Source organism: Pseudomonas gingeri, from assembly GCF_013386115.1.
GTDB classification, from domain to species: domain Bacteria; phylum Pseudomonadota; class Gammaproteobacteria; order Pseudomonadales; family Pseudomonadaceae; genus Aquipseudomonas; species Aquipseudomonas gingeri.
This window is the reverse complement of record NZ_JACAOR010000002.1, coordinates 294,895-351,910: the sequence shown is the minus strand read 5'-3', so window position 1 is coordinate 351,910 and position 57,016 is coordinate 294,895. Positions and strand designations below refer to the sequence as shown.

Sequence of the window (57,016 nt, the reverse complement as noted above, 5' to 3'; positions counted from 1 at the left end):
TACGCAGGCCTCCCTTCGCGGGCAAGCCCGCTCCCACACGTTCGTGTCATACACAAGATTTATACTCAAGCCTGACCTGTGGCAGCGGGCTTGCCCGCGAAGAGGCCATCCCGTTCAGTACAAGTCCACCGGATCGACATCCAGCGACCAGCGCACCTGGCGTCCGCTGGGCATCTGTTCCAGCGCCAGCAACCAACTGCTCAGCAAGCGGTGCAGCGGCGCCCGGGCATTGGCCTGCAGCAGCAATTGCGCCCGATAGCGTCCGGCCCGGCGCTCCATCGGCGCCGGCACCGGCCCCAGCAGCTCGATGCCGCCCAGGCTCATGTCCGCCAGCAGGCGTTCGGCCTCGCTGCAGGCTTCATCGAGAAAACCTTCGGCCTGCCCGGGCTTGTGGGCTTCGGCACGCAGCAGCGCCAGGTGGGCGAAGGGTGGCAGGCCGGCGGCGCGGCGCTCGCTCAAGGCCTGTTCGGCAAAGGCGAAGTAACCCTGCTCGGTGAGCTGGATCAGCAGCGGATGGTCCGCCAGGTGGGTCTGGATAATGACCTTGCCCGGCTCCTCCGCGCGTCCGGCCCGGCCGGCCACCTGGACGATCAGTTGCGCCATGCGCTCGCTGGCGCGGAAGTCGCCGGAAAACAGCCCGCCATCGGCATCGAGGATCGAAACCAGGGTCACCCGCGGGAAGTGGTGCCCCTTGGCAAGCATCTGCGTGCCCACCAGGATGCATGGTTGGCCTTTCTGGATCGTCGCGAAGAGCTGGTTCATCGCGTCCTTGCGCGAGGTGCTGTCACGGTCGACCCGCAGTACCGGGTAATCGGGGAACAGGATGCCCAGCCGCTCTTCGGCGCGCTCGGTGCCGGCGCCTACCGGGCGCAGGTCGACCTTGCCGCATTGCGGGCAGTTGCGCGGGACGCGTTCGACATGGCCGCAGTGGTGGCAGCGCAGTTCGCCATAACGCTGGTGCACCGTCATGCGCGCATCGCAGCGCTCACACTCGGACATCCAGCCGCAATCGTGGCACAGCAGGGTCGGGGCGAAGCCGCGGCGGTTGAGAAACACCAGGACTTGCTGGCCTGCCGCCAGGGTCTGGCCGATGGCTTGCTGCATCGGTCCGGAAATGCCGCTGTCCAGCGGGCGACTTTTCACGTCCAGGCGCAAAAAGCGTGGCTGCCTGGCGCCGCCGGCCCGCTCGTTCAGGCGCAGCAGGCCGTAGCGACCGATATAGGCGTTGTGCAGGCTTTCCAGGGACGGGGTGGCCGAGCCCAGGACGATCGGGATGTTTTCCTGCCGGGCGCGCACCAGCGCCAGGTCGCGGGCGTGATAGCGCAGGCCTTCCTGCTGCTTATAGGAGCCGTCGTGCTCTTCATCGATGATGATCAGCCCGGGATTCTTCATCGGCGTGAACAACGCCGAGCGGGTGCCGATGATGATATCGGCCTCGCCGTCCCGTGCCGCGAGCCAGGCATCCAGGCGCTCGCGATCATTGACCGCCGAGTGCAGCAGGGCGATCCGCGCGTTGAAGCGTTGTTCGAAGCGCGCCAGGGTCTGGGGGCCGAGGTTGATCTCGGGGATCAGCACCAGGGCCTGTTTGCCGGCTTCGAGGGTTTCGCGGATCAGTTGCAGGTAGACCTCGGTCTTGCCGCTGCCGGTGACGCCGGCCAGGAGAAAGGCGTGGAAACTGTCGAAGCCGGCGCGGATCGCCGTGCAGGCGGCGCGTTGTTCGTCATTGAGCGGCAGCTCCGGTTGCGCCAGCCAGTGTTCGTGGCGCTCGCCGGGGGCATGGCGGCGGATCTCCACCTGCACCAGGTCCTTGGCCAGCAGCAGGTCGAGGCTGTCCTTGCTCAGCATCAGTTTGCTCAGTAGCTGATGAGCGACGCCGTGCGGGTGCTGGGCCAGCGTGGCCAGGGCTTCGCGCTGGCGCGGTGCGCGGGCGATGCGCGGGTCGTCGAGCCTGGCGCCGGGGGCGATCGACCAGAACCGTTCCTGGCGCGCCTCGGCCGGTTCGCCCTGGCGCAGCAGCACCGGCAGGGCCCAGCTCAGGGTGTCGCCGAGGCTGTGCTGGTAATACTGGGCCGTCCACAGGCAGAGCTTGAACAGCGCGGGCGGCAGCGGGGGCGTGGCATCGAGCAGGGCCAGCGCCGGCTTGAGCTTTTCCACCGGCACTTCGCTGTGGTCGGTGACTTCCACCAGGATGCCGATCATTTCCCGGCGGCCGAACGGCACCCGCAGGCGCATGCCGGGATGCAACTCACTGCGCAGCACGCCCTGGGGCGCGCGGTAATCGAACAGGCGGCGCAGGGGGGAAGGCAGGGCAAGGCGCAGAATGGCGTCGGGCACGCGGTTTTCTCGGGTGGTGTAATGAAGAAGGGCGGGAGCCTAGCAGACGGCCGGTGTGCGTGACAGCTTGCTTCATTTTGCAGGGCTGGTATTATCGCCGGCCAAATTACGTGCGGTGTTCAACAATAGTGTTGGGCGGCGGCACGCTAGCCGAGGAAGTCCCCATGAAAGCTGATATCCATCCAGAATACCCAGCAGTTGCCGTTACTTGCAGCTGCGGCAACAAGTTCGAAACCCGTTCGACTTTCGCCAAGCCACTGGCAATCGACGTGTGCAACGAGTGCCACCCGTTCTACACCGGTAAGCAGAAGACCCTGGACACCGGCGGCCGCGTTCAGAAGTTCGCCGATCGTTTCGGTGCATTCGGTGCGAAGAAGGCCTAAGGCTCTTTTTCCTGGACGGCCTGCTGGGCTGCTCCACGCTGATAGCTTCATGCTGCAAAAAAAGGCGCTCCTTGTGGGCGCTTTTTTTATGGGCGCGATTTGGCAGGCGCAGGCTCAGGCGTTCTGTCCTGCAGTGCCAGGCGCTGCGCGGGTCGAGGTACAGCGGGTCATCGACGGTGACACCGTGCGTCTGAAAGATGGTCGTAGCGTGCGCCTGATCGGCATCAATGCACCGGAACTGGGGCGCAAGGGGCGGGCCGCCGAACCCTTTGCCGAGGCTGCCCGCCAGCGTCTCCAGGGCCTGGTGAAGGAAAGCGGCAGCCAGGTCGGGTGGGTGGCAGGTCGCGAGCGCCGCGACCGCTATGGCCGCATCCTGGCGCATCTGTATGGTCGCGACGGCATGAATCTCGAAGCGCGGCTGCTCGCCGAGGGCTTGGCTTACCAGGTGGCCGTCGCGCCCGACGACGATTTGTTCGAATGCCAGCAGCTCGCCGAGCGCCAGGCCCGGCAGCTCGGGCTTGGGCTGTGGAAACGTCCCTCTGTACTGAAGGCGGATCAGATCAGGAAGCCCGGTTTTGCCCTGCTCAAGGGGCGTGTGAGCAATATCCGACGCAATCGTGGCGGGTTATGGATCGAATTGCAGGGGGCAGTTGTACTGCATGTCGCACCCGATCGGCTGGAGCGATTCGACTCCGTCTCGCTCGAGGCGCTCAAGGGCAGGCAGATCGAGGCCCGTGGCTGGCTGGTCGAGCGTGGTGGTCGAGGCGCGCCGCGCCAGCGGGGTGCGCGCTGGTTGTTATCGCTGAATCATCCCGGAATGCTTCAGGTAGCCTGTTGAGAAAAAATTGTAGACATTTTTATTATCGATTGTGAACAGTTTAGCCCTTGTGTTACGCGGCTCTTGGGCCAAAGTCGTAGGGTGCGGCCCTTGACACCTGTGACTGGTCAGTCTTGTGAGGACTTTGCGACACGCGTATCCTCGGCGGTCCGTCAGTCCCACAGTAAAAAGCGGAATGCCCACATGTCAGATTTGAAAACTGCCGCTCTCGAATATCACGCCAATCCTCGTCCGGGGAAGCTGAGCGTCGAGCTCACCAAAGCCACTGCCACCGCCCGCGACCTGTCGCTGGCCTACAGCCCTGGCGTCGCCGAACCAGTGCGTGAAATCGCCCGCGATCCTGAGCTGGCCTACAAGTACACTGGCAAGGGCAACCTGGTTGCAGTCATTTCCGATGGCACCGCGATTCTCGGCCTGGGCAACCTCGGCCCATTGGCCTCCAAGCCGGTAATGGAAGGCAAGGGCGTGCTGTTCAAGCGTTTCGCCGGTATCGACGTGTTCGACATCGAAGTCGACTCGGAAAGCCCGCAAGCCTTCATCGACACCGTCAAGCGTATCTCCATCACCTTCGGTGGCATCAACCTGGAAGACATCAAGGCACCTGAGTGCTTCGAGATCGAACGTGCCCTGATCGAGCAGTGCGATATCCCGGTGTTCCACGATGACCAGCACGGTACCGCGATCGTGACCGCCGCCGGCATGATCAACGCCCTGGAAATCGCTGGCAAAACCCTGCCTGAAGCGAAAATCGTCTGCCTGGGCGCCGGTGCCGCCGCCATCTCCTGCATGAAATTGCTGGTGAGCATGGGCGCCAAGATCGAGAACATCTTCATGGTTGACCGTACTGGCGTGATCCACGCCGGCCGTGACGACCTGAACCAGTACAAGGCGGTATTCGCCCACGCGACCGACAAGCGCAGCCTGGCTGACGCCCTGAAGGGCGCTGACGTGTTCGTCGGCCTGTCCGGTCCGAACCTGCTGGACGCCGAAGGCCTGCTGTCCATGGCGGCCAACCCGATCGTGTTCGCCTGCTCGAACCCGGATCCGGAAATCTCCCCGGAGCTGGCCCACGCCACCCGTAGCGACGTGATCATGGCCACCGGCCGTTCGGACTACCCGAACCAGGTCAACAACGTCCTGGGCTTCCCGTTCATCTTCCGTGGTGCCCTGGACGTTCGCGCCAAGCGCATCAACGAGGAAATGAAAGTGGCCGCGGCCAACGCCCTGCGTGAACTGGCCAAGTTGCCGGTGCCTCAGGAAGTGTGCGACGCCTACGGCGGCATCAAGCTGGAATTCGGTCGTGAATACATCATTCCGAAGCCGATGGATGCCCGTCTGATCACCCTGATCTCCGACGCCGTGGCCAAGGCCGCGATCGAGACCGGTGTGGCGACCCTGCCGTATCCGAAGAACTACCCGCTGAAAAGCGTGGATGACGTGTTCAACGGCTAAGCCGTCGTAGCGTCAAACAAAAAGCCCCGGCTCGAGAGAGCCGGGGCTTTTTTGTGGGTGGCGTTCGGGCGGTGGTGAGCCGCCCGGCAGGATCAGAACAGGTCGATCGGCGCCGCCTCGTCCGCCGGCAGCGGGCTGCCCGGGGCGCTGCCGCCATTGCCCAGCTCATTGACCGATGGTGGCGTGTCTTCGCTCTTGAACAGCTCGAAGTAGGCATTGGGCGTGCCCGGTGTGGCCGCGCGGCCGCTGACCGGATCGACCCGCAGGCTGAGGATGCCTTCCGGCTCCGCCTGGGTGTGCGGCGGCATGCCCTTGAGCGCCGCGCCCATGTAGTCCATCCAGATCGGCAGTGCCACCGTGCCGCCGAACTCGCGGCGCCCGAGACTCTCGGGCTGGTCGAAGCCGGTCCAGACGGTGGTGATGTAGTCGGCGTTGTAGCCGGTGAACCAGGCGTCCTTGGATTCGTTGGTGGTACCGGTCTTGCCCGCCAGGTCGCTGCGGCCCAGGGCCAGGGCGCGACGGCCGGTGCCGAGCTTGATCACGTCCTCGAGCATGCTGTTGAGGATGTAGGTGGTGCGCCCGTCGATGATGCGTTCTGCGACGGCCGGAGCCTGGGCCGCGGGAGCAGGTGCCTCGCCGGTGCTGTTGACGGTAAACGTCGGCTGGCTCGGTGCCGCGATGCCGCTGCTGGCCGCTTCGCCGGTCGGTACGCTTGGCGGGTTGGCGACGAACAGGGTATCGCCGTTGCGGCTTTCGATCTTGTCGATCAGGTACGGCGTGATCTTGTAGCCGCCATTGGCGAAGGTGCTCCAGCCGGTGGCGATTTCCATCGGCGTCAGGGTCGCGGTACCCAGGGCCAGGGACAGGTTGCGTGGCAGGTCCTGCTTGTTGAAGCCGAACTTGGCAATGTAGTCGATGGTCTTGTCGACGCCCAGGCTTTGCAGCAGGCGAATCGAGACCAGGTTGCGCGACTTGTACAGCGCCTCGCGCATGCGGATCGGGCCAAGGAAGGTGTTGGTGTCGTTCTTCGGCCGCCAGACCTTGTCCAGGTACTCGTCGACGAACACGATCGGGGCATCGTTGACCAGGCTGGCCGGGGTGTAGCCGTTGTCCAGCGCCGCGCTGTAGATGAACGGCTTGAAGCTCGATCCCGGCTGGCGCTTGGCCTGCATGGCGCGGTTGTAGTTGCTCTGCTCGAAGGCGAAACCACCGACCAGGGCGCGAATCGCGCCGTTTTGCGGGTCAAGGGAGACCAGCGCGCTCTGGGCTGCCGGCACCTGGCTGAATTTCAGGCTGTTGTCGGATTGGCGCTGGACGCGGATCAGGTCGCCGACCTGGGCGACATCGGACGGCTGCTTCGGTGCCGCGCCCAGGCTGTTGGTGTTGAGGTACGGACGCGCCCATTTCATGCTGTCCCAGGCGACGAGTTCCGGACCGTTGCGGGTCAGGACGTGCAGCATGTTCTTGTCCACCTGGGTGACGATCGCCGGTTCCAGGCCGCTGATGGGGCGCTGCTTGCCCAGCTCCGCGATCCAGGCGTCGCGGGTCTTGCCCGGCAGGCGCGACTCGGGGCCACGGTAGCCGTGGCGCTGGTCATAGGTGATCAGGCCTTCCTGGACGGCATGGTTGGCCAGTTCCTGGAGGTTGCTCGGCACCGTGGTGGTGACGCGGAAACCTTCGGTGTAGGCCTCGCTGCCATAGCGGCCGACCATTTCGGCGCGGGCCATTTCGGCGATGTACGGCGCGTTCACTTCCGGCGTCGGCACGTGGTAGCTGGCGTTGATCGGCTCGACGATGGCGGCCTGGTAAGCGGCTTCGTCGATCTTGCCGAGCTTGTACATGCGTCCCAGGATCCAGTCGCGACGCTCCTTGGCGCGGACCGGGTTGGCCAGCGGGTTGAAGCGCGACGGAGCCTTGGGCAGGCCGGCGATCATCGCCATCTGGGCCAGGGTGATGTCCCGGATCGATTTACCGTAATACACCTGTGATGCGGCTTCGATACCGTAGGCGCGGTTGCCCAGGTAGATCTTGTTCACGTACAGCTCGAGGATTTCATCCTTGGTCAGCTGGCGTTCGATCTGCAGGGCAAGAAGAATCTCGTTTGTCTTGCGCGAGAAGCTACGCTCGCTGGACAGGAAGAAGTTTTTCGCCACCTGCATGGTGATGGTACTGCCGCCGGACTGGATGTGCCCGCTCTTGACCAACTGGGTCGCGGCACGCATCAGGCTGCTGGGGTCGACACCGTAGTGATTGGCGAAGTTGTCGTCTTCGGCGCTGAGCAGGGCATTGATGAAATTCGGTGGGATGTCGGCGAAGCGAATGGGTGAACGGCGCATCTCGCCGAATTCGGCGATCAGCTTGCCATCGCTGGTGTAGACCCGGAGCGGAATCTGCAACTGGATGCTTCTCAGCGTCTCCACGGACGGCAAGCCCGGACTAAGATAGAGAAATGCACCGCTCAGGACGAGCAACAGGCCGCAGAACACGGCGACGAAAGACCACCCGAAAAACTTCAGCAGACGAATCAAGGCTTGTGGATTTCCAGATAAAAGAATGGGTTAGGCGTCAGGCTAAATTCACAGCAAGCGCTGGTTCGACGGCTCGGAGAAAAACGTGGGCATTATAAGCATTTTTTGGTGTTGAGCGTCATTTGCGCTTATGTCAAGACTGCTATTAAATGCCCATTATCATAAAGGGTCCGTAAGTCGCGGATAGTAATAGGGAATCGGTAGTGCTTGGACTCTTTGGCAAAAAAGCGCATTCGCTCCTGGGGATCGACATCAGTTCCACCTCGGTAAAACTCCTCGAATTGAGCCGTTCAGGCAATCGATATCGGGTCGAGTCCTACGCCGTGGAACCGCTGCCGCCTAACGCCGTGGTCGAGAAGAACATCGCCGAGCTCGAAGGCGTCGGGCAGGCCCTGGCACGGGTGCTGCTCAAGGCCAAGACCAGCGCGCGCCACGTCGCGGTCGCCGTGGCCGGTTCCGCGGTGATCACCAAGACCATCGAGATGGATGCCGGGCTTTCCGATGACGACATGGAAAGCCAGCTGAAGATAGAAGCCGACCAGTACATTCCCTATCCCCTCGAAGAAGTGGCCATCGACTTTGAAGTCCAGGGTTATTCGGCGCGCAATCCCGAGCGCGTCGAAGTACTGCTGGCCGCCTGTCGGAAAGAAAACGTCGAGGTGCGCGAGGCGGCCCTGGCCCTGGCCGGGCTCGATGCCAAGGTGGTGGATGTCGAGGCCTATGCCCTGGAGCGCTCCTTTGGCCTGCTCGCGGCACAGCTGGCCAGCGATCACGACCGCTTGACGGTGGCGGTGGTCGACATCGGCGCGACCATGACCACCCTCAGCGTCCTGCACAACGGCCGGATCATCTACACCCGCGAACAATTGTTCGGCGGTCGCCAGCTCACCGAGGAAATCCAGCGGCGCTACGGCCTGTCCAACGAAGAGGCGGGCCTGGCGAAGAAGCAGGGCGGCCTGCCCGACGACTATGTCGCCGAGGTCCTGCAGCCCTTCAAGGATGCCGTGGTCCAGCAGGTGTCGCGTTCCCTGCAGTTCTTCTTCGCCTCGGGCCAGTACAACGATGTCGACTACATCCTGCTTGCCGGTGGCACCGCCTCGATTGCCGGCCTCGATCACCTGATCCAGCAGCGGCTCGGTACGCCGACCCTGGTGGCCAACCCTTTCGCCGACATGGCGTTGAGCAGCAAGGTCAATGCCGGGGCCCTGGCCAGTGACGCGCCGGCCCTGATGATCGCCTGCGGTCTGGCGTTGAGGAGTTTCGACTGATGGCGCGGATCAACCTTCTCCCCTGGCGCGAGCAACTGCGTGAAGAACGGCGCAAGCGCTTCCTGACGGCCCTGGTCGGTGTGCTGGTGGCGGCTGTCGGCCTGGTCCTGATGACTGACCAGTACATCAGCAATTCCATCGATCACCAGACCGCGCGCAATGCCTACATGAACAAGGAGATCGCCCAGCTCGATGCGCGCATCAAGCAGATCAGCGAACTCAAGGCGCGTCGCCAGCAATTGATCGAGCGGATGAAAATCATCCAGGACCTGCAAGGCAACCGGCCGATCAGCGGGCGGATCTTCGATCAGCTGGCGCGAACCCTGCCTGATGGCGTGTATTTCACTGAAGTGAAGATGACCGGCAAGACCATTGCGCTTACCGGCGCGGCGGAGTCCAACAACCGGGTCTCGGACCTGATGCGCAACCTCGACGCTTCCGACTGGCTCGAGGCGCCGAGCCTGACCGAGGTCAAGGCGACGACGGCCGGCGCGGTCGACCAGGCGAACGTGTTCCAGCTGAGCGTGCGCCAGACCCAGCCACCGGTTCCGGGGGCTGCCAAATGAATGTTTCCGAATGGCTGGAAAACCTGCGCAAGATCGACCTCGCCGATCTCGACATGCAGAACATCGGCTCCTGGCCCGCGGCGGTCAAGGGCGCCTGTGGCGTCATCGTCGCCGTGCTGGTGCTGACGCTGGGCTACAACTTCTATATCAAGGACCTGACCGACCAGCTGGATCAGCAGCGGGCCACGGAAGTCACCTTGAAGGAGCAGTTCGCGACCAAGGCGCACCTGGCGGCGAACCTGGAAGCCTACACCCAGCAGATGCTCGACATGGAGGCGTCCTTCGGCGCGCTGCTCAAGCAACTGCCCAGCGATACCGAGGTGCCCGGGCTGCTGGAAGACATCACCCGGACCGGGCTTGGCAGCGGACTGGAGTTCGAAGAGATCAAGCTGTTGCCCGAGGTGGCGCAGCAGTTCTATATCGAGCTGCCGATCCAGATCACCGTGACCGGCGCCTACCATGACCTGGCGACCTTTGTCAGTGGCGTGGCCAGCTTGCCGCGAATCGTCACCCTGCACGATTTCGAGATCAAGCCGGTCGCCGCGAACAATGGCAACAAGCTGCGCATGAGCATTCTCGCCAAGACCTATCGCTACAACGACAAGGGGCTGCAGAAATGAGCGGCTTGCGTGGGTTGTGCGTAGCGATGGTCGCGGTGCTGCTGGCCGGCTGTGGCAACAGCAATGACTTCAGTGACCTGGACGCCTACATGCGTGAAGTACGCGCGCGTCCGGCCGGCAATATCGAACCGACACCGAAGTTCATTTCCTACGAGGCGTTCACCTACAACGCCTCGTCGCTGCGCAGTCCGTTCCAGCCGCCGGTCAAGATCGACCTGGTGAACCGCCAGAAAGGTTCCCACGAGGTCAAGCCGGATCCGAACCGGACCAAGCAGTTTCTCGAAGGCTTCAATATCGAGCAGTTCGAGATGGTCGGCACGCTTTCCAATGCCAGCGGTACCTACGCCCTGTTGCGCGGGGCCGGTGGCGTCCATCGTTTGAAAGTGGGTGATTACCTGGGGCGCAACGAGGGCCGGATCGTGGCCATCACCGACTCCCAGGTCGAGGTGATCGAAATCGTTCCGGACGGTGAAGGCACCTGGCTGGAACGGCCGCGCACCATCCCTTTGAAAGAGCACTCATAGTGGAACTCGATATGAACAGGATTATTTCCACCTTCGGCATTTCGCTATGGATGGCGCTGGTGTCGCCGATGGTGCTGGCCGCCAACCTCAAGACCCTCGATGTGGCGGCGCTGCCGGGAGATCGGGTTGAGCTCAGGCTCGCCTTCGACAGCGCCCCCACCGCGCCCCATGGCTACACCACCGATCAGCCGGCGCGGATTGCCCTGGACCTGACCGGGGTGACCAGCCAGTTGGCGACCAGGACCCGTGACCTGGGCGTGGGCAATGCACGCAGCGTGACCGTGGTGGAAGCCAAGGATCGTACCCGGCTAATCATCAACCTGACCAAGCTGGTGCCCTACAGCACCCGTATCGAGGGCAACAACCTGTTCGTGGTGGTCGGCCAGGGCGCGGCCGCCGCCGTGCCGGGCCAGGCCAGTGCGGCCCGGCCGGTGGCTGCCGCGGTGGCGCAACCCGCGCGTGCGGCGCCCAAGCCCTACGTACCGGCGGGCAAGGCCATTCGCAATATCGACTTCCAGCGCGGCGAGCAGGGCGAAGGCAATGTGGTCATCGAGCTCTCCGATCCGTCCATCAGCCCGGATATCCAGGAAAAAGGCGGCAAGATCAGCGTGGAGTTCCCTCGTACCCAACTGCCCGACCCCCTGCGTGTGCGCCTGGACGTGAAGGATTTCGCCACGCCGGTGCAATTCGTCAATGCCACGGCGTCCGCCGACCGGGCGAGCATTTCCATCGAGCCGAGCGGGGCCTTCGACTACTCGACGTACCAGACCGACAACAAGCTGACCATCAGTGTCCGCCCGCTGACCGTCGACGACCTGCAGCGGCGTAATGCCGAGCGTTTTGTCTACAGCGGCGAAAAGCTCTCGCTGAACTTCCAGGACATCGATGTGCGTTCGGTGCTGCAACTGATCGCCGACTTCACCAACCTGAACCTGGTGGCCAGCGACACGGTGCAGGGCGGGATTACCCTGCGCCTGCAGAACGTGCCGTGGGACCAGGCGCTGGACCTGGTGCTCAAGACCAAGGGCCTGGACAAGCGTAAGATCGGCAACGTCCTGCTGGTGGCGCCGGCGGACGAGATCGCGGCGCGCGAGCGTCAGGAACTGGAATCGCAGAAGCAGATCGCCGAGCTGGCCCCGCTGCGCCGCGAGCTGCTGCAGGTCAACTACGCGAAGGCGGCGGACATCGCCAAGCTGTTCCAGTCGGTGACCAGCGCCGAGGCCAAGGGTGACGAGCGGGGTTCGATCACCGTGGATGACCGCACCAACAACATCATTGCCTACCAGACCCAGGACCGCCTCGACGAGCTGCGGCGGATCGTGGCGCAGCTGGATATCCCGGTGCGCCAGGTGATGATCGAGGCGCGCATCGTCGAAGCCAACGTCGGCTATGACAAGCAACTGGGCGCCCGCTGGGGCGGCAGCATTTCCGGCGGCAACTGGAAGGGCAGCGGCGGTTCGCCGACCCTGTCGAAGCTGACCGGCCAGAGCGCCAGTACACCGTTCGTCGACCTGGGGGCCACCACGGCGACCTCCGGCATTGGCATCGGCTTCGTGACCGACAACACGATCCTCGACCTCGAACTGAGCGCGATGGAGAAGACCGGTAACGGTGAAGTCGTGTCGCAGCCCAAGGTGGTCACCTCCGACAAGGAGACTGCGAAGATCCTCAAGGGCACCGAGATTCCGTACCAGGAGTCCAGCTCCAGCGGGGCTACCTCGGTGTCCTTCAAGGAAGCGTCGCTGTCCCTCGAGGTCACGCCGCAGATCACCCCGGACAACCGCATCATCATGGAAGTGAAGGTCACCAAGGATGAGCCGGACTACCAGAACGTGCTCAACAACGTGCCGCCGATCAAGAAGAACGAAGTCAACGCCAAGGTACTGGTCAACGACGGTGAAACCGTGGTGATCGGTGGCGTGTTCTCCAATACTCAGAGCAAAACCGAAGAGAAGGTGCCATTTCTTGGCGATGTGCCGTATGTTGGCCGCCTTTTCCGCCGAGACATTGTCTCGGAAGCAAAATCCGAGCTGCTGGTATTCCTGACTCCGCGTATCATGAATAACCAGGCGATTGCTGTGAGTCGTTGATTCTGTGCGAAATTTGATTCTTGTTGGGCCTATGGGGGCTGGAAAGAGCACCATAGGCCGCTTGCTGGCCAAAGAGCTGCGCCTGCCTTTCAAAGATTCCGATAAGGAAATTGAACTGCGCACGGGCGCCAATATCCCGTGGATCTTCGATAAGGAAGGCGAACCGGGCTTTCGCGATCGCGAGCAGGCGATGATTGCCGAGCTGTGCGCAGCCGACGGTGTGGTCCTGGCCACGGGCGGCGGCGCGGTCATGCGCGATGAAAATCGCCAGGCCCTGCATGCCGGTGGGCGGGTGGTCTATCTGCATGCTTCGGTGGAGCAGCAGGTGGGGCGTACCGCGCGCGATCGCAACCGTCCGCTGTTGCGTACCGCCGACCCGGCAAAAACGCTGCGGGACCTGCTGGCGATCCGTGATCCGCTTTATCGGGAAATCGCCGATCTGGTGGTGGAAACCGATGAACGGCCGCCGCGCATGGTGGTACTGGATATTCTTGAACGCTTGCAGCAGCTGCCTCCCCGTTAAAGCGCAGGGCGAAATGCGCTATCCTCGACGCCCGCCATGCTCGGTGTCGGTCATGGCTCAAGGCCATTGGGGGGCGCCGGAAACGGACGCCGCCAACAATCGTTAATCCTGAGACTGGACGCCCGCGTCCATCTTCACTGTGGGGACACATGCAGACACTTAAGGTCGATCTTGGCGAGCGTAGCTACCCGATTCATATTGGCGAAGGGCTGCTGGACAAGCCTGAGCTACTGACGCCGCACATTGCCGGTCGGCAAGTCGCAATCATCTCCAATGCAACCGTCGCACCGCTCTATCTCGAACGCCTGACCCGCAGCCTGGCGGGCTACTCGGTGATCTCGGTGGTACTGCCCGACGGCGAGGCCTTCAAGACCTGGGAAACCCTGCAGCTGATTTTCGACGGCCTGCTGAGCGCCCGCCACGATCGCCGGACCACGGTCATCGCCCTGGGCGGCGGCGTTATCGGCGACATGGCCGGTTTTGCCGCCGCCTGTTATCAGCGCGGAGTGGACTTTATCCAGGTTCCGACTACCTTGTTGTCTCAGGTCGATTCGTCGGTGGGCGGCAAGACCGGCATCAACCATCCGCTGGGCAAGAACATGGTCGGTGCCTTCTATCAGCCCAATGTGGTGCTGATCGATACCGCGACCCTCAACACACTGCCCGCCCGCGAGCTGTCGGCGGGCCTGGCCGAAGTCATCAAGTACGGCCTGATCTGCGACGAGCCTTTCCTGACCTGGCTGGAAGAGCACGTCGACGCCTTGCGCGGCCTCGACCAGGCAGCCCTGACCGAGGCCATCGAGCGTTCCTGCGCGGCCAAGGCGGCCGTGGTCGGTGCCGATGAGCGCGAGTCCGGGGTGCGCGCCACCCTCAACCTCGGGCATACCTTTGGCCATGCCATCGAAACCCATATGGGCTACGGTGTCTGGCTGCATGGTGAGGCCGTGGCGGCGGGGACGGTGATGGCGCTGGAGATGTCCGCGCGCCTGGGCTGGATCACCGACGCCGAACGCGATCGCGGTATCCGCCTGTTCCAGCGCGCGGGATTGCCGGTCATTCCTCCGGAGGAGATGACCGAGGCCGATTTTCTCGAACACATGGCAATTGACAAGAAAGTGATCGACGGTCGTTTACGTCTGGTGTTGTTGCGCCGCATGGGCGAAGCCGTGGTGACCGACGATTATCCGAAAGAGGTTCTACAGGCCACGCTGGGAGCGGACTACCGCGCCCTGGCTCAGCTTAAAGGTTGATAAGATTCCGATGACTAGTTTGCATGCCGACGAGGCTTTCCTCGGCCATTATCAGTTGAGTCACGACCCTTTTGCTCCACGGGTGCCTGGCTTCAAGTTCTTCCCGGCCCAGCGCAAACCGGTGCTGGGGCAGTTGCATCACCTGGCCCGCTACAGCCAGTTGCTGCTGGTGGTGACCGGCCCGCAGGGCAGCGGCAAGACCCTGCTGCGCCAGGCTCTGGTGGCGAGCACCAACAAGCAGTCGGTGCAGAGCGTGGTGGTGTCGGCCCGTGGCGCCGGCGACGCGGCGGGTATGCTGCGCCAGATTGCCCAGGCACTGAACGTGGCCCAGGCCGATATCGGCTCGATCCTGGCGCAGGTGGTGCAATTGGCGCTGACCGGCCAGGAAGTCTACCTGCTGGTGGACGACGCCGAACAACTGGACGATTCCGCGATCGAAGCCTTGCTGGCACTGGCTGCAGGCGCGCCGGAAGGCCGTCCGCATGTCTTCCTGTTCGGCGAGTCGTCGATGATTGCCGGGCTGGAGCAGCAGGGCACGGAGGAAGAGCGCTTCCACGTGATCGAACTGCAGCCGTACACCGAAGAAGAGACACGCGAATACCTGGCCCAGCGTCTTGAAGGCGCGGGCCAGGGAATCGAACTTTTTTCCGCTGAGCAGATCACTGAGATTCACGAAAGCGCCGAGGGCTGGCCTGGCAACATCAACCAGGTCGCTCGTGACGCCATGATCGAAGCCATGATTGCCAGCCGCTCCGCGGTCAAGCGACCAAGTATGGGGTTCAAGATGTCGAAGAAATACGTGTTGGCATTGTCTGGGGTGGTGGTGGTCGCTATCGCCGCGGCCTGGATGAGTTCCGGCCGCAGCAAGGCGCCGGTGACCGCTGGCGCGCCAGCCAGCGAGCAGGCCCAGTTGCCGCTGGGGCAGACACCGAAGCCGAATGCCGCGGGTGGTCCGGCGGTCGAGTTCGCCGGTAATTCGCAACCGATGCCACTGCCGTTGGTCGGCCAGTCGCAGCCGGTGATGCGCGGTCCGCTCGCGGAAGCCGCGGGTGGCATGAGCGAAGGCGATGATGGCGGTGCACCAGCGGTTGACGGTGGTGTTGCCCAGCCGCCGACCGTGACCACCACTGCGCCACCGCTGGGCGTGCCTACCGGCCCGACTCCGGCACGTCCTACCCCGGCCCAGGTCGCCACGGCCAAGCCGGCGGCACCGGTTGCCAAGCCCGCGCAAACCCCGGTCCCGGTTCCCGCCAAGCCGGTGGCCAAGGTCGAAAAGCCGGTCGAGAAACCCGCAGCGGCAGCCAAGCCTGCCGCCGGTGGCAGCTGGTACGCCGGCCAGGCGCCGAGCCACTACGTGGTGCAGATCCTCGGCACCAGTTCGGAAGCTACGGCCCAGAACTTCGTCAAGGAGCAGGGCGGCGAGTACCGTTATTTCAAGAAAGTGCTCAACGGCAAGCCACTCTACGTGATCACTTATGGCAGCTTCCCGAGCCGCGATGCAGCGGTTACTGCTATCAAGGCCTTGCCAGCGAAGGTTCAGGCTGGTAAACCTTGGCCTCGCACTGTCGCCAGCGTCCAACAGGACCTCGCCACAACTCGCTGATGATTCGGCGGCCTTACCCAGGCCGCCCTCCCGGCACCTCAAAATTTCCACCTGAGCGCGCAGCTTCAAAGCTGCGTGCCTTGTGGTGTCTGCGTCACGGTAGATTTGAGTCGTAGCGGTCAGAATTCAAAAATGTTTTGACTAGCACGAGATATCGCTTTAAACCTTTCATAAATGCGACATAGATTTGCGACATTTCGTCGCTAAATTTGTGAGCGTCTGTGTCGGTGTGTACAATGACCTCCCTTTTGCCCCTGCAAAGCCGGCGTACGTTCGGCGTGGATGGTAAGTGGTTGAATTGAAAAGAAATTTGCCTCGGTAAGAGGCAGCCTGGTGAGAAAGTGTCTATGAAAGCAGGTCTGTACCAACCAGATGAATTCAAGGATAACTGCGGTTTCGGCCTGATTGCTCACATGCAAGGCGAGCCCAGTCATCACCTGTTGCAGACGGCCATTGAGGCCCTGACCTGCATGACCCACCGCGGTGGGATCAACGCCGACGGCAAGACCGGTGACGGTTGCGGCCTTCTGATTCAGAAGCCGGACCAGTTCCTGCGCTCCGTCGCCAAATCGACATTCGGTAGCGATCTGCCCAAGCAGTATGCGGTGGGCATGGTGTTCTTCAACCAGGACCCGGTCAAAGCCGAAGCCGCCCGCGAACACATGAATCGCGAAATCCTCGCCGCCGGCCTGCAACTGGTGGGCTGGCGCAAGGTGCCGATCGATACCAGCGTCCTCGGCCGCCTGGCCCTGGAGCGCCTGCCGCAGATCGAGCAGGTATTCATCGGCGGCGAAGGCCTGAGTGACCAGGCGTTCGCCATCAAGCTGTTCAGTGCCCGTCGTCGTTCGTCGGTGGCCAACGCCGCCGATACCGACCACTACATCTGCAGCTTTTCGCACAAGACCATCATCTATAAAGGCCTGATGATGCCGGCGGACCTGACCGCCTTCTATCCGGACCTCAACGATCCGACGCTCAAGACCGCCATCTGCGTGTTCCACCAGCGTTTCTCCACCAACACCCTGCCGAAATGGCCGTTGGCGCAACCGTTCCGCTTTCTGGCGCACAACGGCGAGATCAACACCATCACCGGCAACCGCAACTGGGCCCAGGCCCGTCGCACCAAGTTCGCCAACGACCTGATCCCCGATCTCGACGAACTGGGCCCGCTGGTCAACCGTGTCGGTTCCGACTCCTCGAGCATGGACAACATGCTTGAGCTGATGGTGACCGGCGGTATCGATCTGTTCCGTGGCGTGCGCATGCTGATTCCGCCGGCGTGGCAGAACGTCGAGACCATGGACGCTGACCTGCGCGCGTTCTATGAATTCAACTCGATGCACATGGAGCCGTGGGACGGTCCGGCTGGCGTGGTGATGACCGAAGGTCGCCACGCGGTCTGCCTGCTCGACCGTAACGGCCTGCGCCCGGCGCGCTGGGTGACCACCAGGAACGGCTATATCACCCTGGCGTCGGAAATCGGCGTATGGAACTACCAGCCGGAAGATGTCATCGCCAAGGGCCGTGTAGGTCCCGGGCAGATCTTTGCCGTGGACACCGAGACCGGCCAGATCCTCGACACCGATTCCATCGACAACCGCCTGAAGTCGCGTCATCCGTACAAGCAGTGGCTGCGCAAGAACGCCCTGCGTATCCAGGCGACCATGGAAGACAACGACCATGGTTCGGCGTTCTACAACGTCGAGCAACTCAAGCAGTATATGAAGATGTACCAGGTCACGTTCGAAGAGCGCGACCAGGTGCTGCGGCCGTTGGGCGAGCAGGGCTACGAGGCGGTCGGCTCCATGGGCGACGACACGCCGATGGCGGTGCTGTCCCAGCGCGTGCGCACGCCGTACGACTACTTCCGCCAGCAGTTCGCCCAGGTGACCAACCCGCCGATCGACCCGCTGCGTGAAGCCATCGTCATGTCGCTGGAGATCTGCCTCGGTGCCGAGCGCAACATCTTCGAAGAGTCGCCGGAACACGCCTCGCGGGTGATCCTCAGCTCGCCGGTGATTTCCCCGGCCAAGTGGCGCTCGTTGATGAACCTCGAGCGTCCGGGCTTCGAGCGCCAGATCATCGACCTGAACTACGACGAGAGCGTCGGCCTGGAAGCGGCCGTGCGCAACATCGCCGACCAGGCCGAGGAAGCCGTGCGCTCCGGGCGGACCCAGATCGTCCTCAGCGACCGTCATATCGCGCCGGGCAAGCTGCCGGTGCACGCGTCCCTGGCGACCGGTGCCGTGCACCACCGCCTGACCGAAAAGGGCCTGCGTTGCGACAGCAACATCCTGGTGGAAACCGCCACCGCCCGCGACCCGCATCACTTCGCGGTGCTGATCGGCTTCGGTGCGTCGGCGGTCTATCCGTTCCTCGCCTATGAAGTGTTGGGCGACCTGATCCGTACCGGCGAAGTGCTGGGCGATCTGTATGAAGTCTTCAAGAACTACCGCAAGGGCATCACCAAGGGCCTGCTGAAGATCCTCTCGAAAATGGGGATCTCCACCATTGCCTCGTACCGCGGTGCGCAATTGTTCGAGGCCATCGGCCTGTCCGAGGAAGTGGTCGGCCTGAGCTTCCGTGGCGTGCCGAGCCGGATCAAGGGTGCCCGTTTCGTCGACCTCGAAGCCGAGCAGAAGCTGCTGGCGACCGAAGCCTGGAGTGCGCGCAAGCCGATCCAGCAAGGTGGCCTGCTGAAGTTCGTCTACGGCGGCGAATACCACGCCTACAACCCGGATGTGGTCAGCACCCTGCAAGCCGCCGTGCAGCAGGGCGACTACGCCAAGTTCAAGGAATACACCGCGCTGGTGGACAACCGTCCGGTGTCGATGATCCGTGACCTGTTCAAGGTGAAGACCCTGGACACGCCGCTCGCGATCGACGACATCGAGCCGCTGGAGTCGATCCTCAAGCGTTTCGACTCGGCCGGTATCTCCCTCGGTGCGTTGTCGCCGGAGGCCCATGAAGCCCTGGCCGAAGCCATGAACCGCCTGGGCGCACGCTCCAACTCCGGTGAGGGCGGCGAAGACCCGGCGCGCTACGGCACGATCAAGAGCTCGAAGATCAAGCAGGTCGCGACCGGCCGTTTCGGCGTGACCCCCGAGTACCTGGTCAACGCCGAAGTGCTGCAGATCAAGGTGGCCCAGGGCGCCAAGCCCGGTGAAGGCGGCCAGTTGCCTGGCGGCAAGGTCAACGGCCTGATCGCCAAGCTGCGCTACGCGGTTCCGGGCGTGACCCTGATCTCGCCACCGCCGCACCACGACATCTACTCCATCGAGGACTTGTCGCAGCTGATCTTCGACCTCAAGCAGGTCAACCCGCAGGCACTGGTCTCGGTCAAGCTGGTGGCGGAAGCCGGCGTCGGCACCATCGCGGCTGGCGTGGCCAAGGCCTATGCCGACCTGATCACCATCTCCGGCTACGACGGCGGCACCGGCGCATCGCCGCTGACCTCGATCAAGTACGCTGGTGCGCCGTGGGAACTGGGCCTCGCCGAAACCCACCAGACCCTGCGCGGCAACGACCTGCGCGGCAAGGTCCGGGTACAGACCGACGGTGGCCTGAAAACCGGCCTCGACGTGATCAAGGCGGCCATCCTCGGCGCCGAGAGCTTCGGCTTCGGCACCGCGCCGATGATCGCCCTGGGCTGCAAGTACCTGCGTATCTGCCACCTGAACAACTGCGCCACCGGCGTGGCGACCCAGAACGAGAAACTGCGCAAGGATCACTACATCGGCACCGTCGACATGGTGGTGAACTTCTTCACCTACGTCGCCGAGGAAACCCGTGAGTGGCTGGCCAGGCTCGGCGTGCGCAGCCTCGAAGAACTGATCGGGCGTACCGACCTGCTGGAAATCCTCCAGGGCGAAACCGCCAAGCAGAACCATCTGGACCTGACCCCGCTGCTCGGCAGCGATCACATTCCGGTGGACAAGCCGCAGTTCTGCCAGGTTGACCGCAACCCGCCGTTCGACAAGGGCCTGCTGGCCGAGAAGATGGTCGAGATGGCCCGGCCTGCGATCAACGACCTGAGCGGTGCCGATTTCTCCCTGGATATCTGCAACTGCGACCGTTCCATCGGTGCGCGGATCTCCGGCGAAATCGCCCGTGTCCACGGCAACCAGGGCATGGCCAAGGCGCCGATCACCTTCCGCTTCAAGGGCACGGCCGGCCAGAGCTTCGGCGTGTGGAACGCCGGCGGCCTGAACCTGTACCTCGAAGGCGATGCCAACGACTACGTGGGCAAGGGCATGACCGGCGGCAAGCTGGTGATCGTTCCGCCCAAGGGCAGTGCCTACAAGACCCAGGACAGCGCCATTATCGGCAACACCTGCCTGTACGGCGCAACCGGTGGCAAGCTGTTCGCCGCCGGTACCGCGGGCGAGCGTTTCGCGGTGCGCAACTCCGGCGCCCACACGGTCGTGGAAGGCACCGGCGATCACTGCTGCGAGTACATGACCGGTGGTTTTGTCTGCGTACTGGGCAAGACCGGCTACAACTTCGGTTCGGGCATGACCGGCGGTTTCGCCTACGTGCTGGACCAGGACAATACCTTTGTCGACAAGGTGAACCACGAGTTGGTGGAGATCCAGCGGATCAGCGGCGAAGCGATGGAAGCCTATCGCAGCCACCTGCAACGCGTGCTGGACGAGTATGTCGAGGAGACCGACAGCGAATGGGGTCGTAACCTCGCCGAGAACCTGGACGACTATCTGCGGCGCTTCTGGCTGGTCAAGCCGAAGGCGGCCACCCTGAAGTCGTTGCTTTCCAGCACCCGTGCCAACCCGCAGTGATGCGCCTGAAGAGTTTGATGAGGTTTTTGTAATGGCTGAACGTCTGAGTAACGACTTCCAGTTCATCGATGTCGGGCGCAAGGATCCGAAGAAGAAACTGTTGCGTCAGCGCAAGAAAGAGTTCGTGGAAATCTACGAACCCTTCAAACCCCAGCAGTCGGCCGACCAGGCCCACCGCTGCCTGGGTTGCGGTAACCCGTATTGCGAATGGAAGTGCCCGGTGCACAACTTCATTCCCAACTGGCTGAAGCTGGTGGCCGAGGGCAATATCCTCGCCGCCGCCGAGCTGTCCCACCAGACCAACACCCTGCCGGAAGTCTGCGGCCGGGTGTGTCCGCAGGACCGCCTGTGCGAGGGTGCCTGCACCCTCAACGACGGCTTCGGCGCGGTCACCATCGGTTCGGTGGAGAAGTACATCACCGATACCGCCTTTGCCATGGGCTGGCGTCCGGACATGTCCAAGGTCAAGCCGACCGGCAAGCGCGTTGCGATCATCGGTGCCGGGCCTGCGGGCCTGGGTTGTGCCGACGTGCTGGTGCGCGGCGGGGTGACCCCGGTGGTGTTCGACAAGAACCCGGAAATCGGTGGCCTGCTGACCTTCGGTATCCCCGAGTTCAAGCTGGAAAAGACCGTGCTGAGCAATCGTCGCGAAGTCTTCAGCGGCATGGGCATCGAGTTCCGCCTCAATACCGAGGTGGGCAAGGACGTGACCATGGAAGAGCTGCTCGCCGAATACGATGCGGTGTTCATGGGCATGGGCACCTACACCTACATGAAGGGCGGCTTTGCCGGCGAGGACCTGCCGGGCGTGTACGACGCCCTGGACTTCCTCATCGCCAACGTCAACCGCAACCTGGGCTTTGAAAAGTCGCCGGAAGATTTCGTCGACATGAAGGGCAAGAAGGTCGTGGTGCTCGGTGGTGGCGACACGGCGATGGACTGCAACCGCACCTCGATTCGCCAGGGCGCCAAGTCGGTGACCTGTGCCTATCGTCGTGACGAGGCGAACATGCCCGGCTCGCGCAAAGAGGTGAAGAACGCCAAGGAAGAAGGCGTGAAGTTCCTCTATAACCGCCAGCCGATCGCGATTGTCGGTGAAGACAAGGTCGAGGGCGTGAAGGTGGTCGAGACCCGTCTCGGCGAGCCGGATGCCCGCGGTCGCCGCAGCCCTGAGCCGATCCCGGGTTCCGAAGAGATCATCCCGGCGGATGCCGTAGTCATCGCTTTCGGTTTCCGCCCGAGCCCGGCACCGTGGTTCGAGCAGTTCAGCATCCAGACCGACAGCCAGGGCCGCGTGGTGGCTCCGGAGCAGGGTCAGTTCAAGCACCAGACCAGCAATCCGAAAATCTTTGCCGGTGGCGATATGGTGCGTGGTTCGGACCTGGTGGTGACGGCGATCTTCGAGGGGCGCAATGCCGCCGAGGGGATCCTCGATTACCTGGGCGTTTGACCCGCATTCCAATATTGGACTGCTGTGCCTGTGGGAGCTGGCTTGCCAGCGATGAACGATAACGCGGTGTCCCTGATACACCGTGTCGCCTGAATCGCCAGCAAGCCGGCTCCTACGCAGGCCGTGTCGCTCTCGATACCCGCGACAAATTGACCCGATAGACAAAAGGCACGGCTCTTGCCGTGCCTTTTGCGTCGCGCTCTGAGAAAATGCCCGCACTTTTTTTCCGGATGCCGACATGACTGCCCTGAAGAACGACCGTTTCCTGCGCGCCCTGCTCAAGCAACCCGTAGACGTTACTCCCGTGTGGATGATGCGTCAGGCCGGCCGCTACCTGCCTGAATACCGCGCCAGTCGCGCCAAGGCCGGCGACTTCATGAGCCTGTGCATGAACCCGTCGTTCGCCTGCGAAGTCACCCTGCAGCCCCTGGACCGCTACCCGGGCCTGGACGCCGCCATTCTGTTCTCCGACATCCTGACCATCCCCGATGCCATGGGCCAGGGCCTGTATTTCGAGACCGGCGAAGGCCCGCGCTTCAAGAAAGTCGTCAGCACCCTGGCGGATATCGAAGCCCTGCCGATCCCCGATCCACAGAAGGACCTGGGTTATGTCATGGACGCGGTCAGCACCATTCGCCGTGAACTCAACGGCCGGGTGCCGCTGATCGGCTTCTCGGGCAGCCCCTGGACCCTGGCGACCTACATGGTCGAAGGCGGCTCGTCGAAAGACTTCCGCAAGACCAAGGCCATGCTCTACGACAACCCGCAGGCCCTGCACCTGCTGCTGGACAAGCTGGCCCAGTCGGTGACCTCGTACCTCAACGGGCAGATCCTGGCCGGCGCCCAGGCCGTGCAGATCTTCGACACCTGGGGCGGCAACCTGTCGGCGGCGGCCTATCAGGAGTTCTCCCTGGCCTACATGCGCAAGATCGTCAGCGGGCTGATCCGCGAGCATGAAGGGCGCAAGGTGCCGGTGATCCTGTTCACCAAGAACGGCGGCCTGTGGCTGGAAAGCATTGCCGAGGCGGGCGCCGATGCCCTGGGCCTGGACTGGACCTGTGACCTGGGCGACGCCCGTCGCCGGGTGGGCGGCAAGGTCGCGCTGCAAGGCAACATGGACCCTACCGTGCTTTATGCCAAACCCGAGGCGATCCGTGCCGAAGTGGCGCGGATCCTCGGCAGCTACGGCGAGGGTTCGGGCCACGTGTTCAACCTGGGCCATGGCATCACCCCGGAAGTCGATCCGGAACATGCCGGCGCCTTTATCAACGCCGTGCACGAGTTTTCCGCGCAGTACCATCGCTGATTCCTCGGCCCAAGCCCCGCCCCGGCGGGGCTTGCGGCCTGTCTCGCTTTATCCCGCCTTGTCTCTTCTTTCTCCTGGAATACGGGTTTTCCAGGGGTTGATGCCTGATTGCTGACCGATCCTTCCTCATAGTCGGAGTTATCCGACAGCTAAAAAACTAAATATTCGTACAATACAAAGCCTGATTCTTATTCGGAAAGTTACAGCGGCGCATCTCTCGATAACTTTGCTGTAGGACTATTTGTTTTCGCTTGTACGAACAATGAGAAGTTTTTCTCCGGACTTCTGGTGTTCGAACGTCTTGTATCTTTCAGGTTCGCATAGTTTCGAATAGATGAGGTTGGTCATCATGAACATGATGTTCGTGATAATTAAGAGTGGCATCGATAAGGAAGCGGCGTGCTTCGCACAGGGAGAGTGCGTGGCCTCGTCAAATATGACTCTGGAGTTGGATTGCATGATAAAAAGACGTTCAAGTTCGGTATCGGGAGGGGCTTCTTCCCTGGCCATGCTGGTGGCGCTGATCGCTTCGCAACAGGTGGCGGCCCATGGTTACCTGAGTGATCCACCTTCACGGGCCTATGCCTGTCAGCAAGGCCTCAACAAGGATTGTGGAGGCGCGCAGTACGAGCCGCAAAGCGTCGGCGAGACATTCAAGGGATTCCCGGCGGGGGCGGGCGGCAACCCGTTGCAAGGTCCCGTCGATGGCCGGATCGCCAGTGGCGGCGCGGCCAATTTCTCCGCGCTGGACGCCCAGAGCGCGACGCGTTGGCACCTGACCGAAATCAAGGACCGCGAGATCCAGTTCGCCTGGCAGTACACGGCGGCGCACCCGGCGACCCGGCACGAGTATTTCATTACCCGCTCCGGCTGGAACCCCAACCTGCCACTGAGCCGTGCCTCGTTTGACGGCACGCCCTTCTGCACGGTCGAGGGCGGCAACGCGCTACCGGTTTCCGGCGCCCGGCATGCCTGTGTCATTCCGCCGGACAAGAGCGGCCAGCACGTCATCCTGGGCGTATGGACGGTCGGCGATACCGATGCGGCCTTCTACAACGTGGCCGATGTGAACATCCTGGCCGAGGCGGTCGCGCCGGACGGCTGGAACACCGTCGGCCACATCACCCCGGCGCCGGCGGCCTTGCTGGTGGGGGACGCGGTCAAGGCCCGGGCCTTTGGCGCCGATGGCGAGATCAACGAGCGGCGTGTCGGGATCAGCATCGATACCGCCGAGGAAGGCCGACCGGAGAACTGGTCGTTCAAGCTTGCCGAGCAGATCAACCGCACCCAGGAACTGGTCCGCGCCGGCGTGCGTGACGAGGACGGCAACATCCATCCGATCAAGGGTGCGAACAAGGTCTTTGCCAAGGCCGAAAGTGGCGTCAGGCGCTACGAGTTGCAGATGGAGTTGAAGGAAGATGCCGACGCCGACCTGCGCATCTCGGCGATCAGCAACGACTACGCGCTGGACAAGGGGCGGGTGAGTCTGCCGGTGCCGATCCTTGGCAACCGTGCGATGAATGTCGAGGTCACGGTCTTCGACGCCGGCAACAAGCCCGTGGGTTCCGTCACGCAGCAGGTGGAGGCCGGTTCGACCTGGCTGAACGTGGATGTGCGCAGCGCGCCGGGCACTCACCAGCTCAAGCTGGTCGGCACGACCGTCGATGGACGGACCACGCGCCAGGACCTGGTGTCCATCGAGCTGGGCGGCGAAGGCAGCGATCAGGAATACGACGCGGTCTATCCGCAGGGTATTGCCGACTACAAGCCCGGTACCACGGTATTGCAGGGTGACAAGGTCTACGAGTGCAAGCCTTTTCCCGCCGGAGATTGGTGCAAGATCAGTAGTCACCACTATGTACCCGGACATGGTTCCAACTGGCAGGATGCCTGGATAGCCAGATAACCCGAGTATCAGGAGTCTGAGGCAACGTCTGGATAAGTTGCTTCAGATTCGTGTGGTCGTTTTTTGAATGTGTTATTGATTTTTTGTTGTTCTGTTTTTTGTTCGTGATGTTTTAAGTAACTTTTTAGTAGCTTTCAAGTGACTGTTTTTGAATGAGTGGTTTATATAAATAATGAGTGTTTATTTTTGGTCAGGGTGCTGGTACTTGTGAATACAAAGAATTCGATTCTCTGGCGCATGGTCTGGTGAATATCCAGATGGGGCGGTACGCCACGATTCTGCTGCGTGTCCTGTTGTGCCTGGCGCCGCTGGTGTATGGCGGCTGGCTGGGCTGGCGCGAGTGGGTCTTTCGCCAGGACCTGCCGGCGGCTCCGGTCTTCAACTTCATTTCGACGGCCCCGGCGCCCCGGCCCGAGCCCCTCGACCCGGTAGCAGTGGCTACGGTGCTTGGCCTGTCGCCCACCGATGCGCTGGTCCGTAGCGCCGAGGCGCTGCAACTGCGCGCCAGTTTCGTCGCCAGTTCAGGGGCGTCACGGGCGTTGCTGGGCGGGGCGCAGGGCCAGCGAATCTATCAGGTCGGCGATCGCCTGCCCGGCGGTAGTGTCCTGCGCCGGGTCGAGGTCGGGCGCGTGGTGCTCTGGCGCAACGGACGCGAGGAGTCGCTGGCCCTGGAGCAGCCTGCGAGGCTGCTGCTGGCGGCCGGCGGAAGTACCGCTGCCGGGTCTTCCCTTTACCTGCGGCCAACCGCCCAGCATCAGAGTGAGTGAATGAAGCCGTCCGCCGCAACCGCTGCGTGGTGCCTGATGGTCCCCGGCCTGCTCTTGTCGATGCTGCTCCTGGTCACCGCGGCGGGCGCCGAGGAGCCACAATGGCAACTGGCGATGAATGATGCCGAGCTGCGCGACGTGGTCCGGGAAATGTCCTCGATACTCGGCACCACGGTGGTCCTCGACCCACGGGTGCAGGGGCGTGTCACCGTACTCTCGGAGCAGGCCCTGGACCGTGAGGGTGTGCGGCGGCTGTTCTATTCGGTACTGGATGCCCACAACTTCACGGTCATCGATGAAGGCGATCGTATCCTGGTCACGCCGGTGGCGGATGCGCGCACCCGTGCCAGTGGTATCGACAACGCTGCGGCCGGGACCGGGCAGTTCGTCACCGAAGTGGTGGCCTTGAACAACAGCGTGGCCACGGATATCGCCGCACTGGTGCGCCCGCTGGTGTCGGTCAATGGCTATGTCGGCCCCTCGGCCTCGGCCAATGCGCTGGTGATCACCGATGGTGCGGCCAATGTCCGGCGGGTCGCGAAGATCGTCCGGCAACTGGACGCGGGCCACAAGAATACCCACGGCGTCGTGCAACTGAAGCACGGTCTGGCGGCTGACCTGGCCCGCGTGATGGAGCAATCCCTGGGCAAGCAGGGTGCCGAGTCGGGCAGCCAGGTGATTGCCGATACCCGCAACAATCGCCTGCTGCTGATCGGCCCCGAAGTCGTGCGCAGGCGCCTGGGCGAAATGGCCCGTTCACTCGACACACCGGCGCCGGTGCTCGCGGACAACGCCCGGGTGATCCGCCTGCGACACAGCGATGCCAGGCAGTTGGCCGAAGTGCTGGATGCCATGGGGCAGGGGCTCGGTCAGGATGCCGGTGGTGGCACCAGCCGGGACACGTCGTCGGGCAAGGCCGTGGTCAAGGCCGACGAGAGCCAGAACGCGCTGGTGCTGATTGCCGAACCGGCCCAGGTGCGTACCCTGGAGAGCATCGTGCGTCAGCTGGACCAGCCGCGCTCGCAAGTGCTGATCCACGCGGCGATTGTCGAGATTTCCGGGGATATCAATGAGGCCCTGGGGGTGCAGTGGGGCGGCAGATCCGGCAGTGTCCGGGGCAGCATCGCCTTTCCCGGTACGGACATCACCCTGCCGGCTTTCGCCGCCGGCACCCTGCCGCGCGAAGGCGGTGCCGTGTTACGCATCGGCAGTGATCGTTTCGGCATGCTGGTGTCCGCCCTGGCCAGCAATACCCGCAACAATGTGCTGTCCACCCCCAGCCTGCTGACCCTGGACAACCAGGAAGCGGAGATCCTGGTGGGCCAGAACGTGCCCTTCAAGAGCGGCTCCTACCAGCCCTCCGACGACGGCAACGGCAAGCCCTACAACACGGTCACGCGCCATGATATCGGGATCAAGCTGAAGATCCGCCCACATATCAACGAAGGCTCGACCCTGCGGCTGCAGGTCGAGCAGGAAAACTCCGAGCTGACCAAGAGCACGGAGATCACCGATGACCTGATCACCAACAAGCGTACCCTGAAGAGCACCATCCTTGCCGACGATGGCGAAATCATCGTGATCGGCGGCCTGATCAAGGACAGCATCCGCACCCAGGAAAGCGGCGTGCCGCTGTTGCGCGATATCCCGTACCTGGGCGCGCTGTTTCGCTGGAACAGTGAAAAGCACGAAAAAACCAACCTCATGGTATTCCTCCGGCCGAGCATCGTGCGCGGCAAGGAAGACCTGGTCGAGGTCAGTGCCCAGCGCTACGACCGATTGCGCGAACTCAGCCGGCCTTCGGTCCGCCAGGGCAATTCGCTGCTGCTGCCCAGCGACCCGCAGCAACTGTTCGAGGGACGCGACGAGGCGGCGATCGATCTGCGCCGCAATCAGGCGGACGCACCATGAGGCAACGGTTGCCGTTCGGCTTTGCCCGGCGTTCTGGCGTACTGCTGGAGCCGCAGGGCGAGACAGCGCTCCTGTCGATACGCGAGGACACGCCGCTGACCGCCTTGTCCGAGGCACGGCGAATGCTCGGCCGGGACTGGCCTGTGCAGGTGCTCGACGGACCGACGTTCGCCGCTCGCCTGGCCGCCGCCTACAGCGATGGCCAGAGCGCCGCCGAGCAGGTCGCCCAGGGCCTGGACGACGAACTGGACCTGATCAGCCTGGCCGACCAACTGCCGCAGACCGCCGACCTGCTGGAGCAGGAAGGCGATGCGCCGATCATCCGCCTGATCAATGCCCTGCTCAGCGAGGCCGTGCGCGAGAAGGCCTCGGACGTGCATCTGGAGACCTTCGAGCACAGCGTCTCGGTCCGCCTGCGGATCGACGGCCAGTTGCGCGAAGTGCTCAGGCCCCGGCGGGAACTGGCCACCCTGCTGGTGTCGCGGATCAAGGTCATGGCGCGGCTGGATATCGCCGAGAAACGCGTGCCCCAGGATGGCCGCATGGCCTTGCGGCTGGCCGGGCATGAGGTCGACGTGCGGGTTTCCACCCTGCCTTCGGCCCATGGCGAGCGAGTGGTTTTGCGCCTGCTCGACAAGCAGGCCGGACGTCTCGAGCTTGAAAGCCTGGGCATGCCGGCGCAAACCCTGGAACGGTTCCGGCGAATCCTCGGCAAGCCCCACGGGATCTTCCTGGTCACCGGGCCGACCGGCTCCGGCAAGACCACCAGCCTCTACGCGGCGCTGAGTCATCTCAACGACCAGACGCGCAACATCCTCACGGTCGAAGACCCCATCGAGTACCACCTGCCGGGCATCGGCCAGACCCCGGTCAATCCCAAGGTCGAGATGACCTTTGCCCGCGGCTTGCGGGCGATCCTGCGCCAGGATCCGGACGTGGTGATGGTCGGCGAGATACGCGACCGGGAAACCGCCGCCATTGCCGTGCAGGCGTCCCTGACCGGGCACCTGGTGCTCTCGACCCTGCACACCAACAGCGCGGCGGGTGCGGTGACACGCTTGCTGGACATGGGCGTCGACGCGTACCTGCTGGCGTCATCGCTGGTCGGCGTCCTGGCCCAACGCCTGGTGCGCACCCTGTGTCCCGCGTGCAAGCTGCCCGAGGTCGCGGACCTCGCGGCCCGCCAGCGTCTCGGCCTGGAGCCACGGGCCACGGCGACGCTGTTCCGCGCCGTGGGCTGCGAGCATTGCCAGCAGGGTTATCGCGGGCGCACCGCGATCCATGAACTGATCGGCATCACCCCGGACCTGGCCGGTTTGATCCACCACGGTGCCGGCGAACCGGAACTGGCACGCCAGGCCCGGTGTGTCGCGCCGAGCCTGTTCCAGGACGGCCAACGGCTGGTCCTGGAAGGTCGCACCAGCCTCGATGAACTGCTGCGCGTCACGCAGGAAGACTGAGGATGCCGACCTTCGATTATCACGCCCAGGACCTTCACGGCCGCCGTTGCCGTGGTCAACAGCAGGCCGAGAGCGCCCGGCATGCGCGGCAGTTGTTACGCGAGCGTGGCCTGTTGCCGACCGAACTGAAAGCGACCCGGAGCCCGTCCGTCGCGTTCGCCGGCCATGGCGCCGATACGCGCCTGAGCGCTGCCGAGCTGGCGCTGCTGACCCTGCAATTGTCGACCCTGATCCAGGCCGGGTTGCCGCTGGAAGAAGCCCTGCTGGCCGTGGCGGCGCAGAGCGGGAAGCGCCGGGCCGGCAACCTGTTGACGGCGGTTCGCGGCCGGGTCATGGAGGGCTATGCGCTGTCCTCGGCGCTGGCCGGTTTCCCCAGGGCCTTCCCCGAGCTGTTGCGCGCCACCCTGGCGGCCGGCGAGCGCTCGGGGCACCTGGGGCAGGTACTGGAGCAACTGGCGCACTACACCGAAGCCCGCCAGCAATCACGGCAGAAGATCCAGCTGGCGCTGGTCTACCCGCTGATCCTGCTGCTGGCATCGATGGGCATCGTCGGCTTTCTACTGGGCTATGTGGTGCCGGATGTGGTGCGGATCTTTATCGACGGCGGCCGCGAGTTGCCGTTGCTCACCCGTGGCCTGATCGGCCTCAGCGACGGCCTGCGTGCCCACGCGGTGCCGATCCTGGTCGGGGCGCTCGGCCTGGGCCTGCTCCTGCGGTTGGCCTTGAGCCGCCAGCGGGTGCGCCTGCGCTGGCATGCCTGGCTGTTGCGCGCGCCGCTGGCCGGCGGGGTGTTGCGCGCGGTGGAAGCGGCGCGCTTTGCCAGCACCCTGGCGATTCTCTGCAAGAGCGCCGTGCCCCTGGTGGATGCCCTGGAAATCTCCGCCACGGTGATCGGCAACCTGGCGATTCGCGCGCGCATGCTCGAGGTCGCCCGCTCGGTGCGCGAGGGCGGCACCCTGACCCGGGGGCTGGAGCAGAGCGGCGATATCCCGCCGCTGATGCTGCACATGATCGCCAGCGGCGAGCGCGCGGGCGAACTGGACAGCATGCTGGCGCGGGCCGCCGAGCAACAGGAGAAAACCCTCGCGGCCCGCATTGCGCTGGTCGTGAGTCTGTTCGAGCCGGCAATGCTGGTGGTGATGGGCGGCGTCGTGCTGCTGATCGTCATGGCGATCCTGCTGCCGATTCTCAGCCTCAACCAAATGGTGAATTGACCCATGAAAATTTCTCGAACCTCTGTGCAACGCGGCTTCACCCTGATTGAAATCATGGTCGTGGTGGTGATCATCGGCGTGCTGGGCGCGCTGGTGGTGCCACAGTTCATGGGCCGCACGGACCAGGCCAGGGTCACGGCCGCCCGCACCGATATCCAGGCCATCGGCACCGCGTTGGAGATGTACCGTCTCGACAACTTCAACTATCCCTCGACGCAGCAGGGGCTGGAGGCCCTGGTGCGCAAACCGCTGGGTACGCCGGAACCAGGGAACTGGAATCCCCACGGCTACCTGAAGCACCTGCCGGTCGATCCCTGGGGCACGCCCTACCAGTACCTGAGCCCGGGCACCCGCGCCAAGGGCTACGACCTCTACTCCTTCGGCGCCGACGGTGTGTCCGGCGGCGAGGAACTGGCCGCCGATATCGGCAACTGGGGCAGTTGACCGATGCACGGGCGTTCGCGTGGCTTCACCCTGCTGGAGTTGCTGGTGGTCGTGGTGATCATGGGCGTGGTGGTCGGCCTGATCGGCTTCTCCATGAAGCCCAGCCCGGCCCGCCAGGCCCGTGATGAAGCCGGCGCACTGGTGCAACTGTTGCAGCAGCTGCGCGAGCAGGCCGTGCTCGATGGCCAGGAGTTCGGCCTGCGGATCAATGCCAGTGGCTATCAGGTGGTGGTCTTCGAGCGTCCCGACTGGCGTGCGGCGGGGGCACCTTATCGGCTGCCCGATGGGCTGTACTTCCGCCTGGAACTCGAAGGGCGACCGCTGAAGCTCGGTGATCGCCTGAACCAGCCGCAATTGCTGGTACTCAGCAGCGATGAAATGAGTGCCTTCACCCTGCACTACGAAACCGCGCAACGGCGCTGGCTGAGTGTCTCGGGGGACGGCCTTGGCGATCCGGCCATCGATGAAAGCTGAACGCGGTTTTACCTTGCTGGAAGTCATGCTCGCCCTGGCGATCTTCGGCCTGCTCGCCGCCGCGGTGCTGTCGGCCAGCCAGTATGTGCTGCGCCAGGCCGGCACGCTGCAGGAACGTCTTTTCGCCAGTTGGCTGGCGGATAACCAATTGGCCGAGCTGCGCCTGCAATCCTCGTTGGCGCCGGGGCGGCAGGAGCTGGTCCGGCACTTCGACCGACGTGAGTGGCGCTTGAGCCAGCGCCTGACGCCGGCGTTCGACAAGCGCCTGATCAAGGTCGAACTGGACGTCCGCCTCGGCGACCGCCCGCAGGTGTTGCATCGCGGCACGGGCTGGCTGCCGGTCGCGGATGGGGTGTCGCGTGATGAGTAGGCAGGCTGGCTTTACCCTGCTGGAGCTGGTCATCGCCCTGGCGATCTTCAGCCTGCTGAGCCTCGGCTGCTGGCGCCTGTATGACGGGCTGGTGCGGGTCCAGGGCCAGGTGTCCCTGCATGAACAGGCATTGCGCAAGCTGCAACGGGCGATCGGTGTGCTGGAGCGGGATGTCCTGCAGGTCGTGGTGTCCGGGGACACTGCGTCGTTGGTGTTGCGCGAGGGTGTGCTGAGCCTGCAACGGGCTAACTGGCGCAACCCGCTGGACCAGCCGCGCAGCGAGCGCCAGGAGATCAGCTACCGCCTCGAAGACGGCCGGTTGTGGCGAGACAGTCGCAGCCCCGAGCTGGCGACGGTCCAGCGCCAGGCTCTGTTGGCGGATGTACGGCGGTTGCAGTGGCGATTCTACGACGCCAAGGCCGGCTGGCGCGCTGACTGGCCGAGCCCGACCAGTCGGCCCCGGGCCCTTGAGGTGACCTTGTCCGCCGGGCGCTTCGAACAGATCCGTCGGGTCATCCCGTTGCCGGAGGGCCCGTGAGGCCGGGACCGCAGCGCGGGGTGGCGCTGATCACCGTACTGTTGATCATGGCCCTGGCGCTGCTGCTGACCGCCAGCCTGCTGCGCAGCCACCGCCTGACCTTGCACAGCAGCGCCCAGCATATCCATCAGGTACAGCTGCGACAGTGGGCACTTGCCCTGGAGGACTGGGCCGGGCAGTTGCTGCAGAATGCCGAAATGACGGCATCGGAGAACGTCAACCTGGCCCAGGAGTGGACGCGGCGGCCGGTGGATTTCGCGCTTGCCGATGCCGACGTGCAGCTGGAGATCGAGGATCTGGCCGGGCGTTTCAACCTGACCCCGTTGCTCCGGCCCGGCAAGGCCGATGAGCTGATCCTCGCCCGCTGGTCGCGGCTGCTGGCGTTGCTGGAGATTGCGCCCATCGACCTCGCGCCGCTGCGGGGCACCGGGATCAGCGATCCGAGCCAGTTGCGGCTGCTTCCCGGCGTGGATGGGGCGAGCCTGCAGCGCCTGCTGCCGCGAGTGGCCCTGTTGCCGGGCGATGCCACCCTGAACGTCAACACCGCCGGCCCGCTGCTGCTGGCGACCCTGGAAGGCCTGTCCGCCACCGAGGCACAGGCTTTGGTCCAGCAACGTCCGGCCGGGGGTTACCCCGATGCGGGCGCCTTCGCCCTGGCCTCCGGTCTGCAGGGCCGGGGCATTGCCAGCCACGGCCTGGGTGTCGGCAGCCGCTGGTTCCGGGTCACCGTCGACGTGAGCGCCGGGAGCAGTCGCCTGCGGCTGGTCAGCGACCTTGAGCGTGATGCGAAAACCCGGCGTGTGCGTGTTGTACAACGCCGTTTCCCGGCCCCGACCCACAGTGAACCGCCGTCATGAACCACTGGCTTTACCTTTACCCCGCCGGGCTCGATGTGCCGGGCGCCGACTGGCCGGTTGCCTGCTGGCAGGACGCCGGCGAACCGCGCGACATCAGCCTGGCCGAAGCCGCCCGTGCATGGGCGGGGCAGTCCGTACGGGTGATCCTGCCGATGGAGGCATGCAGCTGGCTGCGCAGCGAATCGTGGCCCGGACGCCGGCAGCCGACCGTCCAGGCGCTGGCCTTTGCCATCGAGGAGCAGTTGGCGGATGACCTGGAAAACCTGCATATCGCCGTGGGCACGGCTGATCAGGCGCGTCGCTACCCCTTGCTGGTGATCGACAAGGCGCGTCTGCGCGGCATTATCGATGTGCTGCGGGAGTCGGGCCTGCAACTCGCCAGTGTCCAGGTCGATGCCGACTTGCTGCCTGCCGATCGGGCATACGGGGTCTGGTGGGCTGGCCGCTGGTTGCTGGGCGGGGCACTGGAGGCGCGCCTGGCGTTGTCGGAGCCGGCCTTGCAATGCCTGCGTCCGCGACTGCCGGCCGAGCTCTGCTGGCTTGATCGGCAGCCAAACTCGGCGGTCGGCGCGTTGCTGGGTTCGGGGCAGGGCACGGACTTGCTCCAGGGGGCATTCCGCCGCACCGCCGGACATCGGCCCTGGCCGCTGCTGGTGGCTTCGGCGCTGGCGCTGTTCGCCCTGTTCTGGGGGTTTACCCAGGCCCGCAGCCGGCATCTCGAAGACAGCGCCGCGCAGTTGTATGAACAGAGTGTCCGGCATTTCCAGGCGCTCTATCCGGAGCAGACCCGCATTGTCGACCTGTCGGCCCAGCTCAAGGCCCTGGGCGCCGCCGATGCCCAGCCGCCACGGCAGATGGTGCGTCTGGTGCAACTGGTCGAACAGGTGATCGGCGGTAGCAGTGTCGAGGTGCAGCGCATCGAGTATCGGGTTGGTACGGGCTGGACGGTGGTGCTGGCGGCGAACAGCTTCATCGAGTTGGAGCAACTGCGTGAACGGGGGCGGCAAAGCGCGCTGCCGATCCAGCTGGGCAATGCGAGCAAGGACCGCAAGCGCGTGCAGGCGGTGCTGACCCTGGGGGAGAACGGATGATCAGGCGTGTGCCTATCGCTGTCGCGCCGGCGCTGGTCGAGCGCTGGCAACGCCTGGCCCGGCGAGAGCGCCAACTGTTGGCCGGGCTGGGTGTCTTCCTGCTGGCGGCGACACTGTTCAGCGGCCTCTGGCAACCGGCACAACAGCGCCTGAAGCAGGCCCGGCACCTGTATCAGCAGCGCTGGGCCCTGGCTGCCGAAGTGCAGCGTGCCCGGCCGGCAACCGTGCGGGCGACCTCGACGCAACCGCTGTCGACCCGTCTCGGCGAGAGCGCGTTGGCCGCCGGGCTTGAGTTGCAGCAACTGGACCAGGACGGACAGTCGCTGCGGCTGACGATCTCGGGAGAGGCCCTGGCCCTGCTCGGCTGGCTGGACCAGATCGAACAGGGCGGAGCCTTGTTGCAGACCCTCAGCCTGGAAAAACGCGACAAGCTGCTGGAGGCGAGGGTGGTGTGGACGAGCCCCTGACTCGGCTGGCCAGGGCTCAGGCTGACTGGTTGCCCGCCAGCACCGGCAGCCGCGCCAGCTTCAGCGCCACCAGCAGGGCCAGTACCAGCAGCCCACCGATAAACAGGCCGATGCCGTTCCAGGCCGCATAGTGCCAGGCCACGCCGCCCAGGGTGCCGGCGACGCTGGAACCGACGTAGTAGCAGAACAGGTACAGTGACGATGCCTGACCCTTGGCTTTCAGGGCCCGGCGACCGATCCAGCTGCTGGCCACCGAGTGCGCGCCGAAGAAACCGAAGGTGAACAGCAGGACACCCACGATCACCACCGGCAGCGGCATGGCCATCGTCAGCGCGATCCCCACCAGCATGATCAGGATCATCGCCCACAGCACCTTGCGCCGGCCCAGTTTGTCGGCCAGGGAACCGATCTGCGCGGAGCTGTAGATCCCCGACAGGTAGACGATCGACAGCAGGCCGACAAAGGCCTGGCTCAGGCCGTAGGGTTCGGCCAGCAGGCGATAGCCGATGTAGTTGAACAGGGTCACGAAGGCCCCCATCAGCAGGAAGCCTTCGACAAACAGCCACGGCAGGCCGGCGTCGCGAAAATGGATGGTGAAGCCGTTGAGCAGGCTGCGGGTATTGAGTTTGCTCGGACGGAAGTTGCGTGATTCCGGGAGGATCTTCCAGAACACGGTCGCCGCGATCAGCGCCAGGCCGCCGATCACCAGCAGGGCGGTGTGCCAGCTGACGAAGTCGATCAGCACGCCGATGATCAGTCGCCCGCTCATCCCGCCGATGGCGTTGCCGCCGATATACAGGCCCATCGCCAGGCCGATGTGCTGGGGATGGATTTCCTCGCTCAGGTAGGTCATGCCGACCGCCGCCAGGCCGCTCAGCGACAGCCCCACCAGCGCCCGCATCAGCAGCACGCCCTGCCAGTTGGGCATGAACGCCCCGAGGATGGTGAACAGCGCCGCGCCGAACAGGGCGACCACCATCACCGGCTTGCGCCCGAGGCTGTCGGAAATCGGTCCGGTGATCAGCAGGCCGATGGCAAGCATCGCGGTCGCCACCGACAGGATCAGGCTGCTCTGGGCCGCGTTGATGCCGTATTCCCTGGACAGCACCGGCATCATCGGTTGCACGCAGTACAGCAGGGCGAAGGTGGCGAAGCCGCCGGAGAACAGCGCCAGGACCGTGCGCATGAACGCCGGTGTGCCTTTTTCGATATAGGTATCGTTGAGTTGGGCGACAACATCGTCCAGCGCGCTGGGGGGGATTTCGTGGGCGAGTGGAGCGACAGCAGTTTTCACGGGGGACCTCGGGAGGAGCAGCCGGTCAGGCAATGGAAAAAGCATATAGCTGGCTAACTATTCTTTCCAATATATTGTTCGACCTGTTTGATAGGTTTTACGACTCAATGAGGTGTCTATGGAATTGCGGCATTTGCGCTACTTCATCGCCGTGGCCGAGGAACTGCATTTTGGCCGTGCCGCGGAGCTGCTGGGGATCTCCCAGCCACCGTTGAGCCAGCAGATCCAGGCGCTGGAGCAGGAGCTCGGGGCGCGGCTGTTCGAGCGGACCAATCGTCGGGTCGAGCTCAGCGAGGCCGGTCGGCTGTTCCTCGAAGAGGCGCGGCTGGTGCTGGCGCAGGTCGACAAGGCGGCGGATGTGGCCCGGCGTGCGCAGTTGGGGGAACTGGGGGAACTGAAGATCGGCTTCACTTCGTCGGCGCCGTTCAACTCGACGATTCCCCAGGTACTCTTTGCGTTCCGCCAGTCCTTTCCAGCGGTGCACCTGAACCTGCGGGAAATGAGCAGCAAGATGGTCGCCGACGGGCTTATGGATGAGTCGATCGAGGTCGGCCTGATGCGCCCGTTGCCCTTGCCCGAAGCGCTGGATGTCGTCGAGCTGATGCATGAGCCGCTGGTGGCGGTGCTCAATTCCAAGCATCCGCTGGCAACGGGCAGCGAGGCGGGCTTGCACCTGTCGGAGTTGGCGCTGGAGCCCTTTGTATTTTTCCCGCGCAGCTATGGCAGCGGTTTGTACGCGCAACTGATGACCCTGGCGCGACAGGCCGGTTTCAGTCCGCACTTTGCCCAGGAGGCCGGTGAGGCGATGACCATCATCGGCCTGGTGGCGGCGGGTCTGGGCGTCTCGGTGCTGCCGGCGTCCTACCAGCGGATTCGCATCGACGGCGTGGTCTATCGTCCCTTGCTCGATCCGGACGCGGTGTCGGCGGTGTGGCTGGTGCAACGCAAGGACCAGAAGTCGCCGATGGCCAAGGCGTTTGTCGAGTTGCTGACCAGGCGGACGGTGCCCCAGGCCTGAGATTTTTGATCGTTCCCACGCAGCAGGTGGGAACGAATGATGGAGGTCGCGCAGGCTTGCTCAGGCCGATTGAAGCCCCCCCGGCTCCACCGGCCATTTCCGGCTTACTGCACTTTCGCCAGGTCACCCTTCAACGCGACGCCGCCGATAAACGCACCGGCGTGGCACTCATAGGTGCTCGTGCTCCGGGTCTCGTTGCGCTTGTAGTAGCTGACGATGTTGGTCACGGCGTTGGCGCCGACTTTCTTCGCCGCGTCGTTGAGGGTGATCAACGCCGATTGCAGGGCCCAGGCGCAGGCTTCTTCGTCGCTCTTGTTGAAGGCATTGGTCTTCTTGTTGGTGACGGCATCCGGGCTGACCACGGTGATCTTGCCCTTGGGGGCGTTGCCTGCCAGGTAGAACTTCACGCTGCCGTCGATCTTGCCGGTACTCACCGCTTCGGCCACCACCTTGTCGAAAGGCAGGTTCAGCACGGTATCGCGGGCCTGGCTCAGGCCCGGCAGGCTGCACAACATCAATGTGACGGCCGCGGCCCAGGTTTTTGCTTTCATGGTCAACTCCTTGTTTGATGCAGGGAAGAAACGCGGTTACTGGCTGATCGGTTGCGGCTCGCCCACGCCAATGGCACGGGCGGTGCTCTCGGCGTCGTGGTCGCGCAACTCGCGCAGGATGCCCTTGTCCAGCAGGCGCACCCAGCGGATGTAGTTCTTGTGGATCTTGCCGTCCTTGTAGTCCATGCCGCTGCTGTCGCGGTAGGCGATGCTGTAGCCGCTGGCGCTGTAGTTGATGTCGATCTCGACATGGAATTGCTCACGCACGGTGATCTCGGCCTGGATCTGTGTCGGGTTGACCCGCTGCACGCTCCACTTGCGCTTGACCAGGGTGGTGAGGATCGCCTGTTTCATCTGTTCCTGGCTGGCCTGGATCTGTGGCGCGACGGTACGCGTCGGGGTGATGATTTTCTTGCTGGTACAGCCGGCGGTGACGAACAGGGCCAGGGCGATCAGTGCAACGCGAAGCAGGGAAGACATTCCATTTTCTCCAGGAGGGGTTAAAAAAATCAGGACCAGCGCCGGAACACCAGCGAGGTGTTCACGCCGCCAAAGGCAAAGTTGTTGTTCATCACATACTCGTTGCTCATCTGCCGGAACTCGCCGCGCAGGTAGTCCAGCTCGCCGCATTGCGGGTCGATCTGGTCGAGGTTCAGGGTATGGACGTAGCTGTCGCGGTTCATCATCTCGATGCTGAACCAGGATTCCAGGGCACCGCAGGCACCCAGGGTGTGGCCGAAGAAGCTCTTCTGCGAACTGATGGGCATGCGGCTGCCGAACAGGCTCTGGGTCGCCAGGGTCTCGGCGATATCGCCTTGCTCGGTGGCGGTGCCGTGGCCGTTCACGTAGCCGATGGCATCCGGCGCGAGGCCGGCGTCTTCCAGCGCCAGCTCCATGGCCCGGCGCATGGTGACCTGCTCCGGCCGGGTCGCGTGCTGGCCGTCGGCATTGCTGCCGAAGCCGACGATTTCCGCATGGATATGGGCGCCGCGGGCCAGCGCGTGCTCAAGCTCTTCGAGCACCAGCATGCCGCCGCCTTCACCGATCACCAGGCCATCGCGGCCGCTGTCGTAGGGGCGCGGGCTGGTGTGCGGGGCATCGTTTTTCAGGCTGGTGGCGTAGAGCGCGTCGAACACCATGGCTTCGGTCGGGCACAGCTCTTCGGCACCACCGGCGAGCATCAGCGGCAGACGGCCGAACTTGATCGCCTCGTAGGCGTAGCCGATGCCCTGGCTGCCGCTGGTGCAGGCGCTGGAGGTGGGGATCAGGCGTCCGGTGAGGCCGAAGAAGATGCTGATATTGGCCGCTGTGGTGTGGGGCATCATGCGCACGTAGGAGTTGGCGTTCAGTCCTTCGGCCACGGAGTTGATCAGCATCATGCCGAAGGCCTTGATCTCGTCGGTGCTGCCGGTGGACGAACCGCAGGCCACGCCCATGCGCCCGTCGCGGATGATCGGGTTGTCCAGCAGGCCGGCATCGGCCAGGGCCATCTCCGCGGCGCCGACGGCGAAGCGCGAGACCCGGCCCATGCTGCGCAGCTGCTTGCGGGTCCAGTGGGACGGCACCGCGTAGTCATCGATGGGCCCCGCCAGGCGGGTGTTCAGTTCGGTGAAGCGGTTCCACTCATCCATGCGCCGGATACCGCTGCGGTTGGCGCGGAAGTTGGTTTCGATGCTGGCCCAGTCACTGCCCAGCGAAGTGATGCCGGCCATGCCGGTGACGACGACGCGCTTCATCAGCACAGGCCTCCGTTGACGGCCAGAACCTGCCGGGTGATATAGGCCGCTTCCGCGGACATCAGGAAGTTCACGGCACCGGCGACTTCTTCCGGCGTGCCCATGCGCTGGGCCGGGATCATTTTCAGCAACTCTTCCACCGGCACGTTTTCATCGAGCATGGCGGTTTCGATCAGCCCCGGCGCGACGCAGTTGACGGTGATCCTGCGCTTGCCCAACTCGATGGCCAGGGCCTTGGCGGCGCCGATCAGGCCGGCCTTCGAGGCGCTGTAGTTGACCTGGCCACGGTTGCCGATCAGCCCGGAGACCGAGGTGATGCAGACGATTCGCCCGGGGGCGCGGCGCCGGATCATCGGCATCATCACCGGATGCAGGACGTTGTAGAAGCCGTCGAGGTTGGTCCGCAGCACCTGGTCCCAGTCTTCTTCGGACAGCGCCGGGAAGGCGCCGTCGCGGGTCAGTCCGGCATTGAGCACCACGCCGTAGTAGGCGCCATTGGCCTCGACGTCGGCCTCGAGGATTTCCCGGCAGGCCGCGCGGTCGGCGACATCGAATTGCAGCACCCGGGCATTGCGGCCCAGGGCCTGGATTTCGGCCTGTACCGCGTCAGCTTCGGCGCGGCCGCTGCGGCAATGCAGCACCAGGTCATGGCCGGCCCGGGCCAGGCGCAGGGCGATAGCGCGGCCGATACCACGGCTGGAGCCGGTGACCAGGATGGATTCAGTCATGGCTGGATTCCTGTGATTCGTTGAGATAGGCGGCGGCCTGTGGCGGACGGAACACGTTCAGGCGGGCCGTGGCGTGGATGTCGGGACCGGTCAGGTGGCATTCGAATACCCCCATGCCGTTGTCGTCTTCCAGGGAGCGTTGGGCGTGGATGGTCAGCTCGCTGCCCGCGGGAAAATGTTCCACATTGCACTCGAACCTGCGGGTCCCGAGCAGGAACCCCAGCTCCACCGGCTGGCCGGCGCCACGGGCGCGACAGCCGGCGTAGGCGGCGACGCTCTGGGCCATCAGTTCGATTCCGACCCAGGCCGGCAGGCTGCCGTCGGCGTGGTTGAACAGGCCGCCGGGGCGCACGGTGAGCCGGGTATGGATCTGTTCTTCATCGAACGCCAGGACCTGATCGATCAGGATCATGTCACCGGCGTGGGGCAGCAATTCGGCGAGCGGCCAATCGATCATGGGGCGTCTCCGATAATCAGGCTGACGTTGTTGCCGCCGAAGGCAAATGAGTTGCTCATCAGGCGGCGTGGGGTGGTGGGGTCGAGACTCGCGTCTTTGCCGACCCAGCGAAGCGGCGGTAGCGCCGGGTCGGGCTGGCCGTCCCAGATATGCGGTGGTAGCGCCCCGGTGGGGTTGTCGGCGCTCAGGCTCAGCCAGCAGAACGCCGCTTCCAGTGCCCCGGCGGCGCCGAGGGTGTGGCCGGTCATGGGCTTGGTCGAGGAGCAGGGTACGCCGGCGGGAAACAGCCCGGCCACCGCCAGGCTTTCCATGGCGTCGTTGTGCTGGGTCGCGGTGCCGTGCAGGTTCAGGTAGGCGATCTGGTCCGGTCGCAGGCCGGCTCGGTGCAAGGCCTTGGCCATGGCTTGCGTCGCTCCCCGGCCACTCGGTTCCGGGGCGGAGATATGGTACGCATCGCTGCTGGCCCCGGCGCCCAGCAGGGCGAGTGGCTGGGGACCGGTGGCCTGCCTGCTCATCAGGAACAGCACGGCGGCTTCGCCGATATTGATGCCGTTGCGGTTCACCGAGAACGGGTTGCAGCGTTGCCCCGACACCGCCTCCAGCGAGGTGAAGCCGTTGAGGGTCAGCTTGCACAGGCTGTCGACCCCGCCGCACAGCACCGCGTCGCACAGCCCGAGGTCGAGCAGGCGCTGGGCGCTCATCAGCGCGCGGGCGCTGGAGGTGCAGGCGGTGGAAATCACATAGGCGGGGCCACTCAGTTGCAGCCAGTCGGCGAGAAAGTTGGCCGGGGCGCCCAGTTCCTGCTGGCGGTAGTCGTAGTCGTCGGGGAACTGCCGGTCACGCAGGTAGCTGGCAATGCCGCGGCTGGCTTCGTCGATGCCCGAGGTGCTGGTGCCCAGGACGATACCGATACGCTCGCGGCCATAGGTGTCGATGGCGCGCTGGATCGGCTCGGCGATCTGCACGGTGGCTTCCATCAGCAGCTGGTTGTTGCGGCTGCTCTGCCCGTCGAGCTCGGCCGGAATCGCTGCCAGTTCGCCACGCACGGCGGCGACCGGCAAGACCCGCCCGGGGACCCAGCCGCTTTCGTCGCGCAGGCCCGAGCAGTCGCCGGCGAACAGGTTGCGCGCGACTTCGCGCTTGTCGCGGCCGAGGGCGCAGATCAGCCCGAGTGCGTTCAGGTAGGCGGTCATGGCGTGCCCTCGTTCAGCGGGCTGATGCGGTAATGCAGACCTTGCGGCAGGTCGAGGCTGAAATCCAGCGGTTGGCGATAGCGGACCTGCCACTGCTCGCCGAGGCTGCGCTGAGCCGGTTGCTGGCGGGCAGCCGGATAGTTGGCGGGCAATTCGGCTTGCGGTGTCAGCGCGAACAGCAGTGCGGCGAACAGTTCGCGGGCCTGCGGGTTGGGCGGCAACAGGCCGTCGGCCTGCCACTCGCCGTCCTGCAGGCGCTGGCGTGCCAGGGGAATTCCCAGCGGGTCCATCAGCGACCAGCGCAGGCCATCGGCTTCGCGCTGGATCACCAGCAGCCAGTCCTGCCGGGCGCCGTCCTGCTCGCGCTGGATATGCAATTGCAGGGGCAGGACCAGGGTCGGGGTATGTGCGGGCAGCGGCAGCCGGCTGGCGCAGGCGCTCAGCAGCAGAAGGCCGCCCAGCAGCAGTGCGCGAATCATTCGGTGTGACCTGCGAGCGGCTTGCGCGCGACCACGTTGACCAGCGTTTCCTCGCGCTGGCCGACCGGCGGCGGGTTTTTCAGGCGCAGGCGTTCGAGCAGGCCGAAGTCCTTGGCGCGGCTCCACCACAGGTACGGGTAGGAGACGTTGCGGGCCTCGAACTCGAAGCCCTGGTCGCGGATCATGTCCAGGTACTGCGCGGCACTTTTCTGCACGTGCATCGGGTGGCGGAACAGCCAGCGGATCACCCAGGTATCGATATAGGCCTCGGTGGACTCGGCGAACAGCAGGTAGCCGCCCGGCTTGAGCACGCGGTAGAACTCGGCCAGGGCGCGATCCTGCTGGACCAGGTGATGGAAGGTCTGGTGGCAGAACAGGATATCGACGCTGTCGGAAGCCACGTCCAGCGTCGCGCAGTCGCTGCCGATCAGCTCGATCGCGATATCGCGTCGTCGGGCTTCTTCACCGCTCAGCTTGAGGCTGTGCGGGTCGGCGTCGAGGCCGATCAGGCGCTGCGGCGAGAACACCTGCTGCAGATACTGGAAAGACTTGCCCTGGCCGCAACCGGCATCCAGCACCACCGGGTTTTCCGGCGGAGCTTCACTGAACAGGCCGCGCAGGTCGTTGATCGCCACGCGCAGCACGTGGTGCTGCCAGGTATGGCTGCGCAGGAACCAGAAGCCGAAGCGGGTTTCCTCGACGTAGGTATCGCTCAGGTATTGATTGTTCATGCCGGCGTGCTCGCACAGATTTCGGAGAGCATGCGCAGGCGGCGCTTGGGCTCACTGACAAACGGATTGCGCTCGTCCCAGGCATAGCCGGCGAGGATCGAGCTGATCATCGCGCGGATTTCCGGCGAGCTGCCAGGGTGAAAGATCACATCCTGGAAGGTCCCGGCGTACCAGCCTTCGACGTAGCAGCGGAAGGTGTCGACACCGCGTTTCAACGGTTCGGCGAACTGGCTTTGCCAGTCGACGCTTTCGCCCTGCAACTGGCGGTGCAGAAGGCCGGCGGCCATGCTCGCCGAGCGCATGGCGATGGTCACGCCCGAGGAGAACACCGGGTCGAGGAATTCTGCGGCATTGCCCAGCAGGGCGAAGCCCGGGCCGTGCAGGCGCTTGACGTTGGCCGAGTAGCCGCCGATGGTCCGTGCCGGGGTGTCCCACACGGCGTTTGCCAGCACCCGTTGCAGGCTGGGCGTCTCGGCGATGAAGCCCTTCAGGCTGGCGTCGAGGTCGTCGCCGCGACCGGCGAAGTGCTCGGCGGCGGCGACCACGCCGATGGAACAGCGGCCGTTGCTGAAGGGAATGGTCCAGAACCAGATGTCGCGCTGCTCGGGATGGGTGGTGATGAGGATCTTTTCCCGTTCGAAACCTGGCGCGTCGATCCGGTCCTCGACATGGGTGAAGATGGCCTGGCGCACCGGGAAGTTCGACGGTGCCTCAAGGTCCAGCAGGCGTGGCAGGACGCGGCCGTAACCGCTGGCATCGAGAACGAACCCGGCCTCGATCAGGTACTCGCTGCCATCCTCGCGCCGGGCCCGCAGTTGCGGTTGCGGGCGCTCGAAGTCGGCGCTGACGATTTCCTCGCCGTAGCGGATTTCCACGCCCTGCAGGGCGGCCTGGTCGGCCAGCAGCTTGTCGAAATCGGCGCGCTGGACCTGGAAGGTGGTCGGCTTGCCCTGGCTGAAGGTCTGGCCGAAATCGAAGGCACTGTAGCGCTCGCCCCAGGCGAAGGCCGCGCCGTTCTTCAACTGGAAGCCGGCGGCGTTGACGGCTTCGAGCATGCCGGCTTCCTCGACGAAGTCCAGGCAATGGGACAGCAGGCTTTCACCGATGGAGAAGCGCGGGAAGTGCTGGCGTTCGACGATCAGCACGTCGTGGCCATTGCGCTTGAGCAACGCGGCGGCGATCGCACCGGAAGGGCCGGCGCCTATCACCACGACTTCGCGGCGTTGCGTTTCAACTATTGGCACACAGGCTCCTTGCCGGTCTCGGCGCTATTGAAGGGGATTCGGTTCATGCCCGCCAGGGCCGGCAGCAGCGTGGCGAGCAGGCCCATCAGCATCAGGGCGAAGTACAGCGCCGGGCTGATCAGCCGTTGTTGCAGCAGCAGGTTGAGGAAGACGATTTCACTCAGGCCGCGAATATTCAGCAGCAGGCTTTCCTTCCACAGGCTGGCGCCCGGGAACGAACGGCTGGCCCAACGCAGGCCGAGCCAGTTGCCGAGCAGCTTGCTCGCCACCGGGAACAGCAGCAGCGCGGCGAACTGCACGGCGCTCAGGCTGCTCATCCCGCCGTGCACGTCGATCTGCACGATGCCGAAGGTCAGGATCAACGGGATCGCCAGGCCGGTCTGCAGGCGGTTCATCCACACGGCCGGCAATGGCAGTACCAGCGGCACCTTGAGCCAGGCCATGCAGAACAGGTAGCCGATGCCGAAGATCAGCGCGTTGAGCTTGTAGTGCTCGGCCACCACCAGCAGGCCGAAGAACATCAGGCTGTAGGTCAGTGGCTTGCGCACCCGGCACCGGTGCAGGAGCAGCGGCAGCAGGGCGCCCGCCAGGGGCAACAGCAGGCTGCTCAGGTGCAGGCTGCCCTGGGCCAGGCCGAACAGGGTCCAGCAGCTCAGGTCGATGAGGATCGCGGTCTGCACCAGGCGGCGGGTGGCGGCGGGCGGATAGCCGATGTGCTTGAGGTACAGGTACAGCACCGGGATCGCGGTGATGGCGAACACCAGCCCGATGGCCAGGGAACTGAGCCAGTGCTGTTCCGGCAGCAGCCAGACGGCGCAGGCCAGCCCGCAGGCGAATGGCACGCAGAAACTCGGCAGGGCGATCTTCAGGCTCTGGCGGTCCATCTTCAGTTCGATCACGTCGCTGAGGATATGCCCCAGGACCAGCGCGAAGGCAAAACCGTAGGCGGTCCTCAGCCAGTCGGGAGCGACCAGCGCGGCCCCGCTCAATTGCCAGTGCGGTTCGATCCAGAACAGCATCAGCAATGGCAGGCCGAAGGTGGCCAGGAGCAACTGGCTGACGATCGGGATCAGGCCGAACTGTCGGCCGATGCGCGTCGCCACGGCGAAGGCGACCAGGGCCATGCCCCAGAAAAGGAGGATCATCATGGCGCGGGCTCCGTCACCGGGGTGACATGGGGTTGGCGACCGGCCCAGGGCGCGAGCAGGAAGCTGAAGGCCAGGCCGAGGCTGACCGACAGGCCGAAGTTGCTGACCGCCGGGGTGCTGGAAATCGCCAGCAGGCCAAACGACAACCAGGTGGTCAGCGCCGCCAGCAGGGTGCCAAGCAGGCTGACGGCGGCGCCACCGATCTGTTCGCGCATCAGGATCGCGTAGTCGACGCTGATGGCCGTGACCAGCAGCAAGCCGAACAGGCTGAACAGGGTCAGCGGCTGGCCCAGCCAGCCGAGGCTGGCGAGGCTGCACAGCGCCGCCAGCAGCGGCAGCGCGACGATGCGCAAGGCACCGCCGAGACCGAACGGCAGGATCAGCAGCAGAACGATCAGCACGCAGGAGGCGAGCTTCAGTTCCGCCGCACTGATCTGCGTCGCGGCGAACACCTTGTTCAGGTCGCCGAGACGATCCACCAGTTGTACCCCCGGCAGGTCCATGGCCTGGACGCGCAGCAGGTCGGCGTTGTTCAGGCCCTGCAGGCTGACCATGCCCGCCACGCCGTCGGCATTGGGGCCGAGCCAGAGCGCGCGCCAGGGCTCGGCCAGGGGGCCGACCAGGGCGCTGTCGATATCCTGGATCGGCAGGGCCTGCAACTGGCTCAGTTCGCCCTGCAAGGCCGCCAGCGGCACGCCGAGGTCGAGCAGCGGTTGCCAGTACCCTGGCAGTTGCCTGAGCGAGTCACGCAGGCGTTGCTGTTCACTGGGCAGGCTCACCAGCTGGTTCAGCGACAGGTAGCCTTGCAGCTTCTCCAGGCTGACCAGTTGCTCGAGGCGCTTGCCCAGCGCTGCCGAACGCTCCAGCAGTTGCTGTTGATCGGCGGCGCGGACGAGGAAGAACTGGCTGGTCGGCTGGTAGCCGGTGATCCGCGCAATGGCCTGGGCCTCGGCCTGCAATTGTGGCGGTGCACCGACCCATTGGCGGATGTCGTTCTTGCTGTTCAGTTGCCACAGGCCGGCGCCACAGAACAGCAACAACAGGACCAGCAGCAATGGGCTGCCGAGCTTCTTCAGGAGCTGTTCGCGCAGGGCCAGCAAGCCTTCGCAGATCCGCAGCGGCCATTGCGCGGGACGCAGGTCGGTGCCCTTGAGCAGCGCCGGCAACAGGCATACCGCGCTGAGGTAGGCGCCGAGCAGGCCGGCGGCGGAGAACACCGCGATCTGGGTCAGGGCCGGGAACGGCGTCCAGGCCAGTGCCAGGTAGCCGATGCAACTGGTCGCCAGGCTCAGGGTCAGGCCGGGCAGGGTGATGCGCAGGGCCGGCCAACTGTGCCAGGGTTTCAGGCTCCAGCTCTTGGACAGGTAATGCAGCGGGTAATCCACCGCGACGCCGATCAGGCTGGAGCCGAGCACCAGCGTCATCACATGCATATGGCCGAACAGCGCCACGCAGGCCACGGCACCGAACAGCATGCCCACCAGCACCGGGACAAACGCCAGCAACACGCGCAAGCGACGGAAAGCCAGCAACAACAGCAGGAGAATGCCCAGGGTGGCGCCACCGCCGACCCAGGTGATTTCCCGGGTCGCCTGCTGCTGGCCATTGGCGGCGTACAGCAGGCCGCTGGCGGCCAGCAGTTGTACATCGGCCCGGCTCGCTTCCTGGCGGCTTTGCCGGAGCAGTTCGGCCACTTGCAGCGGCAGTTTCATATCGAAGGCATTGCCGGTGGTGCGCGCCCGCAGCAATACCCAGCTCTTGCCGTCGGCATCGGCCACCAGGGCGCCACTGCCGATGTCCAGTTGCACCGCGCCACGCTGCGGCTGGCTGTTCTGGATCCGTCCGGTCAGGCCTAGCCAGTCATCCTGGCTCGGCACCAGGCTGAAGCCGGTGAAGGGGTCATACAGCGCCTGCAGCCGTTGCTGGATAAAGGCCGCCGGATCGTCGATCAACTGCCGGCGATCCTTCGCGGCGAGCATGGCCAGGCGGCCGTTCAGCAGTTGCTGGCGCAAGGCGGGCAGATCGGCCTGCAGGTCCCACTGGACCTTTTCGAACAGCCCGCTGGCCTGCCATTGCTCACCCAGTTGGCGGGCCATGGCGATGGCTTTCTGGCGATCGGCCTGGCCGACCAGGACCAGCATTTCCCGGTTCAGTGGTTCCTGCATGCGCTGTTCGGCCTTGAGGTCCAGGGCATCGGGCGAGGAGCCCGGCACCAGTTCCATCAGGTTGGCCGACAGCGGCGCGCCGTGCCGCCATTGCCAGCCGGCGAGCGCCAGCACCGCCAGCAGCAGGATCAGGAACAGGCGCGGCAGCAGGCGTTCACTCGGCAAAGTCATGCTGCTCCGCGTCGCTCAATGGCAGGTTCGCCGTGCTGTCCTGCATGCGCAGGACGGTGCTGTCGCCCTGGGTTTCCAGCAGCTCGATACGCTGTACCAGCTCGCCGCCGTCGATATTGATGCGGGTGAAGATCTGCTTGAGCAGCACGGAGCGTGGGATCAGCACCAGTTGCCAGGCCTTGGCGTCGCCTTGCAGTTGCAGTTCGAAGTCCCGTTGCAGGCCGCTGCTGTCGCCTTGCAGCACGGCAATGAACAAGCGGTTCTGTTCGGCGCCGGCGCTTTTGTTCGGGACCATCTGCCAGCCGCCGGCATCGCGCCGGGCAATGCCCTTGGCGCTGATGCGGTAGTCCTGTTGCAGCGGGGTCTTGAGCAGCCAGAGCAGGCCATGGTCCCTGGCCAGGACAAAAGTGCCCTTGCTGGTCAGCGGTTTCGGCAGGGCCCGCAGGTGCTTTTCCTGGATGAAGCTACCGTGGATCACGGTCGGCTTCGCCAACTGATCGCTCAGTTGCTGCAGGTCGAAAGCCGCTGCGTGGGCGGACAGGCCCAGGCAGAGCATCAGCAGCAGGCCGCGCACGGTCATTGTGGGAGCCGGCTTGCCGGCGATGAGGCCTTTGAGTCTCGCGATGACTTTGCTGATGCTATCGCCGGCAAGCCGGCTCCTACAGGTTTTGTGGCGTACCTGAATGTTCATGCCAGCACCTTCTCGACCGCGTCGACAAACACCCGGGGTGAGGCCAGGAGCATCTCGCGGCTGTTGATATCCACGGCGACCTGCACCGTGCTGGCGCGGGTCAGGCGTTCACCGCTGGCGAGGTCGGTGATCAGGTAATTGACCTTCAGGCGGTTTTCCCACTCCACCAGGTCGGCCCGCACGTTGATCTTCTGACCGAACACCGCACCGCGCACGTAGCGCAGTTGCAGGTCGATCACCGGCCAGGCGTAGCCCGATTCGAGCATCTGCGCGTAGTTGTGGCCGATATGGTCCAGCAGCGCGCAGCGGGCCACTTCCAGGTACTTCACGTAATGGCCGTGCCAGACCACGTTCATGGTGTCGACGTCGAAGAACGGCACGAGGATTTCCGTATCGACCTGCAGCACGCCGCGGCTACGCATGCAGCCTCCAGTGTTGCTCGGCAATGCGTTGCAGGCACAGGCGCAGCTCGGCTTCCAGGGCGCGATCCTCGATCACCGGCGGGAAGTCCCGGGCCAGCTCTTCGCGCATGGCCGCCAGGGCCGGTGGCAGCGGGCGGGCGTCGGCTTCGCGGCTGCGCAGCCAGACGCCCTGGTTGGCGGCCAGCAGGGTGGCGGCGGCGACCTGCTCGGTCAGCTCCAGCACCCGGATCGCGTCGCGGGCGGCGATGGTGCCCATGCTCACCTTGTCCTGGTTGTGGCATTCGGTGGAACGCGAGAACACGCTGGCCGGCATGGTGTTTTTCAAGGCTTCGGCGGTCCAGGCGCTGGTGCCGATCTGCACGGCCTTGAAACCGTGGTTGAGCATCGCCCGCTCGGCCTCGGAGCCGGACAGGTTGCTCGGCAGGCCGTGGTTGTAGCGTACGTCCACCAGCAGGGCGAGCTGGCGGTCGAGCAGGTCGGCGACGTTGGCCACCAGGGTCTTGAGGCTGTCCATGGCAAAGGCGATATGCCCGCCATAGAAATGCCCGCCGTGGAGCACGCGCTCTTCCTCGGCGTCGATGATCGGGTTGTCGTTGGCGCTGTTCAGTTCGGTCTCGATAAAGCCGCGCAGCCAGCCCAGGCTGTCGGCCAGCACGCCGAGGACGTGGGGCGCGCAACGCAGCGAGTAGCGGTCCTGCAAGCGGTGCAGCGGCGCGGTCGGGGCATCGATGGCCAGGTCCTTGCGCAGCCAGGCGGCGACCTGCATCTGCCCCGGGTGTGGCTTGGCGGCGAACAGGCGCTCGTCGAAATGCTCCGGATTGCCCTGCAGCGCCACGACGTTCAGCGCGGTGATACGGGTCGCCAGTTGCAGCAGGTAGTCGGCGCGGGCGAAGGCCAGGCAGGCCAGGCCGGTCATCACGGCAGTGCCGTTCATCAGCGCCAGGGCTTCCTTGGGCCGCAGGACCAGTGGGGCCCAGCCAAGTTCGCGGTGCACGTCGCAGGCCTGGCGGCGTTCACCACGGAACAGCACTTCACGTTCGCCGGACAGGGTCGCGGCCACATAGGACAGCGGCGTCAGGTCGCCACTGGCGCCCACCGAGCCCTCTTCGGGAATCAGCGGCAGGATGTCCTGGTCGAGAAACGCCTGCAGGCGTTCCAGCAGTTCCACGCGCACCCCGGAGACACCGTGGCACAGCGACTGCAGACGGGCCGCGAGCACGGCGCGGGTGGCCTGCGGATCGAGCAGCTTGCCCAGGCCGCAGCCGTGGAAGGTGTAGAGATGACGGGGCAGGGCCTCGACATGCTGCAAGGGCACCGCGACCACGCAGGAGTCGCCGTAGCCGGTGGTGACGCCGTAGATCACGCCTTCCTTGTCCAGCAGCGAATCAAGGAACTGCGCGCCCTTGGCGATGCGCTGGCGGTAGGCCGGATCGTTTTGCAGTTGCGTCGGCACCTGACGGTTGGCCAGGGCCAGCACGTCTTCGATGCGCAGCGGGAGTTCGCCGAAGGTTACCGGCTCAAGCGGATGCGTCGTCATCGGTCTTCCAGAAAGGGTAGAAATTGAACCATTGTTGGGGCGCTTGCAGGCAGTACTGGCCCAGGCGCTCGGCATAGCGGGCGGTCCAGTGGGCAATGACCTGTTCGCGGTCGCTGCGCTTCCATTGCACGGCGTCGGTGAAGGGTTCGAGGGTGATGCGGTAGCGGCCCTGGAGCTTCAGGCAGAACAGCAGGTTGACCGGGCATTTGAGCAGCCCGGCGAGCAGCCAGGGGCCCTGGGGGAACGCCGCCGGGTGACCGAGGAAGTCCACCCGCACGTTGCGCCCGCCATGCAGCGGAACGCGGTCGCCGGCAATCGCCAGCCACTCGCCACGGTCCAGGCGCTGGCTCAGTTGCAGCATGATCGCCGGGTCCAGCTCGCTGACCTGGATCAGGCGCAGGTTGGTCGCGCCGGCCTCGCCCAGCAGGCGGTTGAAGCGTTCGGCGTGCTTGGTGTGCACCAGCACGTTCATCGTGACCTTTTCCCCCAGCTCGGCGAGGGCGCGGCAGACTTCCAGGTTGCCCAGGTGGGCGCCCACCAGCATCTGCCCGCGTTCGCCGCGCAGCTGATTGCGCAGCAGCGCCGGGTCGACGATCTCGATCTGCTCGAGGCTCAGCTTGCCGTTCCAGACGTCGAGCTTGTCCAGCAGCGCGTCGGCAAAGGCCATGAACTGGCGGAAGACGTTCAGGCGCGTCGGCTGCAGAGCCTTCTGCCCGCTCCAGGCCGCCAGGCGCTGCTGGTATTGCCAGGCGCTGTGGCGGGCGGTGCGACCGAACAGGAAGAAGTACAGGACGATGCCGTGCAGCACCGGGCTGAGCAGGCGCCGGCCCAGGACCCTGACGCCGAAGGCGGTGAGCTTCATCAGCCAGAAGCTGCCGCGCTCCTGGCGGTCGGCCCAGTGTTTCTGCGTATCGCTCATGCCCGCCACCGTCGCCAGAGGATGCCGGGCAGGCGCAGCAGCATGCCGAAGAACAACCGGGTGTGCATCCCGGAAATCAGCGCGTTGTCGTGGAACAGGCGGAAATGCGACAGGCCGTCCTGCGGGTAATGGACCCGGGTCGGCAGCCAGCGCATGGGCTGGTTGCGCCAGGCCAGGCGCACGAGGATTTCCGGGTCGAAGTCCATGCGCTTGCCGAGCCGGGCACTGTTGATCAGGGCCAGCACCGGCGGTAGCGGATAGACCCGGAAACCGCACATGGAGTCGGGGATCTGCAGCGACAGGCTGTTGATCCAGACCCAGACGTGGGTCAGGTAGCGGGCGTAGAGGCGACCCTTGGGCACGCTCTCATCGTATTGCGGATAGCCGCAGATCAACGCCCCGGGATGGCTGCGGGAGGCGTCGAGAAAGGTCGCGACATCGTGCAGGTCGTGCTGGCCGTCGGCGTCCACCTGCAGGGCGTGGCTGAAGCCCAGGCGCGAGGCTTCCCGCAACCCGGCCATGACCGCACCGCCCTTGCCCTGGTTGACCGGCAGCCTGACCAGGAAGATCCGCTCGTGTTCGGCCAGTTGTTCCAGCACCTTGGCACAGGCCGGGCTGCTGGCGTCGTCGACCAGCACGCAGGGCAGTCCGGCGGCCAGCAGCGCTTCGACCACGGCGGGCACGGCGGTCTCGTGGTTGTAGACCGGGATCACGGCACATGGCTTGTGCAGGCGGTCGGGCTGCCTTTGCGGGGCTTGCGCAAACACCGTGTCATCGTTGTTCGCGGGCAAGCCCGCGCCCACAGGGGCAACCCTGTCATCAGGAAGGTCGAGCTCAGTCATGCGCGGTCTCCAGCACGATCCGGCCGCTGGAGCAGGCGGCGCTGGCGTTGCGAAAGGCGAAGTGCAGTTTGCTGCGTTCCGGGTCGAAGCGCAGGCTCAGTTCGATCCGGTCGCCGGGGCGCACCAGTTGCTGGAACTTCAGCACTTCCATGCCGGCGAATTTCGCCGGCAGTTCAAGCCGTTCGCGACCCAGTTCGAGCGCCCAATCCACTTGCACCACGCCCGGCAGCACCGGTGTGGCCGGGAAGTGGCCGCTGAAGTAGGCGAGGTCCGGCGGCACGGCGAGGTGCAGCAGCCATTCGCCATCCGTCTCGTTCTGCGCCAGGACTTCCGGCCCCTTGGGGCGCGGGGCTTGCAGCAGCGCCTGGACGTCGGCTTGCGGCAGCTTGCCCTGGGCGTTGAGCGGCAGTTGCCGCAGCAGGCGCCAGCGCCGTGGCAGCGCCAGGGCTTCGCAATGTTTCAGCAGGTGTCGGCGCAGGGTTTCGGTCAGCGTCCGCCGACCCTGGTTGCGCAGGGCGTGCAGGCCTTGTTCGGAGAGCACCAGCAGCGCCCCGAGGTAGGCCCGGTTTTCCTGGACCACACCCAGTCGTGCCTCGTCGACCCATGCGTGTTCCACCAGGGCCTGTTCGAGCATCGGCAGGGAGATGCGTTTTTCCTCCAGCTTGACGATGCGATCCAGCCGACCGAGCAGCTCGAAGCGGCCATCGGCCTCGAAGCGCACGGCATCCGCCGTCTGCTCGACATGCCCGGCCGGCAGGTAGGGCGAGGCCACCCGCAAGGCGCCATCGGCGTCCTGATCCAGTTGTACATCGGCGAAGGGCTGCCACAGCCGGGCACCCTGGCGCCAGGCGATACCGCCGGTCTCCGAGCTGCCGAGGATTTCGGTCGGCCATTGCTGCAAGCGTTGTCGCAGGCTGTCGGCGGCGTCTTCCGGCAAGGCGCCGCCGGAGGAGAATACCCGGCGTACCTGGCTCAGGGCCGGCCAGTCGAGGTTGTCGCCCATGCGCTTGAGCAGGGCCGGGCTTGCGACCCAGGCGAACTGCGGATGCTGGCGACTGGCGCGTTGCAGGTCCTCGGGGAAGGCCAGTTGCGTGCGCACGAAGGGGCGGCCGGCACACAGGGGCCAGAGCACGCGGAACAACAGGCCATAGATATGCTGGGTGGCGACGCTGCCGATGATGCAGGCCTGGCCGAGGTCGGCGCCCCAGAGTTGTTCCAGGGCCCGCACTTCATTGGCCAGTTGCCGCAGGCTTTTTTCGATGCGCTTGGGTTCACCGCTGGAGCCGGAGGTGCACAGGCTCAGGCGGCAGGCATCGAGATCGAGCGCGGCCGGGGCCAGGGCCTCGGCACGCAGCTCGGCGAGGGCGCTGCTGTCGGTCAGCCACAGGTCGACATCGGCGGCCCAGCGCCGGCGCGTCTGCTCCTGCAGGTCGGCCACCAGCAAGACGGCGACCCCGGCCCGCCAGGCGCCGAACAGGGCGATCGCCAGTTCCCCGGCGTCCTCCAGGTGCAGGGCCATGCGCTCCACGCCACGGGCCCGCAGCCCGGCGGCCAGGCCCAGGGCCTGCTGGCACAGGTCGGCCTGGTCCAGGGGCGGGTCCATCGTCACGGCACGTGCGGCGTGCGTCTCGAGCAGCAGTTGCTCAAGGTTTATCCAATTCATGCGCGGCCTCTTACGCGTTGTCGTATCAGCCATTCAATGGCAAACAGCAGGCCCATCAACCCGTAGGCGATCAGGCCGTTGTACAACGTCCACCAGCTCAGCGGCGCCCACAGGGTCAGCGCGGCCGCGAGCAGGCCGTTACAGAGAAAAAACAGGCTCCAGGCCTGGGTCACCCGACGTGTGTAGCTGATCGCCACCTCCGGCAGGTCCGGCTCGCTCAGGCGCGCCAGGCGCTCGGCCACCGGCGGTCCGAACTTCAGGCTCAGGCCGAACAGGCCGAGCATGAAGCCGCTGATCAGCACCGGGTACCAGCGCAGCAACGACGGGTTGTTCAGCAACGCCAGCAAGCCGCAGAACGCCATGGCGCACAGGGCCATCCACAGGCTGCCGGGCTTGCGTTCGCCGGTCAGGGCCCGGGCCAGCCACAGGCTGCCGAGCAACAGCCCGAACTGCCAGGGCGCGAAATGCTCCATGCCGAAATACACCGCGAAGGGGTACAGCAGGCCGGCCAGCAGCAGGCCCAGGCCGATCAGTCGGCTCATGCGGCCGGCTGGACCAGGCGGAACACGGCTTCGACCACGTCGTTGACGGTGCGTACCGACTTGAACTCCTCGGCGGCGATTTTCTTGCCGGTCTGACGCTTGATGTGGTCGATCAGGTCGACGGCGTCGATGCTGTCGATTTCCAGGTCCTGGTACAGGTTGCTGTCCAGGGTGACGCGTTCGGGTTCGAGTTCGAAGAGTTCGACCAGGGCATCGCGCAGGGTATTGAAGATGTCTTCACGGGTTTGCATGGTGGTGTCTCACGCTGCCTGTTTTGCCGTGACGAAAGCCGCAAGGCTGGCCACGCTGGAGAAATGGTCGCGGGTGTCCTTGGCGTCGGCATCGATCTTGATGCCGTAGCGTTTCTGGATCGCCAGGCCGAGTTCGAGGGCGTCCACCGAGTCCAGGCCCAGGCCTTCGCCAAACAGCGTTTGCTCGTTGCCGATGTCCTGGGCGCTGATGTCTTCGAGGCCGAGGGCGTCGATGATCAGTTCCTTGATCTCAAGGTGCAGGGCGCTTGTTGGATCGCTCATCTGTGGCGAGCTCCTTAATGAAGTAATGGTGCAGAAAGTCGTTGAGCTTGCGCGAAGCCTGGGGCGCTGGGCCCTGGCTGGCGAAGGTCTGTGGGTCTATATCGGCCCCGACGCGAAAACTGAAGTGCACGCGGCGCCCGGGGATGCGATACCAGGGTTCGGCCTTGGTCAGGGTGGTGGGGCTGACCTTGATCACGACCGGGGTGATGATTCTCGCACCTCGCAGGGCAATCGCGGCGGCGCCGCGATGAAAGGCCGGCGCCTCTCCCGGGGACGTGCGCGTGCCTTCGGGAAAAATGATCAGGGTCTGGCCGCCTTGCAGCGCGGCGGCGGCCGCGTCGAGCATTTCCATGCTGCCGTCGTTGCTGATGTATTCGGTCGAGCGTACCGGTCCGCGAGTGAACGGGTTCTGCCAGAGGCTCTGCTTGACGACACAGTTGGCGTTGCGCACCAGGCCGATGAGGAACACCACGTCGATCAGCGACGGGTGGTTGGCGATGATCATCTGTCCGGCGCGGCCGAGTCGTTCCGCGCCCTCGACTTCATAGGTCAGCACGCCGGTACGCGCCATGAACCGGATAAACAGCCAGAACAGGCGGCTGACCGTTTGTCGTGCACGCAGGCGCTGGCGTTGCGCATCGCCGGGCAGGCAACCGAGCAGGGGGAAGATCACCAGGCGCAGGCACAGGCCGCCCAAGCCGAACAGGGCGAAGCTGGCAGCGGTGGCCAGCAGGCGCCAGTAGTAGGCGTCACGGGGCTTGTTCACGCTCGGCGTTGCCAGTTCCATGCCCGGTTCTTCCATGTGTGTTGGCAGGTGGTGTCCGGGCCGAGCAGGGTCCGTACCAGATTGAGGGCATGGGGCCACCGGGTTCTGCTGCCATCGTCCGGGCAACGAGCGAGGGACAGTTGCCATTCATCGCCCGGGGTCAGCAACAGACCGACGGCATAGGGGAACGGCACATCGTCGATCCAGTGGCTGTAGGCCGCGGGCGGTTGTTCTTCGGTGATCACCAGCAGTACCGCCGGGGCGCCTTCGCCGAGCAGCGCGGCGGCCTCCAGCATGCCGTGCTCCAGGCCGTCGCCATTGGCGGCCAGTGCGGTCATTTCGCTGGTTTCGCCGCGCATGATCGACCACAGGCCGATGATGGCGTTATGTACCGAAAGGCTGAACTGCGTGGGCGAGAGCGGCTGGTCGGCCGCCAGGTCGCTGAGGATTTCCAGGGTCCGCGGGGTCTCGCCATGCCGGGAGATGAACACCAATGGCAGGGCTTCGCGACCTTGCGCCAGCGGCCAGCCGACGCTGAAGGCCATGCGCGCCAGGCGGCTGAGACGGCGGCGCTGCATGGCCGGCAGGAACGACACGTCGGGAGCGGCATCGCTCGGCGCAAGCACCGTGGGCTGGCGGCTCCAGGCCTGCCAGTCGTCCACGCTCCCGAGGCCCGGGGCCCAGGCGCGCCATTGGGCGATATTGAAGTTGATCACTGAGTGTCTTCCCGCCCCTGCGGGCTTCCTTGAACGCTACGGCTGGTTCCTTGACCGATACCAACCTTGGCGTGGCGCTGTGGCCGAGTGGCGCGCATTATCCCGGTGCGGCGGACTTGTAGCAAACAATTGGCTACATTTTGCACGATAAAATTTACAAATGACGAACGTGCTGTGTGTCATATGGCCATTATCGATGTTTTCGGTGATACGTCTGTCAGTCGTTTCCCCGCTTTGAGTGGAATGATCGAGGGTTTGCGCAGCTATTGCTGATGATGGAGTAGTACTTGTCTCTCCGAGGTGGCGAAGCAGCGGCCAAGCCCTCTACACTCGGTCATTCATTGATACACGGAGGTCTTGTCATGCGGCGTGTGGTGTTCAATCAGAAGGGTGGGGTCGGCAAGTCGAGCATTGCCTGCAACCTGGCGGCGGTCAGCGCC

At 64.7% G+C, this 57,016-nt stretch carries 53 protein-coding genes (1 of these 53 cut by a window edge); 28 read left to right on the top strand and 25 right to left on the bottom strand.

Annotation, left to right across the window (positions count from 1 at the left end):
- Positions 1-114 precede the first annotated feature (114 nt).
- Positions 115-2,334 carry a primosomal protein N' gene (locus tag HX881_RS06325; protein ID WP_103032940.1) on the bottom strand — a complete coding sequence of 740 codons (2,220 nt, stop codon included), beginning with the start codon at positions 2,332-2,334 and terminating at the stop codon, positions 115-117.
- Positions 2,335-2,498: 164 nt separating this feature from the next.
- On the opposite strand from HX881_RS06325, the gene rpmE reads away from it, so the two are divergent.
- From rpmE to HX881_RS06310, 3 genes are all read left to right on the top strand, one after another.
- Entirely contained in the window at positions 2,499-2,717 is a 219-nt protein-coding gene (rpmE, locus tag HX881_RS06320; RefSeq protein ID WP_007925855.1) for a 50S ribosomal protein L31, read from the top strand.
- A gap of 49 nt (positions 2,718-2,766) precedes the next feature.
- On the top strand, positions 2,767-3,555 hold the full coding sequence (locus tag HX881_RS06315; protein ID WP_177083497.1) for a thermonuclease family protein: 789 nt from the start codon (positions 2,767-2,769) through the stop codon (positions 3,553-3,555).
- 183 nt (positions 3,556-3,738) lie between these two features.
- A complete protein-coding gene (locus tag HX881_RS06310) occupies positions 3,739-5,007 on the top strand; it encodes a malic enzyme-like NAD(P)-binding protein (RefSeq protein ID WP_017126917.1) in 1,269 nt (422 codons plus the stop codon).
- Between the two features lie 92 nt (positions 5,008-5,099).
- Here the strand turns inward: HX881_RS06310 and HX881_RS06305 are convergent, their stop codons facing one another.
- On the bottom strand, positions 5,100-7,532 hold the full coding sequence (locus tag HX881_RS06305; RefSeq protein ID WP_377652943.1) for a penicillin-binding protein 1A: 2,433 nt from the start codon (positions 7,530-7,532) through the stop codon (positions 5,100-5,102).
- A gap of 206 nt (positions 7,533-7,738) precedes the next feature.
- On the opposite strand from HX881_RS06305, the gene HX881_RS06300 reads away from it, so the two are divergent.
- From HX881_RS06300 to gspM, 23 genes are all read left to right on the top strand, one after another.
- On the top strand, positions 7,739-8,803 hold the full coding sequence (locus HX881_RS06300) for a pilus assembly protein PilM (RefSeq protein WP_017126915.1): 1,065 nt from the start codon (positions 7,739-7,741) through the stop codon (positions 8,801-8,803).
- Entirely contained in the window at positions 8,803-9,369 is a 567-nt protein-coding gene (locus tag HX881_RS06295; protein ID WP_017126914.1) for a PilN domain-containing protein, read from the top strand. The genes HX881_RS06300 and HX881_RS06295 overlap by 1 nt, the downstream gene beginning before the upstream one ends.
- Complete coding sequence (pilO, locus tag HX881_RS06290; RefSeq protein WP_017126913.1) at positions 9,366-9,989, top strand: type 4a pilus biogenesis protein PilO; 624 nt, start codon at positions 9,366-9,368, stop codon at positions 9,987-9,989. The genes HX881_RS06295 and pilO overlap by 4 nt, the downstream gene beginning before the upstream one ends.
- A complete protein-coding gene (locus HX881_RS06285; protein WP_042935612.1) occupies positions 9,986-10,513 on the top strand; it encodes a pilus assembly protein PilP in 528 nt (175 codons plus the stop codon). The genes pilO and HX881_RS06285 overlap by 4 nt, the downstream gene beginning before the upstream one ends.
- A gap of 11 nt (positions 10,514-10,524) precedes the next feature.
- Positions 10,525-12,603, top strand: a complete 2,079-nt coding sequence (locus tag HX881_RS06280; protein ID WP_177083495.1) for a type IV pilus secretin PilQ — start codon at positions 10,525-10,527, stop codon at positions 12,601-12,603.
- A 4-nt stretch (positions 12,604-12,607) separates the two neighbouring features.
- Positions 12,608-13,126 carry a shikimate kinase AroK gene (gene aroK / locus HX881_RS06275; protein ID WP_042935610.1) on the top strand — a complete coding sequence of 173 codons (519 nt, stop codon included), beginning with the start codon at positions 12,608-12,610 and terminating at the stop codon, positions 13,124-13,126.
- Between the two features lie 149 nt (positions 13,127-13,275).
- On the top strand, positions 13,276-14,376 hold the full coding sequence (gene aroB, locus HX881_RS06270; RefSeq protein ID WP_017126909.1) for a 3-dehydroquinate synthase: 1,101 nt from the start codon (positions 13,276-13,278) through the stop codon (positions 14,374-14,376).
- Positions 14,377-14,386: 10 nt separating this feature from the next.
- Positions 14,387-15,979, top strand: a complete 1,593-nt coding sequence (locus HX881_RS06265; protein WP_177083493.1) for an SPOR domain-containing protein — start codon at positions 14,387-14,389, stop codon at positions 15,977-15,979.
- A 347-nt stretch (positions 15,980-16,326) separates the two neighbouring features.
- Positions 16,327-20,775 carry a glutamate synthase large subunit gene (gltB, locus tag HX881_RS06260; RefSeq protein ID WP_177083491.1) on the top strand — a complete coding sequence of 1,483 codons (4,449 nt, stop codon included), beginning with the start codon at positions 16,327-16,329 and terminating at the stop codon, positions 20,773-20,775.
- Positions 20,776-20,806: 31 nt separating this feature from the next.
- A complete protein-coding gene (locus HX881_RS06255) occupies positions 20,807-22,225 on the top strand; it encodes an FAD-dependent oxidoreductase (RefSeq protein ID WP_017126906.1) in 1,419 nt (472 codons plus the stop codon).
- Between the two features lie 238 nt (positions 22,226-22,463).
- Positions 22,464-23,531 (top strand): uroporphyrinogen decarboxylase, encoded by a 1,068-nt coding sequence (hemE, locus tag HX881_RS06250; protein ID WP_177083489.1) that lies wholly within the window; start codon positions 22,464-22,466, stop codon positions 23,529-23,531.
- Positions 23,532-23,988: 457 nt separating this feature from the next.
- Entirely contained in the window at positions 23,989-25,437 is a 1,449-nt protein-coding gene (locus tag HX881_RS06245) for a lytic polysaccharide monooxygenase (protein ID WP_246356468.1), read from the top strand.
- A 257-nt stretch (positions 25,438-25,694) separates the two neighbouring features.
- The gene (locus tag HX881_RS06240; protein ID WP_177083823.1) at positions 25,695-26,204 is read left to right on the top strand and encodes a type II secretion system protein N; all 510 of its coding nucleotides are present in this window, start codon (positions 25,695-25,697) and stop codon (positions 26,202-26,204) included.
- Positions 26,205-28,115 (top strand): type II secretion system secretin GspD, encoded by a 1,911-nt coding sequence (gene gspD / locus HX881_RS06235; RefSeq protein ID WP_177083487.1) that lies wholly within the window; start codon positions 26,205-26,207, stop codon positions 28,113-28,115.
- On the top strand, positions 28,112-29,575 hold the full coding sequence (gspE, locus tag HX881_RS06230; RefSeq protein ID WP_177083485.1) for a type II secretion system ATPase GspE: 1,464 nt from the start codon (positions 28,112-28,114) through the stop codon (positions 29,573-29,575). The genes gspD and gspE overlap by 4 nt, the downstream gene beginning before the upstream one ends.
- A gap of 2 nt (positions 29,576-29,577) precedes the next feature.
- Positions 29,578-30,789: a type II secretion system inner membrane protein GspF gene (gene gspF / locus HX881_RS06225; protein WP_177083483.1), complete on the top strand. Its 1,212-nt coding sequence runs from the start codon at positions 29,578-29,580 to the stop codon at positions 30,787-30,789.
- A gap of 3 nt (positions 30,790-30,792) precedes the next feature.
- Positions 30,793-31,233 carry a type II secretion system major pseudopilin GspG gene (gene gspG / locus HX881_RS06220; protein WP_177083481.1) on the top strand — a complete coding sequence of 147 codons (441 nt, stop codon included), beginning with the start codon at positions 30,793-30,795 and terminating at the stop codon, positions 31,231-31,233.
- A 3-nt stretch (positions 31,234-31,236) separates the two neighbouring features.
- Positions 31,237-31,707 carry a type II secretion system minor pseudopilin GspH gene (gspH, locus tag HX881_RS06215; RefSeq protein WP_177083479.1) on the top strand — a complete coding sequence of 157 codons (471 nt, stop codon included), beginning with the start codon at positions 31,237-31,239 and terminating at the stop codon, positions 31,705-31,707.
- On the top strand, positions 31,697-32,077 hold the full coding sequence (gene gspI, locus HX881_RS06210) for a type II secretion system minor pseudopilin GspI (RefSeq protein ID WP_177083477.1): 381 nt from the start codon (positions 31,697-31,699) through the stop codon (positions 32,075-32,077). The genes gspH and gspI overlap by 11 nt, the downstream gene beginning before the upstream one ends.
- On the top strand, positions 32,070-32,615 hold the full coding sequence (gspJ, locus tag HX881_RS06205) for a type II secretion system minor pseudopilin GspJ (protein WP_177083475.1): 546 nt from the start codon (positions 32,070-32,072) through the stop codon (positions 32,613-32,615). Before gspI ends, gspJ begins: the two co-directional genes overlap by 8 nt.
- Positions 32,612-33,472 (top strand): type II secretion system protein GspK, encoded by an 861-nt coding sequence (locus HX881_RS06200; protein WP_343054705.1) that lies wholly within the window; start codon positions 32,612-32,614, stop codon positions 33,470-33,472. The genes gspJ and HX881_RS06200 overlap by 4 nt, the downstream gene beginning before the upstream one ends.
- Positions 33,469-34,563 (top strand): type II secretion system protein GspL, encoded by a 1,095-nt coding sequence (gspL, locus tag HX881_RS06195; protein ID WP_177083473.1) that lies wholly within the window; start codon positions 33,469-33,471, stop codon positions 34,561-34,563. Before HX881_RS06200 ends, gspL begins: the two co-directional genes overlap by 4 nt.
- Positions 34,560-35,030 (top strand): type II secretion system protein GspM, encoded by a 471-nt coding sequence (gene gspM, locus HX881_RS06190; protein WP_177083472.1) that lies wholly within the window; start codon positions 34,560-34,562, stop codon positions 35,028-35,030. Before gspL ends, gspM begins: the two co-directional genes overlap by 4 nt.
- A gap of 16 nt (positions 35,031-35,046) precedes the next feature.
- On the opposite strand, the gene HX881_RS06185 is transcribed toward gspM, so the two are convergent.
- The gene (locus tag HX881_RS06185; protein WP_420902250.1) at positions 35,047-36,291 is read right to left on the bottom strand and encodes an MFS transporter; all 1,245 of its coding nucleotides are present in this window, start codon (positions 36,289-36,291) and stop codon (positions 35,047-35,049) included.
- A 151-nt stretch (positions 36,292-36,442) separates the two neighbouring features.
- Here HX881_RS06185 and HX881_RS06180 point away from each other — a divergent pair, with 151 nt between their 5' ends.
- The gene (locus HX881_RS06180) at positions 36,443-37,342 is read left to right on the top strand and encodes a LysR family transcriptional regulator (RefSeq protein ID WP_017126892.1); all 900 of its coding nucleotides are present in this window, start codon (positions 36,443-36,445) and stop codon (positions 37,340-37,342) included.
- A gap of 104 nt (positions 37,343-37,446) precedes the next feature.
- Here the strand turns inward: HX881_RS06180 and HX881_RS06175 are convergent, their stop codons facing one another.
- The 22 genes from HX881_RS06175 to HX881_RS06070 all read right to left on the bottom strand — a co-directional run bounded on the left by HX881_RS06175 (position 37,447) and on the right by HX881_RS06070 (position 56,576).
- Complete coding sequence (locus HX881_RS06175; protein WP_017126891.1) at positions 37,447-37,893, bottom strand: hypothetical protein; 447 nt, start codon at positions 37,891-37,893, stop codon at positions 37,447-37,449.
- 36 nt (positions 37,894-37,929) lie between these two features.
- Positions 37,930-38,373, bottom strand: a complete 444-nt coding sequence (locus tag HX881_RS06170) for a hypothetical protein (RefSeq protein WP_017126890.1) — start codon at positions 38,371-38,373, stop codon at positions 37,930-37,932.
- Between the two features lie 29 nt (positions 38,374-38,402).
- Positions 38,403-39,629, bottom strand: coding sequence for a beta-ketoacyl-ACP synthase (locus HX881_RS06165; RefSeq protein ID WP_177083470.1), 1,227 nt, complete (start codon positions 39,627-39,629; stop codon positions 38,403-38,405).
- Complete coding sequence (locus HX881_RS06160) at positions 39,629-40,357, bottom strand: 3-ketoacyl-ACP reductase FabG2 (RefSeq protein WP_177083468.1); 729 nt, start codon at positions 40,355-40,357, stop codon at positions 39,629-39,631. Before HX881_RS06160 ends, HX881_RS06165 begins: the two co-directional genes overlap by 1 nt.
- Positions 40,350-40,814 carry a hotdog family protein gene (locus HX881_RS06155; protein WP_017126887.1) on the bottom strand — a complete coding sequence of 155 codons (465 nt, stop codon included), beginning with the start codon at positions 40,812-40,814 and terminating at the stop codon, positions 40,350-40,352. The genes HX881_RS06160 and HX881_RS06155 overlap by 8 nt, the downstream gene beginning before the upstream one ends.
- A complete protein-coding gene (locus HX881_RS06150; protein ID WP_017126886.1) occupies positions 40,811-42,007 on the bottom strand; it encodes a beta-ketoacyl-[acyl-carrier-protein] synthase family protein in 1,197 nt (398 codons plus the stop codon). Before HX881_RS06150 ends, HX881_RS06155 begins: the two co-directional genes overlap by 4 nt.
- Complete coding sequence (locus tag HX881_RS06145) at positions 42,004-42,486, bottom strand: DUF3261 domain-containing protein (protein ID WP_177083466.1); 483 nt, start codon at positions 42,484-42,486, stop codon at positions 42,004-42,006. Before HX881_RS06145 ends, HX881_RS06150 begins: the two co-directional genes overlap by 4 nt.
- Positions 42,483-43,217 (bottom strand): class I SAM-dependent methyltransferase, encoded by a 735-nt coding sequence (locus HX881_RS06140; protein ID WP_017126884.1) that lies wholly within the window; start codon positions 43,215-43,217, stop codon positions 42,483-42,485. The genes HX881_RS06145 and HX881_RS06140 overlap by 4 nt, the downstream gene beginning before the upstream one ends.
- On the bottom strand, positions 43,214-44,461 hold the full coding sequence (locus HX881_RS06135) for a tryptophan 7-halogenase (protein WP_177083464.1): 1,248 nt from the start codon (positions 44,459-44,461) through the stop codon (positions 43,214-43,216). The genes HX881_RS06140 and HX881_RS06135 overlap by 4 nt, the downstream gene beginning before the upstream one ends.
- Complete coding sequence (locus tag HX881_RS06130) at positions 44,452-45,609, bottom strand: cation:proton antiporter (protein ID WP_177083462.1); 1,158 nt, start codon at positions 45,607-45,609, stop codon at positions 44,452-44,454. The genes HX881_RS06135 and HX881_RS06130 overlap by 10 nt, the downstream gene beginning before the upstream one ends.
- Positions 45,606-47,945, bottom strand: a complete 2,340-nt coding sequence (locus HX881_RS06125) for an MMPL family transporter (protein WP_177083460.1) — start codon at positions 47,943-47,945, stop codon at positions 45,606-45,608. The genes HX881_RS06130 and HX881_RS06125 overlap by 4 nt, the downstream gene beginning before the upstream one ends.
- On the bottom strand, positions 47,929-48,636 hold the full coding sequence (locus HX881_RS06120) for an outer membrane lipoprotein carrier protein LolA (RefSeq protein ID WP_177083458.1): 708 nt from the start codon (positions 48,634-48,636) through the stop codon (positions 47,929-47,931). The genes HX881_RS06125 and HX881_RS06120 overlap by 17 nt, the downstream gene beginning before the upstream one ends.
- A complete protein-coding gene (locus HX881_RS06115) occupies positions 48,633-49,058 on the bottom strand; it encodes an acyl-CoA thioesterase (protein ID WP_017126879.1) in 426 nt (141 codons plus the stop codon). Before HX881_RS06115 ends, HX881_RS06120 begins: the two co-directional genes overlap by 4 nt.
- On the bottom strand, positions 49,051-50,595 hold the full coding sequence (locus HX881_RS06110) for an HAL/PAL/TAL family ammonia-lyase (RefSeq protein WP_177083456.1): 1,545 nt from the start codon (positions 50,593-50,595) through the stop codon (positions 49,051-49,053). The genes HX881_RS06115 and HX881_RS06110 overlap by 8 nt, the downstream gene beginning before the upstream one ends.
- Positions 50,576-51,514, bottom strand: a complete 939-nt coding sequence (locus HX881_RS06105) for a lysophospholipid acyltransferase family protein (protein WP_177083454.1) — start codon at positions 51,512-51,514, stop codon at positions 50,576-50,578. Before HX881_RS06105 ends, HX881_RS06110 begins: the two co-directional genes overlap by 20 nt.
- Complete coding sequence (locus HX881_RS06100; protein WP_177083820.1) at positions 51,511-52,245, bottom strand: glycosyltransferase family 2 protein; 735 nt, start codon at positions 52,243-52,245, stop codon at positions 51,511-51,513. Before HX881_RS06100 ends, HX881_RS06105 begins: the two co-directional genes overlap by 4 nt.
- A 103-nt stretch (positions 52,246-52,348) precedes the next feature.
- Positions 52,349-54,019 carry an ApeI family dehydratase gene (locus HX881_RS06095; RefSeq protein ID WP_177083452.1) on the bottom strand — a complete coding sequence of 557 codons (1,671 nt, stop codon included), beginning with the start codon at positions 54,017-54,019 and terminating at the stop codon, positions 52,349-52,351.
- Complete coding sequence (locus HX881_RS06090; protein WP_017126874.1) at positions 54,016-54,561, bottom strand: COG4648 family protein; 546 nt, start codon at positions 54,559-54,561, stop codon at positions 54,016-54,018. Before HX881_RS06090 ends, HX881_RS06095 begins: the two co-directional genes overlap by 4 nt.
- Entirely contained in the window at positions 54,558-54,812 is a 255-nt protein-coding gene (locus HX881_RS06085; protein ID WP_010453727.1) for an acyl carrier protein, read from the bottom strand. Before HX881_RS06085 ends, HX881_RS06090 begins: the two co-directional genes overlap by 4 nt.
- 9 nt (positions 54,813-54,821) lie before the next feature.
- Complete coding sequence (locus HX881_RS06080) at positions 54,822-55,094, bottom strand: phosphopantetheine-binding protein (protein WP_010453729.1); 273 nt, start codon at positions 55,092-55,094, stop codon at positions 54,822-54,824.
- Positions 55,063-55,881, bottom strand: a complete 819-nt coding sequence (locus HX881_RS06075; RefSeq protein WP_177083450.1) for a lysophospholipid acyltransferase family protein — start codon at positions 55,879-55,881, stop codon at positions 55,063-55,065. The genes HX881_RS06080 and HX881_RS06075 overlap by 32 nt, the downstream gene beginning before the upstream one ends.
- Positions 55,857-56,576, bottom strand: coding sequence for a beta-ketoacyl synthase chain length factor (locus tag HX881_RS06070; protein WP_177083448.1), 720 nt, complete (start codon positions 56,574-56,576; stop codon positions 55,857-55,859). Before HX881_RS06070 ends, HX881_RS06075 begins: the two co-directional genes overlap by 25 nt.
- 362 nt (positions 56,577-56,938) lie before the next feature.
- Between HX881_RS06070 and HX881_RS06065 the strand changes: the two genes are divergently transcribed.
- On the top strand, positions 56,939-57,016 hold the start of the coding sequence (locus tag HX881_RS06065; protein WP_017126871.1) for a ParA family protein. It continues 696 nt past the right edge of the window; 78 of the gene's 774 nt are visible here — the first part of the coding sequence; it begins with the start codon at positions 56,939-56,941; the stop codon falls past the right edge of the window.

Coding starts and splice junctions, on each gene's coding strand:
- rpmE (WP_007925855.1), top strand. CDS start 2,499: ATGAAAGCTGATATCCATCCAGAATACCCAGCAGTTGCCGTTACTTGC.
- HX881_RS06315 (WP_177083497.1), top strand. CDS start 2,767: ATGCTGCAAAAAAAGGCGCTCCTTGTGGGCGCTTTTTTTATGGGCGCG.
- HX881_RS06310 (WP_017126917.1), top strand. CDS start 3,739: ATGTCAGATTTGAAAACTGCCGCTCTCGAATATCACGCCAATCCTCGT.
- HX881_RS06295 (WP_017126914.1), top strand. CDS start 8,803: ATGGCGCGGATCAACCTTCTCCCCTGGCGCGAGCAACTGCGTGAAGAA.
- pilO (WP_017126913.1), top strand. CDS start 9,366: ATGAATGTTTCCGAATGGCTGGAAAACCTGCGCAAGATCGACCTCGCC.
- HX881_RS06285 (WP_042935612.1), top strand. CDS start 9,986: ATGAGCGGCTTGCGTGGGTTGTGCGTAGCGATGGTCGCGGTGCTGCTG.
- HX881_RS06280 (WP_177083495.1), top strand. CDS start 10,525: ATGAACAGGATTATTTCCACCTTCGGCATTTCGCTATGGATGGCGCTG.
- aroB (WP_017126909.1), top strand. CDS start 13,276: ATGCAGACACTTAAGGTCGATCTTGGCGAGCGTAGCTACCCGATTCAT.
- HX881_RS06265 (WP_177083493.1), top strand. CDS start 14,387: ATGACTAGTTTGCATGCCGACGAGGCTTTCCTCGGCCATTATCAGTTG.
- gltB (WP_177083491.1), top strand. CDS start 16,327: ATGAAAGCAGGTCTGTACCAACCAGATGAATTCAAGGATAACTGCGGT.
- HX881_RS06255 (WP_017126906.1), top strand. CDS start 20,807: ATGGCTGAACGTCTGAGTAACGACTTCCAGTTCATCGATGTCGGGCGC.
- hemE (WP_177083489.1), top strand. CDS start 22,464: ATGACTGCCCTGAAGAACGACCGTTTCCTGCGCGCCCTGCTCAAGCAA.
- HX881_RS06245 (WP_246356468.1), top strand. CDS start 23,989: ATGATAAAAAGACGTTCAAGTTCGGTATCGGGAGGGGCTTCTTCCCTG.
- HX881_RS06240 (WP_177083823.1), top strand. CDS start 25,695: ATGGGGCGGTACGCCACGATTCTGCTGCGTGTCCTGTTGTGCCTGGCG.
- gspD (WP_177083487.1), top strand. CDS start 26,205: ATGAAGCCGTCCGCCGCAACCGCTGCGTGGTGCCTGATGGTCCCCGGC.
- gspE (WP_177083485.1), top strand. CDS start 28,112: ATGAGGCAACGGTTGCCGTTCGGCTTTGCCCGGCGTTCTGGCGTACTG.
- gspF (WP_177083483.1), top strand. CDS start 29,578: ATGCCGACCTTCGATTATCACGCCCAGGACCTTCACGGCCGCCGTTGC.
- gspG (WP_177083481.1), top strand. CDS start 30,793: ATGAAAATTTCTCGAACCTCTGTGCAACGCGGCTTCACCCTGATTGAA.
- gspH (WP_177083479.1), top strand. CDS start 31,237: ATGCACGGGCGTTCGCGTGGCTTCACCCTGCTGGAGTTGCTGGTGGTC.
- gspI (WP_177083477.1), top strand. CDS start 31,697: ATGAAAGCTGAACGCGGTTTTACCTTGCTGGAAGTCATGCTCGCCCTG.
- gspJ (WP_177083475.1), top strand. CDS start 32,070: ATGAGTAGGCAGGCTGGCTTTACCCTGCTGGAGCTGGTCATCGCCCTG.
- gspL (WP_177083473.1), top strand. CDS start 33,469: ATGAACCACTGGCTTTACCTTTACCCCGCCGGGCTCGATGTGCCGGGC.
- gspM (WP_177083472.1), top strand. CDS start 34,560: ATGATCAGGCGTGTGCCTATCGCTGTCGCGCCGGCGCTGGTCGAGCGC.
- HX881_RS06180 (WP_017126892.1), top strand. CDS start 36,443: ATGGAATTGCGGCATTTGCGCTACTTCATCGCCGTGGCCGAGGAACTG.
- HX881_RS06175 (WP_017126891.1), bottom strand. CDS start 37,893: ATGAAAGCAAAAACCTGGGCCGCGGCCGTCACATTGATGTTGTGCAGC.
- HX881_RS06170 (WP_017126890.1), bottom strand. CDS start 38,373: ATGTCTTCCCTGCTTCGCGTTGCACTGATCGCCCTGGCCCTGTTCGTC.
- HX881_RS06165 (WP_177083470.1), bottom strand. CDS start 39,629: ATGAAGCGCGTCGTCGTCACCGGCATGGCCGGCATCACTTCGCTGGGC.
- HX881_RS06160 (WP_177083468.1), bottom strand. CDS start 40,357: ATGACTGAATCCATCCTGGTCACCGGCTCCAGCCGTGGTATCGGCCGC.
- HX881_RS06155 (WP_017126887.1), bottom strand. CDS start 40,814: ATGATCGATTGGCCGCTCGCCGAATTGCTGCCCCACGCCGGTGACATG.
- HX881_RS06150 (WP_017126886.1), bottom strand. CDS start 42,007: ATGACCGCCTACCTGAACGCACTCGGGCTGATCTGCGCCCTCGGCCGC.
- HX881_RS06145 (WP_177083466.1), bottom strand. CDS start 42,486: ATGATTCGCGCACTGCTGCTGGGCGGCCTTCTGCTGCTGAGCGCCTGC.
- HX881_RS06140 (WP_017126884.1), bottom strand. CDS start 43,217: ATGAACAATCAATACCTGAGCGATACCTACGTCGAGGAAACCCGCTTC.
- HX881_RS06130 (WP_177083462.1), bottom strand. CDS start 45,609: ATGATGATCCTCCTTTTCTGGGGCATGGCCCTGGTCGCCTTCGCCGTG.
- HX881_RS06125 (WP_177083460.1), bottom strand. CDS start 47,945: ATGACTTTGCCGAGTGAACGCCTGCTGCCGCGCCTGTTCCTGATCCTG.
- HX881_RS06120 (WP_177083458.1), bottom strand. CDS start 48,636: ATGAACATTCAGGTACGCCACAAAACCTGTAGGAGCCGGCTTGCCGGC.
- HX881_RS06115 (WP_017126879.1), bottom strand. CDS start 49,058: ATGCGTAGCCGCGGCGTGCTGCAGGTCGATACGGAAATCCTCGTGCCG.
- HX881_RS06110 (WP_177083456.1), bottom strand. CDS start 50,595: ATGACGACGCATCCGCTTGAGCCGGTAACCTTCGGCGAACTCCCGCTG.
- HX881_RS06105 (WP_177083454.1), bottom strand. CDS start 51,514: ATGAGCGATACGCAGAAACACTGGGCCGACCGCCAGGAGCGCGGCAGC.
- HX881_RS06095 (WP_177083452.1), bottom strand. CDS start 54,019: ATGAATTGGATAAACCTTGAGCAACTGCTGCTCGAGACGCACGCCGCA.
- HX881_RS06090 (WP_017126874.1), bottom strand. CDS start 54,561: ATGAGCCGACTGATCGGCCTGGGCCTGCTGCTGGCCGGCCTGCTGTAC.
- HX881_RS06085 (WP_010453727.1), bottom strand. CDS start 54,812: ATGCAAACCCGTGAAGACATCTTCAATACCCTGCGCGATGCCCTGGTC.
- HX881_RS06080 (WP_010453729.1), bottom strand. CDS start 55,094: ATGAGCGATCCAACAAGCGCCCTGCACCTTGAGATCAAGGAACTGATC.
- HX881_RS06075 (WP_177083450.1), bottom strand. CDS start 55,881: ATGGAACTGGCAACGCCGAGCGTGAACAAGCCCCGTGACGCCTACTAC.